The 57,167-nt window shown below is 62.1% G+C and carries 52 protein-coding genes; 28 read left to right on the forward strand and 24 right to left on the reverse strand.

Annotated features, from left to right (window positions below):
* Window positions 1-52: 52 nt before the first annotated feature.
* From ACODSJ_RS18355 to edd, 11 genes are all read right to left on the reverse strand, one after another.
* The gene (locus ACODSJ_RS18355) at window positions 53-907 is read right to left on the reverse strand and encodes a D-hexose-6-phosphate mutarotase (protein ID WP_489103083.1); all 855 of its coding nucleotides are present in this window, start codon (window positions 905-907) and stop codon (window positions 53-55) included.
* Between the two features lie 250 nt (window positions 908-1,157).
* Entirely contained in the window at window positions 1,158-2,504 is a 1,347-nt protein-coding gene (locus tag ACODSJ_RS18360) for a carbohydrate porin (RefSeq protein WP_489103084.1), read from the reverse strand.
* Between the two features lie 132 nt (window positions 2,505-2,636).
* Entirely contained in the window at window positions 2,637-3,797 is a 1,161-nt protein-coding gene (locus ACODSJ_RS18365; protein WP_489103085.1) for an ABC transporter ATP-binding protein, read from the reverse strand.
* Between the two features lie 2 nt (window positions 3,798-3,799).
* On the reverse strand, window positions 3,800-4,645 hold the full coding sequence (locus ACODSJ_RS18370) for a carbohydrate ABC transporter permease (protein ID WP_489103086.1): 846 nt from the start codon (window positions 4,643-4,645) through the stop codon (window positions 3,800-3,802).
* Window positions 4,638-5,546, reverse strand: a complete 909-nt coding sequence (locus ACODSJ_RS18375; protein WP_489103087.1) for a carbohydrate ABC transporter permease — start codon at window positions 5,544-5,546, stop codon at window positions 4,638-4,640. Before ACODSJ_RS18375 ends, ACODSJ_RS18370 begins: the two co-directional genes overlap by 8 nt.
* 187 nt (window positions 5,547-5,733) lie before the next feature.
* The gene (locus tag ACODSJ_RS18380) at window positions 5,734-7,035 is read right to left on the reverse strand and encodes an ABC transporter substrate-binding protein (RefSeq protein WP_489103088.1); all 1,302 of its coding nucleotides are present in this window, start codon (window positions 7,033-7,035) and stop codon (window positions 5,734-5,736) included.
* 115 nt (window positions 7,036-7,150) lie between these two features.
* On the reverse strand, window positions 7,151-8,410 hold the full coding sequence (locus ACODSJ_RS18385) for a D-mannose isomerase (RefSeq protein ID WP_489103089.1): 1,260 nt from the start codon (window positions 8,408-8,410) through the stop codon (window positions 7,151-7,153).
* 244 nt (window positions 8,411-8,654) lie between these two features.
* Window positions 8,655-10,121, reverse strand: coding sequence for an ATP-binding protein (locus ACODSJ_RS18390; protein ID WP_489103090.1), 1,467 nt, complete (start codon window positions 10,119-10,121; stop codon window positions 8,655-8,657).
* Window positions 10,111-10,842 (reverse strand): response regulator, encoded by a 732-nt coding sequence (locus tag ACODSJ_RS18395; protein WP_489103091.1) that lies wholly within the window; start codon window positions 10,840-10,842, stop codon window positions 10,111-10,113. The genes ACODSJ_RS18390 and ACODSJ_RS18395 overlap by 11 nt, the downstream gene beginning before the upstream one ends.
* An 89-nt stretch (window positions 10,843-10,931) precedes the next feature.
* Window positions 10,932-11,891: a glucokinase gene (locus ACODSJ_RS18400; RefSeq protein ID WP_489103092.1), complete on the reverse strand. Its 960-nt coding sequence runs from the start codon at window positions 11,889-11,891 to the stop codon at window positions 10,932-10,934.
* A complete protein-coding gene (gene edd, locus ACODSJ_RS18405) occupies window positions 11,888-13,714 on the reverse strand; it encodes a phosphogluconate dehydratase (RefSeq protein WP_489103093.1) in 1,827 nt (608 codons plus the stop codon). Before edd ends, ACODSJ_RS18400 begins: the two co-directional genes overlap by 4 nt.
* Window positions 13,715-13,934: 220 nt before the next feature.
* Between edd and gap the strand changes: the two genes are divergently transcribed.
* From gap to ACODSJ_RS18460, 11 genes are all read left to right on the forward strand, one after another.
* Window positions 13,935-14,936: a type I glyceraldehyde-3-phosphate dehydrogenase gene (gene gap, locus ACODSJ_RS18410; RefSeq protein ID WP_489103094.1), complete on the forward strand. Its 1,002-nt coding sequence runs from the start codon at window positions 13,935-13,937 to the stop codon at window positions 14,934-14,936.
* A 155-nt stretch (window positions 14,937-15,091) separates the two neighbouring features.
* Complete coding sequence (locus ACODSJ_RS18415; protein ID WP_489103095.1) at window positions 15,092-15,670, forward strand: RNA polymerase sigma factor; 579 nt, start codon at window positions 15,092-15,094, stop codon at window positions 15,668-15,670.
* A 119-nt stretch (window positions 15,671-15,789) separates the two neighbouring features.
* Window positions 15,790-18,387: a TonB-dependent receptor gene (locus ACODSJ_RS18420; RefSeq protein ID WP_489103096.1), complete on the forward strand. Its 2,598-nt coding sequence runs from the start codon at window positions 15,790-15,792 to the stop codon at window positions 18,385-18,387.
* Between the two features lie 179 nt (window positions 18,388-18,566).
* Window positions 18,567-19,157 carry a biliverdin-producing heme oxygenase gene (locus ACODSJ_RS18425; RefSeq protein WP_489103097.1) on the forward strand — a complete coding sequence of 197 codons (591 nt, stop codon included), beginning with the start codon at window positions 18,567-18,569 and terminating at the stop codon, window positions 19,155-19,157.
* 135 nt (window positions 19,158-19,292) lie between these two features.
* Window positions 19,293-19,709, forward strand: coding sequence for a YbaN family protein (locus tag ACODSJ_RS18430; protein WP_489103098.1), 417 nt, complete (start codon window positions 19,293-19,295; stop codon window positions 19,707-19,709).
* A gap of 89 nt (window positions 19,710-19,798) precedes the next feature.
* On the forward strand, window positions 19,799-21,226 hold the full coding sequence (arcD, locus tag ACODSJ_RS18435) for an arginine-ornithine antiporter (RefSeq protein WP_489103099.1): 1,428 nt from the start codon (window positions 19,799-19,801) through the stop codon (window positions 21,224-21,226).
* Between the two features lie 31 nt (window positions 21,227-21,257).
* Window positions 21,258-22,514, forward strand: a complete 1,257-nt coding sequence (gene arcA, locus ACODSJ_RS18440; RefSeq protein WP_489103100.1) for an arginine deiminase — start codon at window positions 21,258-21,260, stop codon at window positions 22,512-22,514.
* An 84-nt stretch (window positions 22,515-22,598) separates the two neighbouring features.
* The gene (locus ACODSJ_RS18445) at window positions 22,599-23,609 is read left to right on the forward strand and encodes an ornithine carbamoyltransferase (RefSeq protein ID WP_489103101.1); all 1,011 of its coding nucleotides are present in this window, start codon (window positions 22,599-22,601) and stop codon (window positions 23,607-23,609) included.
* Between the two features lie 193 nt (window positions 23,610-23,802).
* Window positions 23,803-24,732, forward strand: coding sequence for a carbamate kinase (gene arcC, locus ACODSJ_RS18450; protein WP_489103102.1), 930 nt, complete (start codon window positions 23,803-23,805; stop codon window positions 24,730-24,732).
* A gap of 62 nt (window positions 24,733-24,794) precedes the next feature.
* Window positions 24,795-25,154 carry a DUF5064 family protein gene (locus ACODSJ_RS18455; RefSeq protein ID WP_489103103.1) on the forward strand — a complete coding sequence of 120 codons (360 nt, stop codon included), beginning with the start codon at window positions 24,795-24,797 and terminating at the stop codon, window positions 25,152-25,154.
* 172 nt (window positions 25,155-25,326) lie between these two features.
* Window positions 25,327-25,503, forward strand: a complete 177-nt coding sequence (locus ACODSJ_RS18460; RefSeq protein WP_260956853.1) for a hypothetical protein — start codon at window positions 25,327-25,329, stop codon at window positions 25,501-25,503.
* Window positions 25,504-25,510: 7 nt separating this feature from the next.
* Here the strand turns inward: ACODSJ_RS18460 and ACODSJ_RS18465 are convergent, their stop codons facing one another.
* Complete coding sequence (locus ACODSJ_RS18465; RefSeq protein ID WP_489103104.1) at window positions 25,511-26,404, reverse strand: helix-turn-helix domain-containing protein; 894 nt, start codon at window positions 26,402-26,404, stop codon at window positions 25,511-25,513.
* A gap of 164 nt (window positions 26,405-26,568) precedes the next feature.
* On the opposite strand from ACODSJ_RS18465, the gene pobA reads away from it, so the two are divergent.
* Window positions 26,569-27,759: a 4-hydroxybenzoate 3-monooxygenase gene (gene pobA / locus ACODSJ_RS18470; RefSeq protein WP_489103105.1), complete on the forward strand. Its 1,191-nt coding sequence runs from the start codon at window positions 26,569-26,571 to the stop codon at window positions 27,757-27,759.
* 192 nt (window positions 27,760-27,951) lie between these two features.
* On the opposite strand, the gene ACODSJ_RS18475 is transcribed toward pobA, so the two are convergent.
* Window positions 27,952-29,301 (reverse strand): spinster family MFS transporter, encoded by a 1,350-nt coding sequence (locus tag ACODSJ_RS18475; RefSeq protein WP_489103106.1) that lies wholly within the window; start codon window positions 29,299-29,301, stop codon window positions 27,952-27,954.
* Between the two features lie 364 nt (window positions 29,302-29,665).
* Here ACODSJ_RS18475 and ACODSJ_RS18480 point away from each other — a divergent pair, with 364 nt between their 5' ends.
* Window positions 29,666-31,843: a hypothetical protein gene (locus ACODSJ_RS18480; protein WP_489103107.1), complete on the forward strand. Its 2,178-nt coding sequence runs from the start codon at window positions 29,666-29,668 to the stop codon at window positions 31,841-31,843.
* A 298-nt stretch (window positions 31,844-32,141) separates the two neighbouring features.
* Here ACODSJ_RS18480 and ACODSJ_RS18485 read toward each other — a convergent pair whose 3' ends face one another.
* Window positions 32,142-32,447, reverse strand: a complete 306-nt coding sequence (locus ACODSJ_RS18485; protein ID WP_489103146.1) for a DUF2288 domain-containing protein — start codon at window positions 32,445-32,447, stop codon at window positions 32,142-32,144.
* 340 nt (window positions 32,448-32,787) lie between these two features.
* On the opposite strand from ACODSJ_RS18485, the gene ACODSJ_RS18490 reads away from it, so the two are divergent.
* The 9 genes from ACODSJ_RS18490 to ACODSJ_RS18530 all read left to right on the forward strand — a co-directional run bounded on the left by ACODSJ_RS18490 (window position 32,788) and on the right by ACODSJ_RS18530 (window position 40,517).
* Window positions 32,788-33,915: a branched-chain amino acid ABC transporter substrate-binding protein gene (locus tag ACODSJ_RS18490; RefSeq protein ID WP_489103108.1), complete on the forward strand. Its 1,128-nt coding sequence runs from the start codon at window positions 32,788-32,790 to the stop codon at window positions 33,913-33,915.
* A 228-nt stretch (window positions 33,916-34,143) separates the two neighbouring features.
* A complete protein-coding gene (gene livH, locus ACODSJ_RS18495; protein WP_489103109.1) occupies window positions 34,144-35,067 on the forward strand; it encodes a high-affinity branched-chain amino acid ABC transporter permease LivH in 924 nt (307 codons plus the stop codon).
* Window positions 35,064-36,326 (forward strand): high-affinity branched-chain amino acid ABC transporter permease LivM, encoded by a 1,263-nt coding sequence (locus ACODSJ_RS18500; RefSeq protein ID WP_489103110.1) that lies wholly within the window; start codon window positions 35,064-35,066, stop codon window positions 36,324-36,326. The genes livH and ACODSJ_RS18500 overlap by 4 nt, the downstream gene beginning before the upstream one ends.
* Entirely contained in the window at window positions 36,327-37,094 is a 768-nt protein-coding gene (gene livG, locus ACODSJ_RS18505) for a high-affinity branched-chain amino acid ABC transporter ATP-binding protein LivG (protein ID WP_489103111.1), read from the forward strand.
* Window positions 37,095-37,796 (forward strand): ABC transporter ATP-binding protein, encoded by a 702-nt coding sequence (locus ACODSJ_RS18510; RefSeq protein WP_489103112.1) that lies wholly within the window; start codon window positions 37,095-37,097, stop codon window positions 37,794-37,796.
* Between the two features lie 283 nt (window positions 37,797-38,079).
* Complete coding sequence (locus tag ACODSJ_RS18515; protein ID WP_489103113.1) at window positions 38,080-38,385, forward strand: BufA1 family periplasmic bufferin-type metallophore; 306 nt, start codon at window positions 38,080-38,082, stop codon at window positions 38,383-38,385.
* Window positions 38,386-38,410: 25 nt separating this feature from the next.
* Window positions 38,411-39,280: an MNIO family bufferin maturase gene (gene bufB, locus ACODSJ_RS18520; protein ID WP_489103114.1), complete on the forward strand. Its 870-nt coding sequence runs from the start codon at window positions 38,411-38,413 to the stop codon at window positions 39,278-39,280.
* The gene (locus ACODSJ_RS18525; protein WP_489103115.1) at window positions 39,277-40,035 is read left to right on the forward strand and encodes an HvfC/BufC N-terminal domain-containing protein; all 759 of its coding nucleotides are present in this window, start codon (window positions 39,277-39,279) and stop codon (window positions 40,033-40,035) included. The genes bufB and ACODSJ_RS18525 overlap by 4 nt, the downstream gene beginning before the upstream one ends.
* Complete coding sequence (locus ACODSJ_RS18530; protein WP_489103116.1) at window positions 40,032-40,517, forward strand: DoxX family protein; 486 nt, start codon at window positions 40,032-40,034, stop codon at window positions 40,515-40,517. The genes ACODSJ_RS18525 and ACODSJ_RS18530 overlap by 4 nt, the downstream gene beginning before the upstream one ends.
* Window positions 40,518-40,732: 215 nt before the next feature.
* Here ACODSJ_RS18530 and ACODSJ_RS18535 read toward each other — a convergent pair whose 3' ends face one another.
* Window positions 40,733-41,644, reverse strand: a complete 912-nt coding sequence (locus ACODSJ_RS18535; protein WP_489103117.1) for a LysR family transcriptional regulator — start codon at window positions 41,642-41,644, stop codon at window positions 40,733-40,735.
* A gap of 105 nt (window positions 41,645-41,749) precedes the next feature.
* Here ACODSJ_RS18535 and ACODSJ_RS18540 point away from each other — a divergent pair, with 105 nt between their 5' ends.
* The 3 genes from ACODSJ_RS18540 to ACODSJ_RS18550 all read left to right on the forward strand — a co-directional run bounded on the left by ACODSJ_RS18540 (window position 41,750) and on the right by ACODSJ_RS18550 (window position 44,976).
* Complete coding sequence (locus tag ACODSJ_RS18540) at window positions 41,750-42,349, forward strand: short chain dehydrogenase (RefSeq protein WP_489103118.1); 600 nt, start codon at window positions 41,750-41,752, stop codon at window positions 42,347-42,349.
* Between the two features lie 61 nt (window positions 42,350-42,410).
* On the forward strand, window positions 42,411-43,085 hold the full coding sequence (locus ACODSJ_RS18545; RefSeq protein ID WP_489103119.1) for a COG3650 family protein: 675 nt from the start codon (window positions 42,411-42,413) through the stop codon (window positions 43,083-43,085).
* 277 nt (window positions 43,086-43,362) lie between these two features.
* A complete protein-coding gene (locus ACODSJ_RS18550) occupies window positions 43,363-44,976 on the forward strand; it encodes an NAD(P)/FAD-dependent oxidoreductase (RefSeq protein ID WP_489103120.1) in 1,614 nt (537 codons plus the stop codon).
* A gap of 145 nt (window positions 44,977-45,121) precedes the next feature.
* Here ACODSJ_RS18550 and ACODSJ_RS18555 read toward each other — a convergent pair whose 3' ends face one another.
* The gene (locus ACODSJ_RS18555) at window positions 45,122-46,216 is read right to left on the reverse strand and encodes a PLP-dependent cysteine synthase family protein (protein ID WP_489103121.1); all 1,095 of its coding nucleotides are present in this window, start codon (window positions 46,214-46,216) and stop codon (window positions 45,122-45,124) included.
* A gap of 267 nt (window positions 46,217-46,483) precedes the next feature.
* Here ACODSJ_RS18555 and nhaA point away from each other — a divergent pair, with 267 nt between their 5' ends.
* Complete coding sequence (gene nhaA / locus ACODSJ_RS18560; protein ID WP_489103122.1) at window positions 46,484-47,671, forward strand: Na+/H+ antiporter NhaA; 1,188 nt, start codon at window positions 46,484-46,486, stop codon at window positions 47,669-47,671.
* A gap of 535 nt (window positions 47,672-48,206) precedes the next feature.
* Here nhaA and ACODSJ_RS18565 read toward each other — a convergent pair.
* Window positions 48,207-48,671, reverse strand: coding sequence for an outer membrane lipoprotein (locus ACODSJ_RS18565; protein WP_186615330.1), 465 nt, complete (start codon window positions 48,669-48,671; stop codon window positions 48,207-48,209).
* A gap of 170 nt (window positions 48,672-48,841) precedes the next feature.
* Between ACODSJ_RS18565 and ACODSJ_RS18570 the strand changes: the two genes are divergently transcribed.
* Window positions 48,842-49,126, forward strand: a complete 285-nt coding sequence (locus tag ACODSJ_RS18570) for a hypothetical protein (RefSeq protein ID WP_489103123.1) — start codon at window positions 48,842-48,844, stop codon at window positions 49,124-49,126.
* On the opposite strand, the gene pdxH is transcribed toward ACODSJ_RS18570, so the two are convergent.
* The 4 genes from pdxH to dinG all read right to left on the reverse strand — a co-directional run bounded on the left by pdxH (window position 49,074) and on the right by dinG (window position 54,419).
* The gene (gene pdxH / locus ACODSJ_RS18575) at window positions 49,074-49,721 is read right to left on the reverse strand and encodes a pyridoxamine 5'-phosphate oxidase (protein ID WP_489103124.1); all 648 of its coding nucleotides are present in this window, start codon (window positions 49,719-49,721) and stop codon (window positions 49,074-49,076) included. The genes ACODSJ_RS18570 and pdxH overlap by 53 nt on opposite strands.
* 23 nt (window positions 49,722-49,744) lie before the next feature.
* A complete protein-coding gene (locus ACODSJ_RS18580) occupies window positions 49,745-50,773 on the reverse strand; it encodes an OmpA family protein (RefSeq protein WP_489103125.1) in 1,029 nt (342 codons plus the stop codon).
* A gap of 117 nt (window positions 50,774-50,890) precedes the next feature.
* Window positions 50,891-52,036, reverse strand: a complete 1,146-nt coding sequence (locus ACODSJ_RS18585; RefSeq protein ID WP_489103126.1) for a serine hydrolase domain-containing protein — start codon at window positions 52,034-52,036, stop codon at window positions 50,891-50,893.
* A gap of 238 nt (window positions 52,037-52,274) precedes the next feature.
* Window positions 52,275-54,419, reverse strand: coding sequence for an ATP-dependent DNA helicase DinG (gene dinG, locus ACODSJ_RS18590; RefSeq protein WP_489103127.1), 2,145 nt, complete (start codon window positions 54,417-54,419; stop codon window positions 52,275-52,277).
* Between the two features lie 99 nt (window positions 54,420-54,518).
* Here dinG and ACODSJ_RS18595 point away from each other — a divergent pair, with 99 nt between their 5' ends.
* Window positions 54,519-54,983, forward strand: coding sequence for a CopD family protein (locus tag ACODSJ_RS18595; RefSeq protein ID WP_489103128.1), 465 nt, complete (start codon window positions 54,519-54,521; stop codon window positions 54,981-54,983).
* A gap of 75 nt (window positions 54,984-55,058) precedes the next feature.
* On the opposite strand, the gene ACODSJ_RS18600 is transcribed toward ACODSJ_RS18595, so the two are convergent.
* The 3 genes from ACODSJ_RS18600 to ACODSJ_RS18610 all read right to left on the reverse strand — a co-directional run bounded on the left by ACODSJ_RS18600 (window position 55,059) and on the right by ACODSJ_RS18610 (window position 57,102).
* Window positions 55,059-55,817: a collagen-like protein gene (locus ACODSJ_RS18600; RefSeq protein WP_489103129.1), complete on the reverse strand. Its 759-nt coding sequence runs from the start codon at window positions 55,815-55,817 to the stop codon at window positions 55,059-55,061.
* Complete coding sequence (locus tag ACODSJ_RS18605) at window positions 55,810-56,082, reverse strand: DUF1145 domain-containing protein (RefSeq protein ID WP_489103130.1); 273 nt, start codon at window positions 56,080-56,082, stop codon at window positions 55,810-55,812. The genes ACODSJ_RS18600 and ACODSJ_RS18605 overlap by 8 nt, the downstream gene beginning before the upstream one ends.
* Window positions 56,083-56,406: 324 nt before the next feature.
* A complete protein-coding gene (locus ACODSJ_RS18610) occupies window positions 56,407-57,102 on the reverse strand; it encodes a PA1041 family peptidoglycan-binding anchor lipoprotein (RefSeq protein WP_489103131.1) in 696 nt (231 codons plus the stop codon).
* Window positions 57,103-57,167 lie beyond the last annotated feature (65 nt).

Genomic DNA, 57,167 nt, shown 5'->3' on the forward strand with positions numbered 1-57,167 from the left:
GCTCCGGGCGGCGATCCGACGAAGAGACCAGCAGCAGCGATGAAATCCTGAATCAAGCCCCCACCCAAGCCTGCAAACTCAAATGCGCCCGCTCCCCCGGTGCCAGGCACACGCTGTCGGTGCCGCCACTGGCCGCTTCGACGCAGACAAATTCATTGACCTCATCCCAGCTCACCCCCAGCAGCGGGCGCGCGCCGGGATGCCAGACCACGGTGTCGGCGCTGTCGCCGGTGTCGATGCACAACTCACGCTGCCAGGCGTGGTCCTTGAGCTGCAATTGCCCCTCATGCTGGAACACCCGCTGACAGCCACCCTCGACCCGCAACTCGCCTTGCTGCTGGCAAACCGAGCGGTTCAACTGATCATAACCATGCGCCCCTTCGAGCCCAGACAGCGCTACCTCACCAACGTCACCAATACGCCAGTAGGCATGCAAAGCCTGGCTCAACTGGCAAGGCAGGCTGTCTTGATGCTCGGTGCTCAGGCGCAACTCCATGCGTTCCCCCAGGTCGGCGTGCAGATCCACTTGCCAGTCACAGAGTTGCAGTTGCCAGTGCAGGTGCACACCGTCCTCATCGCTACGACTGTCGAGCAGCTTCCAGTCGATCAGGCGTGCCCAACCGTGGGACGGCCAGGCGTTTTCGCTGGGATGACGGCCATACCAGGGCCAACACACCGGCACCCCGCCACGTATCGCGCCGACTTGCGGCCACTTGGCCGCACACCACAGCCAGGGTTTCTGGCCACGTGGCTGAAAATGCAGCAATTGCGCACCCTGGCGACTGAAGACCGCCTGGCACAGCGGATGATCGATCACCAGCACATCACGCTGGCGATAGCGCTCCCACGCAAATACCGGGCGCTCGCGCAAGGATCTGAAAAAGCGTTGTAGCGGGTGCTCATGCATGTGCCGCGGTCCTGGAAATCATTCAATACTCAATTTTCTACGGCACGTTCTTGTGGCAAGAGGTTGGACTATGGGAGCAAAGCTTGCTCGCGAAACAGACGCCTTCTATATGAGAGACCGCATCGCCCCAATCGCGGGCAAGCCTTGCTCCCACAGGTTCTGCGTTAGCCACCACGCCTCACAAAAAAAAGCGGACAGCCTTGGCCGTCCGCAAATATGCGCACATAGAGAGGAGCTTATCGCAACAGCGTTAGAACACCGACTGAATTTTCAGGCCGGCCACCAGGGCGTTGTCGACTTCATCCACACCGCCTGGGTGAGTGATGTATTGCAGGTTGGGACGTACGGTCAGCCAGTTGGTGACGTGGACGCCGTAGTTGAGCTCGTAGTTGTACTCAGTGCTGCGCAACGGCGCGAACAGCGGATCGTTGTAGTCGGTGACACCATTGGCCGCGTTGGTCAGCTCAGCGTTTTTCTTCACGTCATCGTTGACATGGATCCGCGAGAAGCCGATCCCGATGTCATCTTTAGGACGCGCGTCGAACGGCCCCTTGTACACGAACATCAGCGACTGATAGTTGTCGACGAAGTTGGTGTCCTTGTCATGGAAGGTCGCGTTGGCCGCGATGTTCAGACCGCGTGAGGCGTCACCGTCGTGGGTGGTGAGTTGCTGCTGCGCGACGAACCAGTAGCCGTGCTTGCTGTTGTGGCTGCGGTAGGCATTACCGGTAGTGGCGGCATCATTGCCATTGTCGTCTTCACGCACGTCATTGGCATCAGCCGTGCTCTTGTAGTAACCGACACGGTATTCGCCCGGCAGGTTGTTGACCTTCGGCGACCAGACCAGTTCGACCGGAATGACCGTACCCTTGGTGCCGCTGCCGCTGAGCTTGAAGCCGTTGCCGTGCTCCAGCTGCGAGGGGTTCTGGTTGTACGCACCGATCTGCGCATAGAACTCAGGCGTGATGTTGTACTTCACACGAAGTGCAGCCTGCATGACCGGCCAGTTGTACCAGATGCCGGTCGCCCAGTTACCCGCCTGGGAACCGCAGAAGGCCAGGTTCTGGAACTCGCAAGGGAAAGTGTTGAAGTCTTCGCCTTCGCCGAAGTAACCGGCCTTGACGTCCAACTTGCCGTCGAGGAACTGGTGCTTGATCCACAGTTGGGTCAGACGGACCATGTGACCACGGCCGTAGACTTCCTGCGAGGAGCTCAAGGTGCCGGCACGCGGGTCGCCAACACGGTCGTTGGAGATGTTTTCACCGTTACGGTTGGTCAGTTGGATCTTGGCCTGGGTGTTGTCCCAGCCCCACAGCTTTTCAAGGTCCAGCGCCACTCCCAGGCCGAACTGGTCGGCGTAACGCGCCGTCTTGTCGTTGTTGTAGCCACCGTGCAGGTTGCCACCCACTTCACCGACATAGTCAGCCTTGATGTCGATACCTTGCTCGATCAGTTTGGTCCGCTCACCACCCCAGTCGCCCGTCATCCACTGCGAATCGGCGCTGAACGCGTCGGCCGCGTGTACGCTACCGGCCAGCATCATCGCCGCAACGGCAGACAACTGGCAGATGAGCTGGGCGTTGTTTTTCTTCTTCATCCCTACATCCTCGTCTTATTGTTATTAACTGTTTTTATCTAACGCGGTTTACAACGATTGCGACGAGCCGTTACCTGCCCCTCGCATACTCCCTGTGAGAGCTTCCACAACCCAGCCCTCGCATTCACAGCTTCAGCGGCCCTTGAACTGCGCCACGTTGTCGGTCCGCGCTTCAGCCTGCGCTTGGCCAGCCACACCCAGGCGCTCACCGGTACCGGCATCAAATAGTAATACTTTTGAAGGATCAAATTGAAGCGTCATCGTCTCCCCTGCCTGTGGAGCCACGTCCGGCGCGAGGCGGCAGCAAACCTTGGTGTCATTTAGACTGACAAATACCAGGGTATCCGGGCCGGTAGGCTCGGTGACCTGAACCTCGGCACGAATGGTCGGCAAGCCGTTTGGCTCGTTGCCAGCCAGCACGATCTGTTCCGGACGCAAGCCCAGGATCACTTCGCGATCTTCCAGACCGGCGTCCTGGATACCCAACGGCAGCTCGCAACGAGCCTGGCCGCTATCGAGCAGCGCCAGCAGGCGACCGTCCTTGCGTTGCAGGCGCAGCGGGATGAAGTTCATCGGCGGCGAACCGATGAAGCTCGCCACGAACAGGTTGGCCGGGTTGTTGTAGATGTCTTTCGGCGTACCGAACTGCTGGATGATCCCGTCCTTCATCACCGCCACTTTGTCGCCCAGGGTCATGGCTTCGATCTGGTCGTGGGTCACGTAGACCGTGGTGGTCTTGAGGCGTTGGTGCATCAGTTTCATTTCGGTGCGCATCTCGACCCGCAGCTTGGCGTCGAGGTTGGACAGCGGTTCGTCGAACAGGTAGATCTTCGGTCGCCGCGCCAGTGCCCGGCCCATGGCCACGCGCTGCTGCTGGCCACCGGAAAGCTGGCCGGGCTTGCGATTGAGCAGGTGTTCGATCTGCAACAGCTTGGCCACGCGAGTGACTTCCTCGTCGATGGCCGCCTGGTTCATCTTGCGGATCTTGAGGCCGAACTCGATGTTCTCCCGCACGCTCATGGTCGGGTACAGCGCGTAGGACTGGAACACCATGGCGATGTCACGGTCCTTCGGGCTCATGCCGCTGACATCCTGGTCGCCGATCATGATCGCGCCACCGGTGATGGTCTCCAGCCCGGCGATGCAGTTCATCAGCGTCGACTTGCCGCAACCCGAAGGTCCGACGAGGATCAGGAACTCGCCGTCCTTGATCGACAACTCGATGTTCTTCAGGGTGTCCGGCAGGCCGGCACCGTAGGTCTTGTTTACATTGCGAAGTTCGAGCGTTGCCATGATTACCCCTTGACTGCGCCGGCGGTGAGGCCGCGCACGAAATACTTGCCTGCGATCACATAGACCAGCAGGGTCGGCAGCCCGGCGATCATCGCCGCCGCCATATCAACGTTGTATTCCTTGGCCCCGGTGCTGGTGTTGACCAAGTTGTTCAGCGCCACCGTGATGGGCTGCGAATCGCCGCTGGAGAACACCACGCCGAACAGGAAGTCGTTCCAGATCTGGGTGAATTGCCAGATCAGGCAGACCATGATGATCGGGGTGGACATCGGCAGGATGATTCGCCGGAAGATCGTGAAGAAACCCGCGCCGTCCAGTCGTGCCGCCTTCACCAGCGCATCGGGAATGCTGACGTAGTAGTTGCGGAAGAACAGCGTGGTGAAGGCCAGGCCGTAGACCACGTGCACGAACACCAGGCCGGTGGTGGTGCTGGCCAGCCCCATCTTGCCGAGGGTGAACGAGGCCGGCAGCAGGACGGTCTGGAACGGCAGGAAGCAGCCGAACAGCAACAGGCCGAAGAACAACTGCGAACCGCGAAAGCGCCACATCGACAGCACGTAGCCGTTCAAGGCACCGATGGCGGTCGAAATCAGCACCGCCGGGACGGTGATCTTGATCGAGTTCCAGAAGTAGCCGTCGACCGTGGCCCAGGCCTTGACCCAGCCAATGCCGCTGACCACGGTCGGCCAGCTCAGCAGGTTGCCGGTGCTGATGTCTTCCGGGGTCTTGAAGCTGGTCAGCAACATGACCAGCAGCGGCACCAGGTAAAGCAGTACAGCGAGGATCAGCACCGCGTAGATCGCGATGCGACTCAGGCTGATGGCAGGTTTGGCAGCGAGACTAGTCATGACGCTTGGTCCTCAGCTCGGAGTACAGGTAAGGCACGATGATCGCGAGAATCGCACCGAGCATCAGGATCGCACTGGCCGAGCCCATGCCCATCTGGCCGCGACTGAAGGTGAAGGAGTACATGAACATGGCAGGCAGGTCCGAGGAGTAGCCCGGGCCGCCGGCGGTCATCGCGGCCACCAGGTCGAAACTCTTGATGGCGATGTGCGCCAGGATCATCACGGCGCTGAAGAACACCGGACGCAGGCTCGGCAGCACCACTTTCCAGTAGATGTGCGGCATGCTCGCGCCATCGATCTGCGCAGCGCGGATGATCGATTGATCGACGCCCCGCAAGCCGGCCAGGAACATCGCCATGATGAAACCCGACGCCTGCCACACAGCTGCGATCACCAGGCAATACACCACACGGTCCGGGTCGATCAGCCAATCGAGGCGAAAGCCTTCCCAGCCCCAGTCACGCAGCAACTTGTCCAGGCCCATGCCCGGGTTGAGCAACCACTTCCAGGCCGTACCGGTGACGATCATCGAGAGCGCCATCGGGTACAGGTAGATGGTGCGGATGAAACCTTCGCGGCGGATGCGCTGGTCCAGGAACACCGCCAGCAGCACGCCGATCACCAGGGTGATGCCAATGAACAAGCCACCGAAGACCGCGAGGTTCTTGCTCGCCACCCACCAGCGATCGTTGTCCAGCAGCCGTGCGTACTGCGCCAGGCCTGCCCATTTGTAGTTCGGCAAGAAAGTCGAGGTAGTGAACGACAGAACGAACGTCCACAGGATGTAGCCGTAGAAGCCCACCAGGACGATGAACATGCTCGGCGCCAGCACCAGTTTCGGGAGCCAGCGCTGCAATGCATCGAACGGCGAGGCCTTGCTGAACACAGCAACAGAACTCATGGGAAGATCCACTACAAGAGATAAGGATTACAAAGGCATTTCCTGTGGGAGCGGGATTGTGTGGGAGCCGAGCTTGCTCGCGATGAAGGCACCTCGGTCTTTCCAATGACCGCGTTATCGTTCATCGCGAACAAGCTTTGCTCCCACAGGCTCGCTCACACAGGGAGGAGGCCTGCGGTGCTAACGATTACTTGGCAGACTGGACCGCGGCGCCAAGCTTCTTGGCGGCATCGGCAGGGTCGGCTTTCGGGTCGTTGATGTAGTTGGTCACCACGTCAAAGAACGCACCCTGCACCGCCAGCGTCGTCGCCATGTTGTGCGCCATGCTCGGCTGCAGGCCGCCCGTCTTGGCACCGGCCAGGAAGTCCTTGGCGGCGGTCTGGGCGCAGGAGTCGAAACCGTATTGGGTCATGTTGCCCAGCATGTCGTTGCGCACCGGGATCGAACCCTTGTTGATGCTGAAGACTTTCTGGAAGTTCTCGCCCAGCACGACCTTGGCGATGTCCTGCTGGCCGGCCGCTGTGCCCTTGTCCTTCTGCTTGAACACCGCCAGGGAGTCGATGTTGTAGGTGAAGGCCTTGTCGGTACCCGGGAAGGCGACGCACTCGTAGTCCTTGCCGGCGACTTTCTTCGCGGCGGTCCACTCGCTCTTGGCCCAGTCACCCATGATCTGCATGCCGGCCTTGCCGTTGATGACCTTGGCCGCTTCCAGGTTCCAGTCCTGGCCTTTGCCATCGGCGTCCATGTAGGTCGCGACTTTCTTCAGCTCGGTCAGCGCCTTGACCATTTCCGGACCGGTCAGGGCCTTGTTGTCCAGGTCGACCAGGGCTTTCTTGTAGCCATCGACACCCATGACCGAGAGCACCACGGCTTCGAACACGGTGCTGTCCTGCCAAGGCTGGCCACCGTGGGCGAGCGGGATGAAACCGGCGGCCTTGAGCTTGTCGCCGGCGGCGTAGAATTCCTGGAGGGTGGTCGGTGGTTTTTCGATGCCGGCTTTCTTGAAGACTTCCGGGTTGATCCACAGCCAGTTGACGCGGTGGATGTTCACCGGCACGGCGACGTAGTCACCGTCGTACTTCACAGTGTCGGAGACTTTCTTGTCGAGCAGGCTGTCCCACTTCTCCTGCTTGGCCACGTCCTTCAGGACGTCGGTGTCGAGCAGCCCGGTGGAGGCCCACTCCTGGATGTCCGGACCCTTGATCTGGGCGACACCCGGTGGGTTGCCGGCCACGGCGCGGCTCTTGAGCACGGTCATGGCAGTGGAACCGCCACCACCGGCGACAGCGCCGTCCTTCCAGGTAAAGCCATCTTTCTCCACCTGGGCCTTGAGCACATCGATCGCGGCTTTTTCACCACCCGACGTCCACCAGTGGACGACTTCCACGGAACCTTTGGATTCGGCGGCAAGGGTGCTGACAGGAAAGGCTGCGACGGGAAGCAAAGAAGCAAGAGAAATGACAGTAGCGAGGCGAGAAATCGCATTCATCTGGAATTACCTTCTTGTTGTTATGCATGCAAGTCTGGTGCTTGCGCTGCATGGATTCTAATCAGGGGATATCCCTAGGCAGGTAACGAAGGGACGTGCAAATGTCACGGCATGGTTACACAGGCGCCGGCCCGGAGAGCTGCGCCAGGGCCGTCGCCATGCTGGGGGCCAGGGGCAAGCGCGGGATCAGCACCGCCTGCCAGGCGTGGTACAGGTCCGGTTTGCCCGGCCAGATGTCGGCGCTCGGGCGGTTTTGCGGGTCGAGTTCGTGATGCCAACTGCCGTTGCAGCGGTCGATGAAATGTGTGTCGCAGAACTCCCAGAAGCGCCGGTACCAGGCTTCGTACCTCTGCTCATCGGTGCGCTTGAGCAAGGCGCTGGCGGCAGCCGCCGCTTCGGCGTGAACCCAATGCAGGCGATGGCGAACCACGGCGCGGTTGTCCCAGTCCAGGGTGTAGACGATGCCGGGCGCGCCATCGACGTCCCAACCATGGCAGCAGTTCTGCTCGAACAGTTTCTGCGCATCCTGGACCAGCCAGCCCGGGGTCAGCATGCCGATCCGCACCCGTGCAGCCTCAAGGTGCAACAGCAGACGCGCCCATTCGAAACCGTGGCCGGGCGTGGTGCCGTAGGGACGGAAACCGTCGGCGGGATTGTCGTGGTTGTACTCGCGCAACGGTTGCCAGTGGCGGTCGAAATGCTCCACCACCAGGTAGTCGTTGGCGGCGGCGTGCCCGTGGATGACCCGCTCGACGATGCGCAGGGCACGCGCCAGCCAGCGCGGATCATCGGTGACATCGGCCAGGGCCAGGAAGGCTTCGGTGGCGTGCATGTTGCTGTTGGCGCCGCGATACGCCTCGTCCTCGCTCCAGTCGCGATTGAAGGATTCGCGCAGCGCGCCCTCCTCCTCACACCAGAAATGCTCGTCGATGATCCGCACCGCCTCGTCCAACAAGGCTTGCGCGCCGGGACGCTGGGCCACGGCTGCGGAGCTGGCGGCCAGGGCGACGAAGGCATGCAGGTACGCGGCCTTGCCGGTGTCGCCGTCAGCCGGTTGCGCGGTGGCGAACCAGCCACCGTGCTCGGCGTCGCGCAAGGGGCCGCTGAGGGCCTGGACGCCATGATCGACCAGTTCGGCGAAGCCCGGCAGGCCCTGGATGTGGGCCATGGCGAAGCTGTGGGTCATGCGGGCGGTGTTCATGGTTTCGGCGCGAGCGTCGACCGGCAGGCAGCCTCGCTCGTCGAGGTTGCCAAAGCCGCCAGGCAGCTTCGACGCCTTGGCGAACGCCAGCAGCCGCAGACCTTCGGCGGCGAGCCATTGCTGGTGGGCAGGGGCATTCAGCCAACTACTGAAGGCCGGTTGGAAGGTGTCCATCGGGGAGTACCTTTTTTGTTGTTTTGACGCAGGGAGTCTAAACAAGGGGTGGCGAGAGGCAGGTAACGAAAGGGGCGCGTTATGTCACCAGCTTGTGACATTTATCTGGGAGATGGGTTGAGGCTACTGGCGCCATCGCGAGCAGGCTCGCTCCCACAGGGTTTGGCGGTGAACACAAAAACGGTGAACACCCTCAATCAGGGTGGGAGCGAGCCTGCTCGCGATGAACGATAACGCGGTTTAACTAATCGACACTGCGGGGCAACTGCAACGTCACCCGCAACCCACCCTCACGCAGGTTCTGCAAGCTCACTTCCCCACCATGGCTGTGGGCGATGTTGCGGGCGATGCCCAGGCCCAGGCCATAGCCCTGCTGCTGCCCGGCCAGGCGAAAGTGCGGTTCGAAGACTTGTTCCAGGCGTTGCTCCGGCACGCCCGGCCCTTCGTCGTCGACGTGGAGGATGAAGGCGCTTTCATCGTCATCGATGTGCAGGTGGGCGTTCTGCCCATATTTCAAGGCGTTGTCGATCAGGTTGCCGATGCAGCGCTTGAGCGCCAGCGGCTTGCCCGGATACGGCGCCAGCGCCCGGCCGTCCTGGGTCACGCGGCCGTTGCCGTTGGGCGCCAGGTAAGGTTCGACCAGGCAATCGAGCACATGGTTGAGGTCCACCGGCTCGATGTTCTCGTGGATGTCGGTGTCCTTGACGCATTGCAGCGCGCCTTTGACCAGCAACTCCAACTCGTCCAGGTCGCGGCCGAACTTGGCCTGCAGGTTTTCGTCTTCCAACAACTCGACCCGCAACCGCAGCCGCGTAATGGGTGTGCGTAGGTCGTGGGAGATCGCACTGAACAACTGGCTGCGTTCGGTCAGGTAGCGGCTGATGCGCTCACGCATGGCGTTGAACGCCCGCCCCACTTCCACCACTTCGCTGCCGCCGCCCTCGGCCACCGGTTGCACTTCGGCGCCCAGGGACATGTCCCGTGCGGCCCGGGCCAAACGCTTGAGCGGCCGGCTTTGCCAATGCACCAGCAAACCGATGAACAGCAGCAACAGGCTGCTGGTGAGCACGATGAAGCCGACCTGTTGCTTGGGCAGGTCTTGCTCTTCAAGGCTGGTGTAGGGTTCGGGCAGCAACGAGGCGATGTACAGCCATTCGCCCGGCGCCATCTGGATCTGCGTCACCAGCACCGGCGGGTTCACCGGCTCCAGGGTCAAGGCGTAGTGGGCCCACGAACGTGGCAACTCGTCGAGCTTCAGCCCGGCGTTGAAAATCCGCAGGTCGTCAGGGCTGACAAAGGTGACGGAGATGTCGGCGTTACTGCCCAGGGAGCGACGCAACACCTCATCCACGGCCTTGATCACCGCCAGCTTACGCGGCGTGACGGGCAGCACATCCATGCCCAGGGGTTTGTCGTTGAGCGTGACGACGAACCGCGTGCCGCCCATGCTGCGCAGTTGATCGAGCACCAGCGGCCGGTAAGCCACCGGCAGCGAGCGCAGGTAACTGACACTGGCCGTCATCGAATGGGCGAGGCTGCGGGCGCTGGTGACCAGGCCTTCGAGTTGGGTCGCCCGCAGTTGCGAGACCCAGATCAGGCTGGACAGGGTCTGGGCGAACAGCACCACCAGCAACGTCAGCAGCAGCATCCGTCCCAGCAACGAACGCGGCACCGGCACCCGGCGGGCCAGTTTGCGCCAATCAATGGCCATTGCTGGCAACCACGCTGGCCGCCAGCTGATACCCGCTGCCACGCACCGTGCGGATCAGCCGCGGCGGCTTGTCGGTGTCGCGCAAACGCTGGCGCAGGCGACTGACCGCCATGTCGACGATACGGTCCAGGGGCATCAGCTCGCGACCACGGGTGGCGTTGCCGATGGTGTCGCGGTCGAGGATTTCCTGGGGATGGTCGAGGAACAACTTGAGCAGGGCGAAATCGGCGCCGGAGAGAATCACTTCTTCGCCGTCGGTGTGGAACAGCCGATGGCTGACCATGTCCAGGCGCCACTCGTCGAAAGCCAGCACTTCGCCGCCCTGGCGCTCCTGACCGAACTGCGCGCGACGCAGCAAGGCCTTGATGCGCGCCTGCAATTCACGGGGGCTGAAGGGCTTGCCCAGGTAATCGTCGGCGCCCAGCTCCAGGCCGATGACCCGGTCGGCCTCGTCGGAACTGGCGGTAAGCATGATGATCGGTACATGGGCCTGGCGCGGATGCTGGCGAACCCAGCGGCACAGGCTGAAGCCATCCTCGTCGGGCAACATCACATCGAGGATCACCAGATCGCTCGGCGCATCGTTCAACGCCTGGCGAAACCCCGCGCCGTCGGGCGTGGTGCGCACCTGAAACCCCGCGCGGCTGAGGTAAGTGTCCAGCAGCTCGCGAATCTCCTGGTCGTCGTCGACCAACAAAATCGATTTGTTTACTGAACTCACGGGGCCGCGTCCTTGTTGTTTAGGTTGGGCGGATTATGCCTGAGGGACGGAATCTTCAAACACCACTAACTCCCACAGAGGACCACCTCTCAAACTGGGTTCGACTGCTCCAACGCCACCCCCGCGCCCATCAGCCCGGAGTACGGTGCGGTCACCAGCCACACCGGAATGCCCTTGAAGTAATCGCTCATGCAACCCTTGTCCGCGAAGCAACGGGCGAAACCGCTTTCGAGGAAGAAATCGGCGAACCGCGGAATCACGCCACCGACGATGAACACGCCGCCACGCCCGCCAACGGTCAGCACGTTGTTGCCGGCCACGCGGCCCAGCCAACGGCAGAACTGTTCGAGCACTTCCAGGGCGATGGGGTCGCCGGCCAGGCCCGTCGCAGTGATGGATTCGGGGGTGTCGAGCACCGGCTCATGGCCGTCCACCGCGCAGATGGCCCGGTACACCCGCGGCAGACCACTGCCGCTCAGGGCGGTCTCGGCGCTGACATGGCCGATCTCGTTGTAGATGTGTTGCCACAACTGGGTTTCCCGCGGGCTGCTCATCGGCAGGTCCACATGACCGCCCTCACCCGGCAGCGCCGCAAAACGGCCTTCGCCCAGGTCCAGCAGCGTACCGACGCCCAACCCGGTGCCCGGGCCGATCACCACCGCCGGACGCATCGGCTCCGGCGTGCCCTCGCACACGACCCGGTACTCACCAGGACGCAAACGGGTCATGCCCAGGGCCATGGCCGAGAAGTCGTTGACCAGCAACAACTGCTCCACCTGCAAGGTCTCGCAGAACGCCCGGTTGCTCAGGCGCCAGTGATTGTTGGTGAAGCGAAACTCATCACCGCTCACAGGCCCGGCCACCGACAGGCACACCGAACCGATGGCGCCCGGAGCCATGCCCAGGCCATTGAGGTAAACCTTGATGGCGTCTTCCGGACAGGCATAGTCGGCCGTCGCCAGCACCTGGATGTTTTCCAGGTTGTGGTTCTTCCACAACGCGAAACGTGCGTTGGTCCCACCGATGTCACCGACCAGGGCCAGTTTCAATTAATTGTCTCCAGGGCAGCAGTGAAGGCGCTGGCGCCCTGCTCCGCCGAGCTGAACGCCATGCGCATGAAACCGAACAGCTCGCGACCGGTGCCGATGTTGTTGCCCAACAGGCCCTTGGCAGGTTCGCGTGCAGCGAATTCGTCGGCGTCCACCTTCAATTCCAGGGTGCCGTTGACGCCATCGACGCGGATGATATCGCCCTCCCGCACCCGGGCCAACGCGCCGCCGACATAAGCTTCGGGGCTGACGTGAATGGCCGCCGGGATCTTCCCCGACGCGCCGGACATGCGTCCGTCGGTGACCAGCGCCACCTTGAAACCGCGATCCTGCAGCACACCAAGGAACGGCGTCATCTTGTGCAATTCCGGCATGCCGTTGGAGCGCGGCCCCTGGAAGCGCATGACCGCGACAAAATCCTTCTCCAGCAGCCCGGCCTTGAATGCGTCGGCCAGGTCCTGTTGATCCTGGAAGACCATGGCCGGCGCTTCGACGACCTGGTTTTCCAGGGCGACCGCAGAGACCTTCATCACCCCACGGCCGAGGTTGCCCTCCATCACCCGCAACCCGCCTTCCGGCGAGAACGCGCGGGCCACCGGGCGCAGGATATTTTCGTCGAGGCTTTCGATCGGGCCGTCGCGCCACACCAGTTCGCCGTCTTCGAGGAACGGCTCCTGGGTGTAGCGACTCAGGCCAGGCCCCATCACGGTATTGACGTCTTCATGGAGCAACCCGGCTTCCAGCAGTTCGCGGATCAGGAACGACATCCCGCCCGCCGCCTGGAAGTGGTTGATGTCGGCCTTGCCGTTCGGGTAGACGTGGCTCAGGGTCGGCACCACCTCGGAGAGGTCGGCCATGTCCTGCCAGGTCAGCTGGATGCCCGCCGCCATGGCGATGGCCGGCATGTGCAGGGTGTGGTTGGTGGAACCGCCAGTGGCGTGCAGCGCGACGATAGAGTTGACCAGCGAACGCTCGTCGACGATTTCGCCGATAGGCATGAAGTTGCCGCTCTGCTTGGTCATGCGCGTCACCTGGAACGCCGCTTCGCGGGTCAGGGCGTCACGCAACGGGGTGTTCGGGTTGACGAACGAAGCGCCCGGCAGGTGCAGGCCCATCACTTCCATCAGCAGTTGGTTGGTGTTGGCGGTGCCGTAGAAGGTGCAGGTGCCGGGGCTGTGGTAGGACTTCATCTCCGATTCCAGCAGCTCTTCACGAGTGGCCTTGCCTTCGGCGTAGCGCTGGCGCACGTCGGCCTTTTCCTTGTTGGAAATGCCCGAGACCATCGGCCCGCCCGGCACGAAGATCGTCGGCAAGTGACCGAAGCGCAGCGCACCCATCATCAGGCCCGGCACGATCTTGTCGCAGATGCCGAGCATCAGTGCACCGTCGAACATGTTGTGGGACAACGCCACCGCCGTGGACAGCGCGATCACCTCGCGACTCGGCAGGCTCAGTTCCATCCCCGCTTCGCCCTGGGTCACGCCGTCGCACATGGCCGGCGTGCCGCCCGCGAACTGACCCACCGAGCCGATTTCACGCAGGGCTTTCTTGATCTGTTCCGGGAAGGTTTCGTAGGGCTGGTGGGCCGAAAGCATGTCGTTATAGGACGACACGATGGCGATGTTGGCGGCGTTCATCATCCGCAGGTGGTGCTTGTCTTCGCTGCCGCAACCGGCCACGCCGTGGGCGAAGTTGGCGCATTGCAGCTTGCCGCGCATCGGACCGTCGCTGGCTGCACCACGGATCAATGCAAGGTAAGCCTGGCGCGTGGCGCGGCTGCGGGCGATAAGCCGTTCGGTGACCTCAAGAACGCGGGGATGCATGTGTAGAACTCCAGGCTAACGGGTGTGGCGACCTGATTGTCTATGCTGGTCAGAACCCGCTGCGCACATCAGGCGACAAGCGGCTTACCGACCTTTTGGACCAGTTGTTTCAGGTCACTCGTTGTAGATAAAACAAAATACTGCCATCAAAAAGGCTTGTTTTCTATTTTTTTGCGCATAATCTTGTAATTCCAACAACAAATCGACGGCGGTGCAGTGAATGACTCTTCGAATCGCAATCAATGGTTTTGGCCGCATCGGCCGCAACGTCCTCCGCGCACTGTATACCCAAGGCTACCGTCGCGACTTGCAGATCGTCGCGATCAACGACCTGGGCGACAGTGCCATCAATGCGCACCTGCTCAAGTACGACACGGTACACGGCACCTTTGACGCGGACGTGCAGCACGATCACGAAAGCCTGACGGTCAATGGCGACCGCATCTCGGTCAGTGCCATCCGCAACCCGGCCGAACTGCCCTGGGCCGCCGAGAAGATCGACGTTGTGTTCGAATGCACCGGCCTGTTCACCGACCGCGCCAAGGCCGCCGCCCATATCAGCGCCGGCGCCCGCAAGGTGATCATCTCGGCCCCGGCCAAGGGCGCCGACGCCACCGTCGTGTATGGCGTGAACCATGACATCCTGCGCCAGTCCCACCAGATCATTTCCAACGCGTCGTGCACCACCAACTGCCTGGCCCCGGTGGCCCAGGTGCTGCATCGCGAGCTGGGCATTGAAAGCGGCCTGATGACCACGATCCACGCCTACACCAATGACCAGAACCTGACCGACGTGTACCACAGCGATCCGTACCGTGCCCGCTCGGCCACCCAGAACATGATCCCGAGCAAGACCGGCGCCGCCGAAGCGGTGGGCCTGGTGCTGCCGGAACTGGCGGGCAAGCTGACCGGCATGGCAGTGCGCGTACCAGTGATCAACGTGTCGCTGGTGGACCTGACCGTGCAGCTCAAGCGCGAAGCCACGGCCGAGCAAGTCAACGACCTGCTGCGCCAGGCCAGCCAACACTCCCGGATCCTCGGTTACAACGCCCTGCCGCTGGTCTCCAGCGACTTCAACCACAACCCGCTGTCGTCGATCTTCGACGCCAACCACACCAAGGTCAGCGGCAAGCTGCTCAAGGTCCTGGCCTGGTATGACAACGAATGGGGCTTCTCCAACCGCATGCTGGATAACTGCCTGGCGTTGTGTAACGCGGAGTAACTGTCGCGGGGGCGGATGGACGCTTGATGCTGGAGATAGATGCTTAATGTGGGAGTTCGCTCCCACATTTTGCTTTCTGCGCTAACAAATGAAGGCTTGACCCATCGCAAAGATGATAAGCATTATCATTTACTCGATCCGGATCAGGCCCTACCGTGAGTCAATCGCGCTTTCATCACGTCTTCCTCGCCCAGCGCATACCGCTGTTGCGCACCCTTGAGCGCATGGTCAACAACCCCAGTACCGCCGAAGACCTTCTCCAGGAAACCTACCTGCGCGTCAGTCGCGCCCTGACCGAGCGCCCGGTCGAGCATCTGGAGCCCTTCGTCTTCCAGACCGCCCGCAACCTGGCGCGCGATCATCTGCGTGCGCGGCGTATCCGCGCCCGTACCCTGCTCGACGACGTGCCGGCGCAAGTCATCCACAACGTGGTCGCGCCCCAGAGCAATGCCGAGGACGCTGCCCACGCCCAGCAGTTGCTGGAGCGACTGAACGTGAGCCTGCATGCGCTGAGTTCACGCCAGCAGCAAATCTTCATCCTCAGCCGCCTGCACGGGCACAGTTACCAAGGCATCGCCGAGAAGCTCGGCGTGTCATCGAGCACGGTGCAAAAGGAACTGAAGCTGATCATGGCGATCTGTGTGGGACAACTGCAGACCCTTCAGATGGATGAAGCCTGTCAAATGGAGGCCTCTCAAATGGAGAGTACCTACCAACGGGTGCCCCCGAACTAAATGAGAATTATTTTTACTCGATAGCGTCCGCTGGTTCGTCTCGTTATAGCCAATGCAATTGATTCGCATCTTGCGATGCCAATCTGCACCTATAACAGATGCGACACGGAGCGCTATCGATGTCCTCTCGCCTTACCTGCAGCTTCCTTGCCCCCTCTCGTACGCTGTCGTTGCTGACCGTCGCCATCCTGATGGCGGCCAGCGCGCCCAGCCTGGCCGCCACCGCCACGCCACCGCCCGCGCGCCAGATCGGCGACTACACCTTCACCATCGCCCAGCAGCCACTCGTCTCGGCCCTGAATGCATTCACCGCCGTCACCGGCTGGCAGGTCGGCCTCTCGGCCGAACTGGCCGAAGGTGTCACCTCACCGGGAGTGAACGGCTCGCTGCCCGCAGACAAAGCCCTGGAGCGCCTGCTGGTGGGGACCCAGCTGAGCTACCGCAATCTGGGCAACCACAGCGTTGTCCTGGAAAAGCGCAGCGCCGCCGGCGTGTTGAACCTGCAGCAGGTGACCATCAGCGCCACTCGCCAGGAACAGGACATCACCCTCGTACCGAGCACGGTCACCGTCCACGACCGCCAGGAACTGGACCGCAACAACGTCAACACCCTCAAGGACCTGGTGCGCTATGAGCCCGGCGTCTCGGTGGGCGGTGCGGGCCAGCGCGGCGGTATCAGCGGCTACAACATCCGCGGCATCGACGGCAACCGGATCCTGACCCAGGTCGACGGCGTGGAAATTCCCGGCAGTTTCTTCAACGGCCCCTACGCCAAGACCCAGCGCAACTACGTCGACCCGGAGATCATCAAGCGCGTGGAAATCCTTCGCGGCCCGGCCTCCGTGCTCTACGGCAGCAACGCCATCGGTGGCGCCGTCAGTTACTTCACCCTGGACCCGGACGACATCATCAAGCCCGGCCAGGACACGGGCGCGCGCCTGAAGACCGGCTACAGCTCCGCCGACGACAGTTGGCTCAAGTCTGCCACCGTCGCCGGCCGCAGCGGACCGCTCGATGGCCTGTTGCACTACAGCCAGCGTGACGGCCATGAAACCCAATCCTATGGCAGCCACAACGGCACCGGCCTGGACCGCACCGCCGCCAACCCGGAAGACGTGCGCGCCCACAACGTGTTGGCCAAGCTGGGCTGGAACTACAGCGATGACGGGCGCCTGGGGCTGGTCTACGAGAAGTACAAGGATGATCGCGACACCGACCAGAAGAGCGCCTACGGCGGCCCCTACTCCAACGGCCGACCGACCATCCCGCCCGCGATGCTGCCCGGCGGCATGTACCAGTGGCGCACCGGCAACGACACCATCACCCGCGAGCGCTTCGGCCTGGAGCACAGCTTCGCCCTCGACAGCCTGCTGGCCGACAACGTGAAGTGGAGCCTGAACCATCAGGTCGCCAAGACGCAGGAGAGCACCGCCGAATTCTACTTCCCGATCAGCCGCCAGGTGTTGCGCACCCGCGACACCCTCTACGAAGAAAAGCAGTGGGTGTTGGATGCGCAACTGGACAAAGCCTTCAGCATCGAAGACACCGATCACAGGCTGACCTACGGCACCACCCTCAAGCACCAGGAAGTCACCGGTTCGCGCAGCGGCAACGGCGTGTGCCTGGCGGTCGGCGCGGGCTGTTCCGCCATCGGCGCGATCAGCACGGGGCGTGGGGACGTGCTGGCAAAAGCCAGTGACTTCCCGGACCCGACCATCAACACCTACAGCCTGTTCGCCCAGGACCAGATCAGTTGGCAGCAGTGGACCTTCACTCCGGCCCTGCGCTACGACTACACCCAGCTCAAGCCGCGCTTGACCCAGGCGTTCCTCAACACGGTCGACCCCGCCCGCGGCGGCGAGGTGAGCGACAAGAACAAGACCTGGCACCGCGTCTCACCCAAGTTCGGCCTGACCTACGCCCTCACCGAGCAATACACCTGGTATGGCCAGTATGCCGAAGGTTTCCGCACCCCGACCGCCAAGGCCCTGTATGGCCGTTTCGAGAACAGCAGCCCCGGCTATACGGTAGAACCGAACCCCAATCTGGAACCGGAAAAAAGCAGAAGCTACGAGACCGGCCTGCGCGGACGCTTCGATTCCGGCTCGTTCGACGTGGCGGTGTTCTACAACAAGTACCGCGACCTCATCAACGAAGACGCCATTACCCCCGGTGCCGACCAGTTGACCTTCCAGAGCAACAACATCAAGCACGCCACCATCAAGGGCGCCGAGGTCAAGGGCCGCCTCAACCTGGATGTCTTCGGCGCGCCCCAGGGCCTGTACACCCAGGGTTCGGTGGCTTATACCCACGGCCGCAACGACGACACCGGCCAGCCGCTCAACAGCATCAACCCGCTCACCGGAGTGTTCGGCCTGGGTTACGACCAGGACCGCTACGGCACCCTGCTCAGCTGGACCGTGACCAAGAAGAAGGACCGTGTCGACAGCAGCAACTTCAACTCGCCCGACGGCGTCAGCAGCCAATTCAAGACCCCGGGCTTCGGCCTTCTCGACCTGACCGGCTACTACAAGGTGAGCGACACCCTCACGGTCAACGGCGGCCTCTACAACCTCACCGACAAGAAGTACTGGCTGTGGGACGACGTGCGCGGCTACGACAGCGTCGGCGAAGCGGCGGTGCTGAGCCCCGCCAACCTCGATCGCCTGACCGCACCGGGCCGTAACTTCGCGCTCAACCTGATCTGGGATATCTGACTCGGTTACCAGGCCAAACAAATACCTGTGGCGAGAGCCATGTGGGAGCAAGGCTTGCCCGCGATGAAGGCGATGCGGTTCCTCAGGAATCGAGGCGTCTGTTTCGCGAGCAAGCTTTGCTCCCACAGCCCAGCGGAGAACCCCGCTCGCCACACTATTCTCCTTCGAAGGAATTTTTCATGACCACACAACGTCCCGCTTCCCGCTCCCAACGCCTGAACCACATCACCCACGCCCCCCACAACCGACTCGACGCCCTGGTCAAGGCCCACGCCCCGTTCGAAACCCCGGCCAACTTCGCCCGTTTCGTTGTCGCCCAGTACCTGTTCCAGTCGGAACTCATGGCTCTGTACAACGATGCGGACCTGGCAGCGCTGATTCCCGACCTACCAACCCGCTGCCGCGCCGAAGCAGCCAGGATCGACCTGGCGGACCTGAACACCGAAATCCCCGCGCCGGTGGCCGGTGCGCTGAAGAACCCGACCCGGGCCGAGGCGCTGGGCTGGCTGTTCGTCTCCGAGGGCTCCAAGCTCGGCGCCGCGTTCCTGATCAAGCGCGCCGTGGGCCTGGGCTTGAGCGAAACCTTCGGCGCCCGGCACCTGGCGGAACCGGCGGGTGGGCGCGCCGAAGGCTGGAAAACCTTCACCCGCCTCCTCGATGACCTGGCCTTCACCGAACAGCAGGAAGCCGAAGCGGACAAGGGCGCGCTGGATGCCTTCAACCGCTTTACGGTGTTGCTGGAGCAGGCTTACACGGCCGAGGAGGCCTGAAACTCACCACAATCCCTGTGGGAGCGAGCCTGCTCGCGATAGCGGTGTATCAGCACCCATCATTGGAGACTGATACACCGCTATCGCGAGCAGGCTCGCTCCCACAAGGAAACGCGCAGGCCTGTAAAGAAAGACATGAACCACATGCCCTCGAAACTCAACCGAATACTCTTCGGCCTACTCGCCTACACCAGCCTGGCCATCGGCCTGGTCGCCATCGTCGTGCCCGGCCTGCCCACCACCGAGTTCATCCTGTTGGCCGCCTGGGCCGCGACCCGCAGTTCGCCCCGCCTGAGCGCCTGGCTGGAACACCATCGGCTGTTCGGGCCGATGCTGCACAACTGGCGCAACGGCAAGGTCATCCCGCGCCGGGCCAAGGTCGGCGCCACGCTCAGCATGCTGGTGTGCGCCGGACTGATGCTGGCAACCCTCGACCACGGCTGGCCGGTCTACCTGGCGCTGGCCGGCATGGCCCTGGGCAACCTGTGGATCTGGTCCCGCCCCGTGGCGACGGACCTGATGGACTCCGGAGCACGCCGCGATCCCGAATAAATCTGATCCCCTCCAGCCTGACTTAGATCAGCTAAGGGCGGTAAAAATGGTCATAGGCTGTCGGCTCTCTCCTGCAGCGGAGCATGACAATGTCTACTACCCCCGGAAAACTTCGACTGGGTGCGTTGATCGCCCTGGTGGTCGGTTCGATGATTGGCGGCGGGATCTTTTCCCTGCCGCAAAACATGGCCGCCAGTGCCGATGTCGGTGCCATTCTGATCGGCTGGGCCATCACCGCGGTGGGCATGCTGACCCTCGCCTTCGTGTTCCAGACCCTGGCCAATCGCAAGCCTGACCTGGACGGCGGCGTCTACGTCTACGCCAAGGCCGGTTTCGGTGACTACATGGGCTTTTCATCGGCCTGGGGCTACTGGATCAGCGCCTGGCTCGGCAACGTCGGTTATTTCGTGCTGCTGTTCAGCACCCTGGGTTATTTCTTCCCGATCTTTGGCGAGGGCAACACGGTCGCGGCGGTGATCGGTGCCTCGGTGTTGTTGTGGGCAGTGCACTGGCTGGTGCTGCAAGGCATCAAGGAGGCGGCGTTCATCAACCTGGTCACCACCGTTGCCAAGATCGTGCCGCTGGTGCTGTTCGTGCTGATCGCGGTCTTCGCCTTCAAGCTCGACATTTTCACCGCCGACATCTGGGGTGCAAAAAATCCGGACCTGGGCAGTGTCATGGCCCAAGTGCGACACATGATGCTGGTCACGGTATGGGTGTTCATCGGCATCGAGGGTGCGAGTATTTTTTCCGCCCGCGCCGAAAAACGTGCGGACGTGGGCAAGGCCACGGTCATCGGATTCGTCACCGTGCTGCTGTTCCTGGTGCTGGTCAACGTACTGTCGCTGGGCATCATGACCCAACCGGAACTGGCGAAGTTGCAGAACCCGTCGATGGCCGCCGTGCTGGAACATGTCGTCGGTCATTGGGGTGCAGTGCTGATCAGCGTCGGCCTGGTCATCTCGTTGCTCGGCGCCTTGCTGTCCTGGGTGCTGCTGTGCGCCGAGATCATGTTCGCCGCCGCCAAGGACCACACCATGCCGGCGTTCCTGCGCCGCGAGAACGCCAACCACGTACCGGCCAACGCCCTGTGGCTGACCAACGCGATGGTCCAGCTGTTTTTGATCATCACCCTGTTCTCGGCCAGCACCTACCTGTCGCTGATCTACCTCGCCACGTCGATGATCCTGGTGCCATACCTGTGGTCGGCGGCCTATGCGGTGCTGCTGGCAGTGCGCGGCGAAACCTATGAGAAAGCCCTGGCCGAACGGCGCAAGGACCTGGCCATCGGCGCCATCGCCCTGATCTACGCGATGTGGCTGCTGTATGCAGGCGGAATCAAGTACCTGCTGCTCTCCGCTTTGCTCTACGCCCCCGGCGCGATCCTGTTCGCCAAGGCCAAGCACGAAGTGGGCAAACCGATTTTCACCGCCGTCGAGAAGCTGATTTTCGCCGCCGTGATCGCCGGCGCCCTGGTGGCCGCCTATGGGCTCTACGACGGTTTCCTGACCCTGTAGCGGGCCAATCGTTTTCACTGGAGGAAATGCAATGACCACGGAAAAAGTGAAATACGGCGTTCATTCCGAAGCCGGCAAGCTGCGTAAGGTCCTGGTGTGTTCCCCGGGCCTGGCCCACCAGCGGTTGACCCCGAACAACTGCGACGAGCTGCTGTTCGACGATGTGATCTGGGTCAACCAGGCCAAGCGCGACCATTTCGACTTCGTGACCAAGATGCGTGAGCGCGACGTCGATGTCCTGGAAATGCACAACCTGCTGACCGACGTCGTCGCCATTCCCGAGGCCCTGGACTGGATCCTGCAACGCAAGATCACCGCCAACTCGGTGGGCCTGGGCCTGGTGCACGAAGTCGACGCCTGGCTGCGCACCCTCGAACCGCGCCATATCGCCGAATACCTGATCGGCGGGGTCTCGGCCGATGACCTGCCGGACAGCTTCGGCGGCAAGACGATCCAGATGTTCCGCGACTTCCTCGGGCACTCCAGTTTCATCCTGCCGCCGCTGCCCAACACCCAGTTCACCCGCGACACCACCTGCTGGATCTATGGCGGGGTAACCCTGAACCCGATGTACTGGCCGGCGCGCCGCCAGGAAACCCTGCTGGCCAGCGCCGTTTATAAATTCCACCCCGAATTCACCCAAGCCGACTTCCAGGTCTGGTACGGCGACCCGGACCAGGACCACGGCAACGCCACCCTCGAAGGCGGTGACGTGATGCCCATCGGCAACGGGGTGGTGCTGATCGGCATGGGCGAGCGTTCGTCCCGCCAGGCCATCGGCCAATTGGCGCTGAACCTGTTCAAGCACAACGCCGTGGAGCGGGTGATCGTCGCCGGCTTGCCGAAGTCGCGGGCGGCCATGCACCTGGACACCGTGTTCAGTTTCTGCGACCGCGACCTGGTGACGATTTTCCCGGAAGTGGTGAGCCAGATCGTCGCCTTCTCCCTGCGTCCTGACGAAAGCAAACCCGGTGGCATCGACGTGCGTCGCGAAAACAGCAGCTTCCTCGACACCGTGGCCGCCGCGCTCAAGCTGCCGGCACTGCGCGTGGTGGAAACCGGCGGCAACAGCTTCGCCGCCGAACGCGAGCAATGGGACGACGGCAACAACGTGGTGGCCCTGGAACCCGGCGTGGTCATCGGCTACGACCGCAACACCTACACCAACACCTTGCTGCGCAAGGCCGGGGTGGAAGTCATCACCATCAGCGCCAGCGAGCTGGGCCGGGGCCGGGGCGGCGGTCACTGCATGACCTGCCCGATCATTCGCGACCCGATCGATTACTGACCTTCGAGCCTGGGCCGGCACTGCTCTCCATCCCACGGCAGAGACCGGCCCAGGGGATAACCGACATCCAAGGAGATCCACATCATGGCGTTCAACATGCGCAACCGCAGCCTGCTGAGTCTGATGCACCACACCAACCGCGAGCTGCACTACCTGCTGGACCTGTCCCGCGACCTCAAGCGCGCCAAGTACACCGGCACCGAGCAGCCGCACCTCAAGGGCAAGAACATCGCGCTGATCTTCGAAAAAACCTCGACCCGCACCCGCTGCGCCTTCGAAGTCGCAGCCCATGACCAAGGCGCCCATGTCACCTACATCGACCCGGTGTCCTCGCAGATCGGCCACAAGGAAAGCATGAAGGACACCGCCCGGGTCCTGGGCCGGATGTTCGACGCCATCGAGTACCGCGGCTTCGAACAGGAGATCGTCGAGGAACTGGCCACGTTCGCCGGGGTGCCGGTGTTCAATGGCCTGACCGCCGAATTCCACCCCACCCAGATGATCGCCGACACCCTGACCATGCGCGAACACAGCGACAAGCCGCTGCATGACATTCGCTATGCGTACCTGGGTGACGCGCGCTACAACATGGGCAATTCATTGCTGATGATCGGCGCCAAACTCGGCATGGACGTGCGCATCGGCGCGCCGAAGGCGCTGTGGCCGCACCAGGACTTCATCGACCAGTGCCTGGCCTTCGCCGCCGAAAGCGGTGCCCGCATCACCCTCACCGAAGACCCAAAAGAAGCGGTCAAGGACGTGGACTTCATCCACACCGACGTCTGGGTGTCCATGGGCGAGCCAGTGGAGGCCTGGGACGAACGCATCGAGCAATTGCTGCCCTACCAGGTCAACGCGCAAATGATGAAGGCCTCGGGCAACCCGCGGGTAAAATTCATGCACTGCCTGCCCGCGTTCCACAACAGCGAGACCAAGGTCGGCAAGGACATCGCCGCACGCTATCCGAACCTGGCCAACGGCGTGGAAGTGACCGAGGAGGTCTTCGAATCCCCGGCCAACATCGCCTTCGAGCAAGCGGAAAACCGCATGCACACCATCAAGGCAATCCTGGTGGCGGCGCTGGCGGATATCTAGAACCCAAGCAACTTGCCCTCTGTGCAGGAATAGGTTGTTGGAGTGGGTCAGTGGGAGCAAGGCTTGCCCGCGATGGCATCGCCTCGGTCCATCAGCTACACCGAGGTGCCTGCATCGCGGGCAAGCCTTGCTCCCACAGGCCCGCTCCCACAGGGGACTGCGTTGTTCGATCCATTTTTGAAGGGACAGCACCATGCGCATCGTCGTTGCCTTGGGCGGTAACGCCCTCCTGCGTCGGGGAGAACCCATGACCGCAGACAATCAACGCAGCAACATCCGCACCGCGACCGAACAGATCGCGAAGATCTACCCCGGCAACCAATTGGTCATTGCCCACGGCAACGGCCCGCAGGTCGGCCTGTTGTCGTTGCAGGCCGCAGCCTACACCTCGGTCACGCCCTATCCACTGGACGTGCTCGGCGCGGAAACCGAAGGCATGATCGGTTACATCATCGAACAGGAACTGGGCAACCTGCTGGACGTCGACGTGCCCTTTGCCACGCTCTTGACCCAGGTCGAAGTGGACGCCCATGACCCGGCGTTCCAGCACCCGACCAAGCCCATCGGCCCGGTCTACAGCCAGCAGGAGGCGCAGAAACTGGCCGCCGAGAAAGGCTGGGCCATCGCCCCGGACGGCGACAAGTTCCGCCGGGTGGTCGCCAGCCCGCGGCCCCGGCGCATCTTCGAAATCCGTCCGATCAAGTGGCTGCTGGAAAAGGGCAGCATCGTGATCTGCGCCGGCGGCGGCGGTATTCCGACGATGTACGGTGCCGACGGCAAGCTGCAAGGCGTGGAAGCGGTGATCGACAAGGACCTGTGCTCGGCGCTGCTGGCCGAACAATTGGAAAGCGACCTGCTGGTAATCGCCACGGACGTCAACGCCGCGTTCGTCGACTTCGGCAAGCCCACCCAGAAAGCCATTGCCCAGGCTCACCCGGACGATCTGGAAAAGCTCGGTTTCGCCGCCGGGTCCATGGGGCCCAAGGTCCAGGCAGCCTGCGAATTCGCGCGCAACACCGGCCATGTCGCGGTGATCGGCTCGCTGTCAGAGATCGATGCTATCGTCCAAGGCACCGCCGGCACCCGCGTCAGTACCGCGACGCCGGGCATCGTCTATCGATAACAGGAAACTTGCAGGGCCGATCCACGGTCTGCCTTACACCCCGCTTTCAAGGAGAGTCGCCTATGGCCATGTTCGAACCGGGTCACCTGCACATGGAGCGCCACGCTCTGAACAAGGAAGATTTCAGCTACAACCTGTGCATCGACTACAAACTTGCCCAGGATCCCAAGGAAGGCCCGGGCATGGCGTTCCGGGTGCACGGCACGGTCGAGGACAACAGCTTGGACGAGACCTTTTTCCTCGCCAGGGACCAAGCCTTCGACTTCGCCCGCCACGCCACGCGCATCGCTCAGAAATACGGCTTGCCCAAGACCGCGAGCATCGGCTCGATGCACAAGTACTACGACGAAATGTTCGAGGACGTGCGCAAGCAACTGGATGTGAAAGCGGGCGATCCGATGAAGCCTGAGCACCTGGCGTAATCGCCGCCCCCCTCTGTCCCCTGTGGAGTGAGCTTGTGGGAGCAAGGCTTGCCCGCGATGGTATCGCCTCGGTCTATCCGCTAAATCGAGGTGTTTGCATCGCGGGCAAGCCTTGCTCCCACAAGCTATGCTGAAAGTAGTACCCCCGGGTATTCGTTCAGAGGTCATCGCCATGGACATCAGAACAAAACGGCGCCTTGCCATTTTCATCACCTGCACCGCCACGCTGGCGCTGTACGGCACTGCAGCCTACCGCGTCGAGCAGGCCCGGCAACAACCCCGTGAATACGCCAGTTGCAACCTGGAACGGTGCATCCCCCACAACGCGACCCTGAACGCCTTGCGCTGAGTTTGGTTCAATCGTCCGGTTGATCGGTCTTGAGCCGGTCCCGGAAGGCCTTGGGTGAAATGCCGACACGCCGGCGGAACAGCCGGGTGAAGTTGGTCGGGTCGGAAAACCCGAGCATTTCGGAAATCTCATAGATGGTCATGCCGGTGTAGGTCAGCAACCGCTTGGCCTCCAGCAACTGGCGCTCATGCATGATCTGCAACGCCGGCTGGCCCGCCAATTCGCGACAGGTGCCGTTGAGGTGCGACACGGAAATGCCCAGGCGATGCGCCAGGTCCTCGACCTTGACGTGCTGGCGATAAGTCTCTTCCACCAACTGAATGAAACCGTTGAGGTATTCCCGGGCCCGCTGCGGACGCTGGGACTGGGTACGGCGTTGCATCACCTGGCGGCTGACCCACACCATGATCACGCTGACCAGCGCGTGCATCAGCATCTCCCGGGCGGGTTGATGGCCGGCGTACTCACCTTGCAGCGCGCTGAACAGGCTGTTGAGGTAATCGGCGTTCTCACCCGCCGGGTAGCTTTCGGCCAAGGCCAGGATGTCCACCGAATGGCCCAGCTGCCCTTGCAAGTGCGTCACCAACGGCGCTGCCAGGGTGACCACGTAACCGTCCACGTCCTCGGAAAAGCGAAAGCCATGCACCGACAGCGGCGGCAGGATCTGCACCGCCGGCTCGTCGAGTAGCGTGCGCCGGCCTTCGATTTCCAGCTCCGCCCGCCCTTTGAAGACGAACAACAATTGACAGAGATCGGCATGCCGATGCGGCTTGATCTCCCACTGGTGTTCGCGACTGCGCTTGGAAATGGTTTCACAGTGCAGCAGGTCCGGAGTCGGCCAATCCTGGCCTTCGCCGTAGAGCTTGAACACCGGGATCGCAGGCAGTTCGGTTTTTTTCATAAAGAGGATCGGCCTCGGGTTGCGGGCGATAATCGCACCGATTGGCAGAAAGTACAGGTATCGGCTCAGTTTTCCCCTTCAACTGACAGCTCCGCAAGCGAAAAATGCAAGCACCCCAATCAACACCGACCTTGGTCGCGTGCTTCGTGCGAGTCATAACAACAATGAAAATGCTCAAGACCCAAGTTGCCATTATCGGCGCCGGCCCCTCTGGGCTGCTGCTGGGCCAGTTGCTGCACAATGCCGGAATCGACACTGTCATCCTCGAACGCCAGGCCCCGGACTATGTACTGGGCCGTATCCGCGCTGGCGTGCTGGAACAAGGCATGGTCGAACTGTTGCGCCAGGCCGGTGTCGGCCAGCGCATGGACGCCGAGGGCCTGCCCCATGACGGCTTCGAACTGGCGCTCAACGGTCGCCGCGTGCATATCGACCTGAAGGGACTGACCGGGGGCAGGAACGTGATGGTCTACGGCCAGACCGAAGTGACCCGCGACCTGATGGCGGCGCGCGAGGCAGCCGGTGCGCGAACCCTCTACCAGGTCGACAAGGCCCAGCCCCACGGCATGCAAACCGACCAGCCCTTCGTGACCTTCGAACACCAGGGGCAAACCTGGCGCCTGGACTGCGACTACATTGCCGGCTGCGATGGCTTTCACGGGGTCGCGCGTCAATCGATCCCAGCCGAACGGCTCAAGGTCTTCGAGCGGGTCTACCCGTTCGGCTGGCTCGGCATCCTGGCCGACACTCCACCGGTCCATGATGAGCTGGTCTACGCCCGTCACGAACGCGGTTTTGCCCTGTGCAGCATGCGCTCCAAGACCCGCACGCGTTACTACCTGCAAGTACCCGCCGAGGAACAAGTGGCCGACTGGCCGGACGAGCGCTTCTGGGCCGAACTCAAGCACCGCCTGCCCGTCGACCTGGCCGATACACTGGTCACCGGCCCATCGATCGAAAAAAGCATCGCGCCGCTGCGCAGTTTCGTGGTCGAGCCGATGCAATACGGGCGGATGTTCCTGGTGGGCGACGCAGCCCACATCGTCCCGCCGACCGGCGCCAAGGGCTTGAACCTGGCGGCCAGCGACGTCAGCACGCTGTTCAACATCCTGCTCAAGGTCTATCGCGACGGCCGCGTGGACCTGCTGGAGAAATATTCCGCCATCTGCCTGCGGCGGGTCTGGAAAGCCGAGCGGTTTTCCTGGTGGATGACCTCGATGCTGCACCGCTTCGATGACGATGCCTTCAACCAGCGTATCAGCGAGGCGGAACTGGAGTATTTCGTCGACTCCGAAGCCGGCCGCAGGACCATCGCGGAAAACTACGTGGGACTTCCTTACGAGGCGATCGAATAGCCCACTCTCGACTGTGGAGACGGACAGATTGTGGGAGCAAGGCTTGCCCGCGATGGTATCGCCTCGATGGGTCCTGATGCATCGAGGTGTCAGTATCGCGGGCAAGCCTTGCTCCCACAGGCCTTGCTCCCACATGGCGGGAGCAAGCTCCCTCGCCACAAAAGCGACCGTCCAAAATCCACGCCAAACCAATCAAGCCGTCGCCGCAACCACCTCCGGCTCCACCACCGCCCCCATCCCCTCCTTCATCCGCCTGGCATCGCGCACAAAGCAGCGCGAGGCCAGGAACAAGAACAGCATGGTCAGCAACAGCGCCACCGGGATCAGGTACATGGCGTCATGCAGGCCGATGGCCTTGAACGCTTCGCTCATCTGTTCGCCCCCGGCGGCGGCCATCGCTGTGCGGGCGAAATAATCGGACAAACCACCCACCACCACCGGCCCGAGGCCGCCGCCGAGCAGGTACAGCCCGGCGAAGAACAACGCCATCGCCGTGGCCCGCAGGCGCGGTTCGACCACGTCCTGGATCGCCGTGTACACGCAGGTATAGAAGTTATAGGCAAACAGCCAGCCGACACTGAACACCGCGACGAACACCCCGATTTCAATCCGCCCGGCATGCAACGCCCACGCGGTGGTGAGCGTCGAGATTACCAGGCTGAACGCGGCGAACAGCAGGCGACCGCTGGGCACGCGCTGGTGGATCTTGTCGGCGACCCAACCGCCGAGGGTCAGCCCAAACAACCCGGTCACCCCCACCATGATCCCGGTGGCCACCGCCGCCTCGTGCAATGGCATCAGGAAGTAACGCTGCAACATGGGCACCAGGAACGAGTTGCAGGCATACGTGGCGAAGTTGAAACACAGCCCCGCCAGCACCAGCCACAAAAAGGTGGGAATCGCCAGCACTCGACGGATCGGCCGGTCGATCTTCTCCTGGGACACCGGCACGGTTTCCGCCGCGCCGCGCTGGGGTTCCTTGATGAAGAACATGAACAACGCCAGCACCAAGCCGGGCACCGCTGCAATGAAGAACGGCGCCCGCCAACTGTCGAACGCCTTGACCATCGCCCCGATGGTGAAGAAAGCCAGCAGCAAGCCGATCGGCAGGCCGAGCATGAAAATGCCCATGGCCCGTGCCCGGCGATGGGCCGGGAACAGATCGCCAATCAACGAGTTGGCGGCCGGCGCGTAGCTGGCCTCGCCAATGCCGATGCCCATGCGCACCACCAGGAACGCCCAGAAACTGCCCACCAGCCCGTTGACCGCCGTCAGCGCGCTCCAGGTCGCCAGGCCCCAGCCCATCAACTTGCTGCGCGAACCGGTGTCGGCCAGGCGCCCCAGCGGCAGGCCGGCAATGGCGTAGACAAGGGTGAAGGCGGTGCCGATGATGCCGATCTGGAAGTCGCTGAGGCTCCATTCCATGCGGATCGGCTCGATGATGATCGCCGGGATGGTGCGGTCGAAGAAGTTGAACAGGTTGGCCAGGAACAGCAGGAACAGAATGCGCCAGGCATTCGCCGCTTGGGTCGAGTTCTGCATGGGTCCGTCTCTTATTGTTTTTGGGCAACGGCGAGCATCCGAGCCCTGAACCTGCAATCTAGACAGCGGCACCCGGACTGTCTGCGATCATTCGCCCGGCTGATACCTGACCATGGCGACCGGGGACTTTATTGATGCCAGTCAACTCTTTGTAACAATTGACATCATTTTGCCGGTTGACGGTTAAAGATCGTCGTCCGGTGGCCGATTCAACGGGATCAGGAAGAGATAACCCCGAGCGCTGCTCAGGCTGTAGCCCTGAACGCTTGGGCCGACCCTCGCGCCAACCAAGGACGCGAGTTCCCATCCGCGACGGTTCGATGACAGCGGTCATCCAACCCACAGTTCAGGCGTACGGCGCACAATGACCTCAAAAAAATCAGCCACTGCGGTATCCGATCTGACCCTGGGCCCGGCCGCCAACGGCTTTGAAACGTCGACGACGCCGAGCACCTCGCGTCCCTTGTCGACCCAGCAGTATCTGTATTTCACCGAAACCAACACCGACCGGATCCTCGACAACCTCGACGGTCTGCGTGACACCGTGTTCCCACGTCCGCCGCACCTGGTGGATGACGACAGCGAGCGCGACCAGCAGGAATTCCCTTCGGTGTGCCTGATCGGCCTGGGGCGCTGCGGCTCCAACATCGCGCTGGACGTGGCGGAACTGGTGTACAACGCGCGCAAGTTCTACCTCAACGAATTCAACGCCGAAGACAAGCACTATCGCGAAAAAGGCTACAGCCCCGCGCAGTGGATCCGTCAAAACCTGCGCCTGGGCAACGGCAAGGCCAGCAAACCGGTGTTCCTGGTGGAACCGCTGGTCATGCTGGGCGACCTGGACAAGGACATCGCCGGACGTATCCGCTTCTCGCGCAAGGGTGAAAAAACCGGCTTTTTACGCGACTACAGCAAAATGAAAATCATGGACTTGTCGGAAGTCCACGCCGGGGGCGCCGGTAACGCGCCGATCCTCGGCCAGTACCTGGCCAAGATCATCCTGAACAAGGACACCCAGCGTTTCTCCAGCCCCGACTGGAAAATGATCCACTCGTACCTGATCGACAGCTGCGGCATCAAGGCCAACCAATCGCGCCTGTACTTCTCGATCTTCAGCGCCGGCGGCGGTACCGGTTCGGGCATGGCCTCGGAATTCGGCCTGGCCCAACAGTACTCGTACATGAACAAGACGTTCGACACCAAGCCGATGGACGAACACGACAGCAAGAGCGGTCATTCCTTCGTCTTCGAACCGATCTTCACCAGCGGCATCTGCGTGCTGCCGAACATTTCCGACCACCGCAGCGAAATGTCCGAGGCGCTGCACATCAACGCCGGACGCCTGCTGTGCAAATACCTGTCGGAAGAATGGGATTTCTCGTACAACTTCGCCAACGAAGACAGCAGCGAAGCCAGCGTCATGGGCCGTATCCGTCCGTGGAACGCGATGATGCTGATCTCCAACGACATCATGCGTTATGCCGAAGAGAGCGATGACGGCAACATCCAGAACATTGACGTCAATGCCATGGAGAAACACGCCAACCAGTACATCTCCCAGCAGATCTTCAACATCCTGACCGCCCAGGCCGTCACCACCGACTACGACCAGAACTACTTCCGTCGCGCCGGCATCGACATTGGCGAAACCATTCGCCTGGACGCCAACGACCTGTTCATGAGCCTGGCCGGCCCGGTGGCGATTGCCTATGCCGAATCCGTGGTTCCGGAAACCCCGGCGCCCAGCGGCGACAAGTTCAAGGTGTTCGATAAAGAACCACCGCGCCTGAACATCGACGACCTGTTCTTCCGCTCCATCGACCTGCCGCACTTCAACAAGGTCACCCAGGCCATCGAAGGCATCAGCCTGCTGCCGATCGAATCCAAGCGCTACCGCGCCTCGCTGGAGCAATACAAGAACTCCGGCTACGACGCCGCCGCCCTGCACGACCTGCACTTCTTCAAGAACTGCTCGTCGGTGGTCTCGATCGTCTCGCTGCCCAAGGACTACAAGCTGTCCTACATGGACCTGAACCGGCTCAAGACCCACCTCAACAGCCTGTTCCCCAACACCACGCTCAAGCGTTACGCCCTGGTGATCGGCGCCTCGGCCAACCTGTCGCTGACCACCCTGATCGCCAAGAGCCCGTGCCTGTCGGACGACTTCCTGACCCTCATCGTGGCCTTCATCAAGCGCTGCTTCGCTCGCACGCCGTACCGCTTCGACGAAACCCTGGACAACTCGATCCTGGACTTCATCATCAATGAAGACTTCGACGAAGAACGCATCGACGACCTGCTCAACGAGTTCGAAAACCCAGCGAAGATCCTCGACACCAACTGGTACGCGATCAAGCCGATGTACGAGAAGAAGTACCGCGAGCTCATCAGCGACAAGGACAAGTTCGTCTCGATCAACGACATCCGCCTGTCCCGCGACTGCGTGAAGAAAGCCATCAAGTACCTGCGCGAGATCTACCGCCATCGCATTGGCAAGACCAAGGTCATTTCGCTGAATAACCATACGGGCAAGAGCTACTGAAGACGGCATAGCACCGCGTCGCCCTCCTTCGCGAACAAGCCCGCCCCACAGTTTGACCGCGTCGTTTCTGAATGAATGCGGTCCATTGTGGGAGCGGGCTTGCTCGCGAAGGCGTCTAAGCTGCGCCACAAATCCAACATCCAGAAACAATTGAGCAGCCCAAAGGCTGCTCAATAAACTGTTCCCGTTACGTATACGTCACCCTGCCCTGTGGCGTTTCACCACGGCATGATGCCATCACGCTACTCACCTACACACTTTCCCGCCGATCAAGCAGCGATCCATCTTGGTGCATCGATCATTTCGACGCCCTTTCCTGGATCATTATCCAAGGCGAAACCACCACCGCCCACAGCGTTGGATCACGTTCCAGAAAATCCAGCGCCCGCGTTTCAGACAGCTTGGCGAGCTGCCCGGCGGCCAGCCAGGCGGCGACTTTGTCGCCTTCGTCCTGGGCGACGGCCTCGGCGGCGGCGATCAAATCCAGCGCCGGCTCGACCCACAATAGGGCACCCTTGGCAAAGAACGGTTCCAGCTCTTTCCAGGTGATCGATGCGGTTTCACCAAGCAGCTTGGCATAGAGGGTGCTAGGTTCTTGATTCATGGGAACTGTCCGGAGAAGAAATCGGCGCGAATGATAACGTCGGTGGTCTGGCAGAAAAACCCGGTAGCAATTGGAGTACGGATTGAAAAGCTCAGGAAAGCCAAGGGATTGCCGATTTGACCGGACGATCAATGCCGCTATCCTGTCTTTTTCTTTCAATAAAGCGACACCCTCCGGTTTTGCCCTCGAGCGCCAGCTTCCCTTGCCAACAATGGGCGCTCTACACTGTACCGGTACAGTTGCCGGGGGCATTTTCCGCGAGGATATCCGATATATCCGACCCGGTTCTGCTGCTACGGCGCCAGGACTATAAAAACTACAACAGTATGAGTGGAGCACTATGACTAAGGCTACTAAGCAGATTTCGAAACTGTTTGCCACTATGGTTCTGGCCGGGGTTGCCAGCCATTCCTTCGCCGCCGACACCATCAAGATCGGCATCGCCGGCCCCAAGACCGGTCCGGTGACTCAGTACGGCGACATGCAGTTCGTGGGTGCGCATCAGGCCATCAAGGACATCAACGCCAAGGGCGGCGTCGACGGCAAGATGCTCGAAGCCAAGGAATACGACGATGCCTGCGATCCTAAGCAAGCCGTTGCCGTGGCGAACAAAGTGGTCAACGATGGCGTCAAGTTTGTCGTCGGTCACCTGTGCTCCAGCTCCACCCAGCCTGCGTCGGACATTTACGAAGACGAAGGCGTGATCATGATCACCCCAGCGGCCACCAGCCCGGACATCACCGCCCGTGGCTACAAGCTGGTCTTCCGCACCATCGGCCTGGACAGCGCCCAGGGCCCTGCCGCCGGCAACTACATCGCCGACCACGTCAAGCCGAAAGTCGTTGCGGTCCTGCACGACAAGCAGCAATACGGTGAAGGCATCGCTTCGGCGGTGAAGAAGACCCTGGAAGGCAAAGGCATCAAAGTGGCCGTGTTCGAAGGCCTGAACGCCGGTGACAAGGACTTCTCCTCGATCATCCAGAAGCTCAAGCAGAACAACGTCGACTTCGTCTACTACGGCGGCTACCACCCAGAGCTGGGCCTGATCCTGCGTCAATCCAAGGAAAAAGGCCTGAACGCCAAGTTCATGGGTCCGGAAGGCGTCGGCAACGACTCCATCTCGCAGATCGCCCAGGACGCTTCCGAAGGCCTGCTGGTGACCCTGCCGAAGTCCTTCGACGCCGACCCTGAGAACAAGGCCATCGTCGACGCCATCAAGGCCGACGGCAAGGATCCAAGCGGTCCGTTCGTGTTCCCGGCCTACTCCGCCGTCGAACTGATCGCCGAAGGCATCAAGGCCGCCAAGAGCGATGACACCGCCAAGGTCGCCGAAGCGATCCACAAAGGTACCTTCAAGACCCCAACCGGCGCGCTGTCGTTCGACGACAAGGGCGACCTGAAGGACTTCAAGTTCGTGGTCTACCAGTGGCACTTCGGCAAGCCAAAAACTGAAGTTTCCCCTCAGTAAGCCAGGCGTTATTGGACAACAAGCCCACTGTGCAAGCAGTGGGCTTTGTTTTACGAGGTTTATGGGCCAGGCACCCGCGATCCGGGCGCTGGCTCACCTGAAAATCTTAAAACCGTCACCAGCGGTTCGCTGGCAAACGCCCCGTGCAAATGTGCTCAGAGAACACAGCCCCGGGCCGGAACATGACTCCACCAGTGAAATGCGTATCGGGTTTTTAGGAGCGCTGTAATGCCTGAGATCTATCATTTTTTCCAACAGCTGGTTAATGGCCTGACCATTGGCAGCACCTATGCCTTGATAGCCATTGGCTACACAATGGTCTACGGCATCATTGGAATGATTAACTTCGCCCATGGCGAGGTCTACATGATTGGTTCCTACGTCGCCTTCATCGCCCTTGCCGGGCTGGCCATGCTGGGCATCCACTCACTGCCGTTGTTGATGACCGCCGCGTTCCTGGCGTCGATCGTCGTTACCAGTGCCTTTGGCTACAGCATCGAACGCGTTGCCTACCGCCCCTTGCGCAACAGCAACCGTCTGATCCCGCTGATTTCCGCCATCGGCATGTCGATATTCCTGCAGAACACCGTCCTGCTGTCACAGGACTCCAAGGACAAGTCCATCCCCAACCTGATCCCGGGGAGTTTCTCCTTCGGCCCGGGCGGCGCGGAAGAAGTCCTGATTTCCTACATGCAGATCCTGGTCTTCATCGTGACCCTGGTCGCCATGCTCGGCCTGACCCTGTTCATCTCCCGTTCCCGCCTGGGTCGCGCCTGCCGTGCCTGTGCCGAGGACATCAAGATGGCCAACCTGCTGGGCATCAATACCAACAACATCATCGCCCTGACCTTCGTCATCGGCGCCGCCCTGGCGGCGGTCGCGGCGGTACTGCTGAGCATGCAGTACGGCGTGATCAACCCGAACGCCGGTTTCCTGGTGGGCCTCAAGGCCTTCACCGCGGCGGTATTGGGTGGCATCGGCAGTATTCCGGGCGCGATGCTCGGTGGTCTGGTGTTGGGTGTAGCCGAGGCGTTCGGTGCCGATATCTTCGGCGACCAATACAAGGATGTGGTGGCGTTCGGTCTCTTGGTCCTGGTCCTGTTGTTCCGGCCGACCGGCATTCTGGGCCGTCCGGAGGTTGAGAAAGTATGAACAAATATCTTCGACAAGCGCTGTTCAGCGCCTTGCTGGTCTGGGCCGTGGCCTTCCCCGTCCTCGGCCTGAAGCTGAGCATCGTCGGCATCAACCTTGAAGTGCATGGCACCGGCCCGCTGACGCTGTCCGTCATCGCCCTGTGCTCGGTGCTGATGTTCCTGCGGGTGCTGTTTACCCGGCAGGTCGCCACCCTGATGCGTTCCGACCGTGGCCCGCTGGTCTCGCCCAAGGTCAGCCAGTTCCTGACCCTGCCGCGTACCCAGCGCACCATCATCATCGGCCTGATCGTGGTCGCGCTGATCTGGCCGTTCTTCGGCTCCCGGGGCGCGGTGGACATCGCCACGCTGATCCTGATCTACGTGTTGCTGGGCCTGGGCCTGAACATCGTGGTCGGCCTGGCCGGCCTGCTCGACCTGGGCTACGTGGGCTTCTACGCAGTGGGCGCCTACAGCTACGCCATGCTGTCGCACTACTTCGGCTGGAGCTTCTGGATCTGCCTGCCGATCGCCGGGATGATGTCTGCCACGTTCGGCTTCCTGCTGGGCTTCCCGGTGTTGCGCCTGCGCGGTGACTACCTGGCCATCGTGACCCTGGGTTTCGGTGAGATCATCCGCCTGTTCCTGCGCAACCTCACCGACCTCACCGGCGGCCCCAACGGCATCAGCAACATTCCCAAGCCGACATTCTTCGGGCTGAGCTTCGAGCGCTCGGCGGCCGAAGGCATGCAGACCTTCCATGAGTTCTTCGGGCTGACCTACAACCCGGTGAGCAAAGTGGTGTTCCTGTACCTGGTCGCCTTGTTGCTGGCCCTCGGCGCGCTGTTCGTCATCAACCGCCTGCTGCGCATGCCCATCGGCCGTGCGTGGGAAGCCCTGCGTGAAGACGAAATCGCCTGCCGTGCATTGGGTCTCAACCCGACGGTGATCAAGCTCTCGGCCTTTACCCTCGGCGCCTCGTTCGCCGGTTTCGCTGGCAGCTTCTTCGCCGCTCGCCAAGGCCTGGTCACCCCCGAATCGTTCACCTTCATCGAGTCGGCGATCATCCTCGCCATCGTGGTGTTGGGCGGGATGGGTTCGCAGCTGGGTGTGATCCTGGCGGCGGTGGTGATGATCCTGTTGCCCGAAATGATGCGTGAATTCAGCGAATACCGCATGTTGATGTTCGGCGCCCTGATGGTGCTGATGATGATCTGGCGTCCTCAAGGTCTGCTGCCTATGCAACGCCCCGAACTTAAACTTAAGAGCGGAGCCGCATAAATGAGCCGCGAGATCCTTAAAGTTGAAAACCTGAGCATGCGCTTCGGCGGTTTGCTGGCCGTCAACGGCGTCGCCCTGACGGTAAAAGAGAAACAAGTGGTGGCCCTGATCGGGCCGAACGGCGCGGGCAAGACCACCGTGTTCAACTGCCTGACCGGTTTCTACCAACCCACGGGCGGCAGCATCCTGCTGGACGGCGAGCCGATCCAGGGCCTGCCAGGGCACAAGATCGCCCTCAAGGGCGTGGTGCGCACCTTCCAGAACGTGCGGTTGTTCAAGGACATGACGGCGATCGAGAACCTGTTGATCGCCCAGCACCGTCACCTGAACACCAACTTCCTGTCCGGCCTGTTCAAGACCCCGGCGTTCCGCAAGAGCGAACGCGAGGCCATGGAATACGCCGAGTACTGGCTGGAAAAGGTCAATCTCAAGGAGTTCGCCAACCGTACCGCCGGGACATTGGCCTACGGTCAGCAACGTCGCCTGGAAATCGCCCGCTGCATGATGACCCGTCCGCGGATCCTCATGCTCGACGAACCGGCCGCCGGCCTGAACCCGAAGGAAACCGAAGACCTGAAAGCGCTGATCAGCGTGCTGCGCGAGGAGCACAACGTCACCGTGCTGCTGATCGAGCACGACATGAAGCTGGTCATGAGCATTTCCGACCACATCGTCGTGATCAACCAGGGCACGCCCCTGGCCGACGGCTCGCCGGAACAGATCCGCGACAATCCTGAAGTGATCAAAGCCTACCTGGGGGAAGCGTAAATGCTGCAGTTCGAAAACGTTTCCACCTTCTACGGCAAGATCCAGGCCCTGCACAGCGTCAACGTCGAAGTCCGCCAGGGCGAGATCGTGACGCTGATCGGTGCCAACGGTGCCGGTAAATCCACCCTGCTGATGACCCTTTGCGGTTCGCCCCGGGCCCACAGCGGCAGCATCCGCTACATGGGTGAGGAACTGGTGGGCCAGGAGTCGTCGCACATCATGCGCAAGAGCATTGCCGTGGTGCCGGAAGGTCGTCGGGTGTTTGCCCGGCTGACCGTGGAAGAAAACCTCGCCATGGGCGGTTTCTTCACCGACAAGGGCGATTATCAGGAACAGATGGACAAGGTGCTGCACCTTTTCCCACGCCTGAAAGAGCGTTTCAACCAGCGCGGCGGCACCATGTCTGGAGGCGAACAGCAAATGCTCGCCATCGGCCGGGCGCTCATGAGCAAGCCCAAGCTGTTGCTCCTGGACGAACCCTCCCTGGGCCTGGCACCGATCATCATCCAGCAGATCTTCGACATCATCGAACAACTGCGAAAGGATGGCGTGACGGTGTTCCTGGTTGAGCAGAACGCCAACCAGGCGCTGAAAATCGCCGACCGCGCCTACGTGCTGGAAAACGGCCGGGTGGTGATGCAAGGCACTGGCGAAGCCCTGCTGACCGACCCGAAAGTGCGCGAGGCGTACCTGGGCGGTTGAGTTTCGTAGCAGTAAAAAAACGGCCTTCGGGCCGTTTTTTTTTGCGCAGTTCTCAAGTGAATTACCCTTGTGGCGAGGGAGCTTGCTCCCGCTCGGTTGCGCAGCAACCGCAAAATCTCGGGGCCGCTTCGCAGCCCAGCGGGAGCAAGCTCCCTCGCCACAGGCTTCAGCGACATTCAAAAAAAATCATCTTCCCGCTGTAACACTTCTCCATGCCGTTTCTCTAGTAGGGCAAGCAAGCGCAATTTGCTTGTTCAACCCAAGCTCGAATCGGAGAAACACCATGACCGCTACAACCCGCACCCTGTCCGCCACCGCCCTGGTCCTGGCCCTGGGTTCTGCCCTGAGCATCGCAGCCGTATCGACCGCCCATGCCGCCGACGACAACATGGAAAAATGCTTCGGTGTCGCCATGAAAGGCCAGAACAATTGCGCCGCGGGCGCAGGCACCACCTGTGCCGGCACGGCCAAGATGGACCACCAGCCCAACGCCTGGAAGCTGGTCCCGAAAGGCACCTGCGTCACGACCGAAAGCAAGACTTCGCCCACCGGTTTCGGCCAGCTCGAAGCGTTCAAAGCCAAGTCCTGATCGTCTCTGCCTGAGGCCCGCCGCCATGTTGGATTCCTCTTCCCCCACCCCAGACAACCGGCTGCCGCCAAGGGCCGGGCTGGGACTCAAGAGCGAGCATGTTCGTGAAGTACTCCAGACCCTGCCGGACCTGGGGTTCTTCGAAGTGCACGCGGAAAACTACATGGTGGCCGGCGGGCCGCGTCATCACTTCCTGGGGCAGATACGCGAACAGTACCCGTTGTCGCTGCACGGCGTCGGTCTGTCGATCGGTGGGGAGGGGCCGCTGGATGTCGCGCACTTGCAGCGCCTGGCCGTCCTGATCGAGCGCTATCAGCCCCAGTCCTTTTCCGAACACCTGGCCTGGTCCAGCCACGGCCCGGCGTTCCTCAATGACCTGCTGCCCCTGGCCTACGACGAGAGCACGCTCGCCCGCGTCTGCGAACACGTCGACCAGGTGCAATCTCACCTCCAACGCCAGCTGCTGTTGGAAAACCCGGCGACCTACCTGGCGTTCGAAGCCTCGACCCTCGACGAGCCGCACTTCATTGCCGAGGTTGTGCGCCGCACAGGCTGCGGCCTGCTGCTGGATGTGAACAACGTCTACGTTTCGTGCATCAACCACCGCCGCGATCCACTGGCCTACCTCGACGCCCTGCCCGTGCAGGCCACAGGGGAAATCCACCTGGCCGGCTTCGCCGAAGACACCGACAGCCTGGGCGAGCGCCTGCTGATCGACGATCACGGCGCGCCCATTGACAACGAAGTCTGGCAGCTTTACCTCAAGGTACTGGAGCGGACCGGGCCGGTGGCGACCTTGATCGAACGGGACAACCACCTCCCGGCCTTGGCGGTGTTGCTGACCGAAGCGCGTCAGGCTGATCGACTCTTGAACAGTGCAGGAGCCCGGTCATGAGCGGCCAGGGCGAATTCGCCGCCGCCCTGCTCGATCCGCGCAAGGCCTGCCCACCCGGCCTGGCCTGCCCCCAGGGCGTCGACCCGCAGCGCCGCTTCGCGGTGTACCGTAACAACGTGCTCAGCTCATTGGTCAACGCCCTGGCGGATAACTACCCGGTGGTGGCGCAACTGGTGGGCGAGGCATTTTTTCGCGCCATGGCCAGGGTCTATGTCCAATCGACTGCGCCGCAGAGCCCGGTGATGAGCGGCTACGGCGACGACTTCGCCGGGTTCATCGAACGCTTCGAGCCCGCCGCCAGCGTGCCCTACCTGGCGGACGTCGCTCGACTGGAATGGCTGCACATGCAAGCCTGGCACGCTGCCGATGCTGAACCCATGGCGGCCGCACGGATCGTGGAAGTGTTGTCGTCCCCCACGCTTGCAGAACATCTGAAAATCGGCCTTCACCCGTCCCTGAGCCTGCTGCGATCGCCCTTCGCCGTGGTGACGATCTGGGGCGCCCATCAGCACGAGACACCCGTTCCGTTCGACACGTTTACCGAGCAGAACGCCCTGGTGCTGCGCAGCGATCTCGACGTCGAGGTGTTGGCGATCAGCGACGCTGCCTATGGGTTCATCTCCTGCCTGCAAGCGGGGCTGTCCCTGACGGCGGCCATTGCAGCCTCACCCGACGTCGACCTGGAACACACCCTGGCCGGGCTGATCCGTCACCAGGCCATCACCCACCTCTTACCTGAACAGGTATGCCCATGAACGCCCTGATTACCGGTTTCATTCAATGGCTGGAGAAAATCCCCCACAGCCTGATCGCCTTCGTCGCACGATTTTCCATTGCGGCGGTGTTCTGGAAATCCGGCCAGACCAAGATCGAAGGCCTGGCCATCGACCTGTTCGACGGCACGTTCCAGATCGGCCTGCCGCATCTGGCGGACGCCACCATTCCCCTGTTCAAGAGCGAATACGCCTTGCCCTTGCTGTCGCCGGAACTGGCCGCGCACCTGGCAGCCACCGCCGAGCATGTGTTCCCGGTCCTGATCCTGCTTGGCCTGGCGACCCGCCTTTCAGCGCTGGCCCTGCTGGGCATGACCTTGACCATCCAACTGTTCGTCTACCCGGACGCCTACCCGACCCACGGCACCTGGGCTGCGGTATTGCTGTACCTCATGGCCCGTGGGCCGGGGGCGCTGTCCCTCGATCAGCTCATTGCCAGGCGCTATGCGCAGTTCAGTGTTTGACCTCAATCCCTTGTGGGCGAGCCTGCTCGCGATGGTAGAGGATCAGCTTACATCGATGTTGGATGTGCAGACGTCATCGCGAGCGAGCTTTGCTCCCACGCAGATCAGTGTTGGTCACCCCAATACACCACAAACACAAATTCCTGTGGGAGCAAAGCTTGCTCGCGATGGCGATGGATCAGCCCACATCGATATCGGAGCAAGCCCACCCCACATCAATGAAGCCGATCCAACGCCTCGCCACTGCGCTTGAACCAGTCGATCAAATAGTCGGCCAGCACCTGGGTTCGTTTCGGCAAGCCGCCCTGATACGGATGCACCAGGTACATCGGCATGCGACGGGTCTGGAAATCCCGCAGCAACCAGCGCAAGCGCCCGTCAGCCAATTCCTCGTTGAGCAGGTACGACGGCAGCCGGGCGATGCCGGCGCCGGCCAGGGCGGCTTTTTTCAGCAAGCTGTAATGGTTGCTGGCGAAGGGGCCCGAGACGCGAACGCGCAACAGTTCATGGCGCTGGTGATACAACCACTCCTCCCGGCCGCTGTAATGGCTGTTGAGCAGGCAACGGTGCTCCGCCAAGGCCTGGGGACTTTCAGGCTCCCCATACTGCTCAAGGTAAGCCGGGCTGGCGCAGGTCATTTCGTGCCAGGCCAACAAAGGCCGGGCCACCAGCCGCTCATCGATGGCGGCGTCGGAGCGGATCGCCAGGTCGAAGCCATCGCGGGATAGGTCACGATAGCCATTGTTGAGTTCCAGTTCGATCTGCACGTCGGGGTAGACGCGGGCAAATTCCGTCAACAGCCCTTCAAAGAAGGTTTCCCCCAACGAAACCGGAACCGTCATCCGCACCGGTCCGCAAATGTCGTCCTTCAAGCGGGCCAAGGCCTGACGCGCCCTTTCCACCTGGGTCAGCAGCGCCTGGGCCTGAGGCAACAAGGCCGCACCCGCCGCCGTGAGGCTCAGGCGCCGCGTGGTGCGTTGCAGCAACACCACGCAAAAGCGCTGCTCCAGCAAGCTGATGCGCTTGGACAATTGCCCCTTGCTGCACCCCAATTGCTGCGCCGCCAACGTGAAACTGCCGGCCTCGATCAACACGGCGAACGCCGCCAGGTCATCCATTTCGCTCACTGGATTGTTTCCAATTGAAAACCAAAGGTTGCCCATTAGCGCGCTTATCAAGAAAAAAAACCACTCTAGACTGATACCTCGTTCAATCCACTTGAGGAGCAACCCATGAAAATCCTGTTGATCGGCGCCAACGGCACCATCGGTTCGGCCATCGATAACGAGCTGTCACCGCGCCACGAGATCGTCCGCATCGGCCGCCACAGCGGTGAATTGCACGTCGACATCAGCGACAGCACGTCGATCCGCGCCCTGTTCGAAAAAACCGGCGGTTTCGATGCACTGGTCTGCGCAGCCGGCAATGTCACGTTTGCCCCCCTGGCTGACATGACGGCAGACAGCTTCGCCCTGGGCCTGAAGGACAAGCTGATGGGCCAGGTCAACCTGCTGCTGATCGGTCGCGAATACGCCAACGATGGCGCCTCCTTCACCTTGACCACGGGCGTGCTCAGCCATGACCCGATCAAGAACGGCGCCTCGGCTGCCCTGGTCAACGGCGCCCTGGACAGTTTCGTGCGCGCGGCGGCCATCGAGTTGCCACGCGGGATGCGGGTCAACTCGGTCAGCCCGAACGTGTTGCTGGAAGCCATGGACAAATACGCGCCTTACTTCCGCGGCTACAAACCCGTTCCCGCAGCGGATGTGGCATTGGCCTACGCCAAGAGTGTCGAAGGCCTACAGACCGGTCAGACCTTTCATGTAGGCTGACAGCCCTTGTGGTGCAGGATCAGTCTGAGTAACGTGGCGGCACTTGTCTGGAGACCCAAAGATGCGCGCCGCCCGTTCCCTGCTGTTCGTTGCCCTTCTGCCGCTGTTCGCCGGTTGCCAATTGCTCGATGGCCCCCGCCAAAGCGCCTCCCATGCCGGCCAGACGCGTATGCAGGGCGAACTCACGGCGGCCGATGGCAAGCTGGTCTTCCAGCCCTGCCAGGAGCAACGCCGCTACATTGTCAACGACAGCGGTAACACCAGCGTGCTGCAACAAGCGGCCAGTCTCGCCAATGACCAAGGCAAGCTGTTTGCCGACGTGCGCGGGCGCATCGTCTCCAGCGCGGCAGCCGGCACCGACAGCCAATTGGACCTGGCGCAGTTGTATCGCCTGGAACGTTCGGGCGCAGCTTGCGACGACCCGAACTTCCGGTTGATGGTCCTGCGCGCCGCCGGCCATGGCCCGGAATGGAGCCTCAAGGCCAACGGCAAGGGGCTGGTGCTGGAGCGCGAGGGCCAACCGCCATTGGCGGTGCCTTATCTTGAAGAACAACTGGGCGACGGCCGCTTCAACCTCAGCACCGAAGCCAACGGCCAGAAGGTCGACCTCTGGGTCGCATCCCAGCGTTGCGTCGACAGCGTCACCGGCAGCGTGCAGCACATGAGCGCCGAGCTGCGGGTCAACGGCCAGGTTCAGCGCGGCTGCGCCTACTTCGGCGGTGCGCGCAACGATTGAGGCGACGGACGCCCTTACCATGAGTCTTTGTGGCGAGGGGATTTATCCCCGCTGGGCTGCGTAGCAGACCCAAAAAGGTGAAATGCGACCTACCTGGCACGCCGCAATGGCAGGTTTTAGGGTTGCTTCGCCCCCCAGCGGGGATAAATCCCCTCGCCACAGATCCACACGTCCCTAAATAAACAGCATTGCGCCACAGACTCCGGATTGCGGCTTATAATCGCCGGTTTGAAGAACGCCTTGGCGCAGTTGTGCGCCCCGCGAACCGGATCCCGTCATGTTACGAATCACCGAACTCAAGTTGCCGCTCGACCATCCCGAAGAAGACCTGCGCGCGGCCATTGTGCAACGCCTGGGCATCGCCAGCGATGACCTGCTCGACTTCACCTTGTTCAAGCGCAGCTACGATGCGCGCAAGAAATCCTCCGAACTGTGCTTCATCTACACCATCGACCTGACGGTGCGCGATGAGGCCAGTGTGCTGCGCAAGTTCGCCGATGACCGTAACGTCACCGAAGCGCCGGATGTCAGCTACAAGATGGTCGGCCAGGCACCGACGGACCTGAGCGAACGACCGATCGTGGTCGGTTTCGGCCCGTGCGGGATCTTCGCCGCGATGCTGCTGGCACAGATGGGCTTCAAGCCGATCATCCTCGAACGTGGTCCCGAGGTGCGCCAGCGCACCAAGGACACTTGGGGCCTGTGGCGCAAGAATGTGCTCAATCCCGAGTCCAACGTGCAGTTTGGCGAAGGCGGCGCGGGAACGTTTTCCGACGGCAAGCTCTACAGCCAGATCAAGGACCCGAAGTTCCTTGGCCGCAAGGTGCTGCACGAATTCGTCAAGGCCGGGGCTCCGGAAGAAATCCTCTACGTCAGCAAACCGCACATCGGTACATTCCGTCTGACAGGCGTTGTGGAAAACATGCGTGAGCAGATTCGCGCCCTGGGCGGTGAAGTACGCTTCCAGCAGCGGGTCACCGACGTGTTGATCGAGGACGGTCAACTGGTCGGCGTCGAACTGGCCAGCGGCGAGCGGATTCATTCCCGCCACGTGATCCTGGCCCTGGGTCACAGCGCCCGGGACACCTTCCGCATGCTCCACGGTCGTGGCGTGTACATGGAAGCCAAGCCGTTCTCGGTGGGGTTCCGTATCGAACACCCGCAGTCGCTGATCGACAGCGCGCGCCTGGGCAAATACGCCGGCCACCCGAAACTCGGTGCCGCCGACTACAAGCTGGTGCATCACGCCAAGAACGGTCGTTCGGTGTACAGCTTCTGCATGTGCCCGGGCGGCACGGTGGTGGCAGCGACGTCCGAGCCGAACCGTGTCGTGACCAATGGCATGAGCCAGTATTCGCGCAATGAACGCAACGCCAACTCCGGCATCGTCGTGGGCATCACCCCGGAAGTCGACTACCCGGGCGGCCCGCTGGCCGGCATCGAGTTGCAGGAACGCCTGGAATCCCATGCCTTCGTGCTCGGCGGCAGCAACTACGAGGCCCCCGCCCAACTGGTGGGTGATTTCATCGCGGGCAAACCGTCAACGGCACTGGGCAGCGTCGAACCGTCCTACAAACCCGGCGTCCTGCTGGGTGACCTGGCCTTGGCCCTGCCGGACTTCGCCATCGAAGCCATCCGCGAAGCCCTGCCGGCCTTCGAGAAACAGATTCGCGGCTACTCACTGCACGACGCCGTGCTGACGGGTATCGAAACCCGCACCTCGTCGCCGCTGCGCATTACCCGCGACGAATCGCTGCAGAGCCTGAACGTGAAGGGCCTCTTTCCGGCCGGCGAAGGCGCCGGTTACGCGGGTGGAATCCTGTCGGCGGGCGTGGACGGGATCCGGATCGCCGAGGCGGTGGCGCGGGATATCCTGGGCCTGAAAGCCTGACACTAACCCTTATCTGAAGGCCTGCCATCTACCTTGTGGGAGCGAGCCTGCTCGCGATAGCGGTGGATCAGCCAGCCTCTGTGCTGAATGTTAATCCGCCATCGCGAGCAGGCTCGCTCCCACAGAAGACCTCAGTTTTTCAAGCTTAGATGTTCGCCCGCAACACACTCTCCGGCAGCGCCTCACCCCGCTCCGCACTCGCCGCCACGGCCGCGATCAACCCGCTCAACTCATACCCCTGGGCCGCAAGCCACGCCGGATCGTAATACGTCGTCGCATAGCGCTCGCCACCGTCGCACAAAATCGCCACGATCGACCCCGACTCCCCCGCTTCCACCATCTGCCGGGCCACCATGAGCGCGCCGATCAGGTTGGTGCCGCTGGACCCCCCGACCCGCCGCCCCAGGCGCTGGGCCAGGTAGTGCATGGCCGCCAGCGACAACGCATCTGGAACCTTGACCATCGCATCGATCACCTTGGGCAAGAACGACGCCTCGACCCGCGGTCTGCCAATGCCCTCGATCCGCGAACCGCAATCAAGGCGCAGGCTGGCATCACCGCTGCGGTAACAGTCGAAGAACACCGAACGCTCGGCGTCAGCGCACAACACGCGGGTACGGTGCTGACGATAACGTACGTAGCGCCCCAAAGTCGCGGTCGTGCCGCCCGTGCCGGGGCTGGAAATCAGCCAGCTCGGCTCCGGATGCCGCTCGAAACGCATCTGCTGGAAAATCGACTCGGCAATGTTGTTGTTCGCCCGCCAGTCCGTGGCACGTTCGGCGTAGGTGAACTGATCGATGAAATGCCCATCATGCTCGCGCGCCAGGCGCTCGGACTCGGCGTAGATCTGCGTAGGATCGTCCACCAGGTGGCTCTGGCCACCGTAGAACGCAATCTGTGCGATTTTCTCCTTGGAGGTGGTCGCCGGCATCACCGCGATGAAAGGCAGGCCCAGCAACCGTGCAAAGTAAGCCTCGGAGATCGCCGTCGATCCACTGGAAGCCTCGATCACCGGAGCGCCGGGCTTGAGCCAGCCGTTACACAGCGCATAGAGAAACAGCGAACGAGCCAACCGATGCTTGAGGCTGCCGGTGGGATGGCTGGACTCATCCTTGAAATACAACTCGATGCCCGGCAGGCCAGGCAGAGGCAGCGGAATCAGGTGGGTGTCGGCGCTGCGCTGGAAATCAGCCTCGATGATGCGGATCGCTTCGCGCACCCACTGACGGTGGTCATTCATGGTGTGTTCTCACTGGATCGATTCGACGCGTTTGGGAAACCTGACGCGCCAGCACGGCGGTTCTCGGAAAAAACAGTCGCAAGCTTAGGAAAAAACCGACATCACGCACAGGTACAGCTAAGGTCCAATATTGCGCAGCAAACGCCCGACCGCAGGAAGACGCCCTGTTACGACATATAACAAAAAAGAATATAACTTTTGTTTTAACAACTATGGCCACGGGTTAGGGTGTGCCCACTTTCGATTCGAATCAATGGAGAGCATCTCTTGGCTCTACGTAACTCTCTGACGCGCTTCTTCCAGCTGGAGGCTGCCAGCGGCCTGCTGTTGATCGCCGCCGCCGTGCTGGCACTGGTCATCAACAACTCGCCCCTTGCCTGGCTGTACGGTGGCCTGCTGGACACGCCGGTGGTCGCGCAAGTCGGCGCCTTGAAAATCGCCAAGCCGTTGCTGCTGTGGATCAATGACGGTCTGATGGCGATGTTCTTCCTGCTCATCGGCCTGGAAGTCAAACGCGAGGTGCTCGACGGGCAACTGTCAAAGCCTTCGCAAATCGTCCTGCCGGGCGCTGCGGCAATCGGTGGCATGGTCGTGCCAGCCCTGATCTACGGCTTCCTCAACCGCGACAATCCGGCCGCCCTCGCTGGCTGGGCCATTCCGACCGCCACCGACATCGCCTTCGCCCTCGGCGTGCTGGCCCTGCTGGGCAAGCGGGTGCCGGTGTCGCTCAAGCTGTTTCTGATGACCCTGGCAATCATCGACGACCTGGGCGCCATTATCATCATTGCCCTCTTCTACTCCGGTGCGTTGTCTTCGCTGTCCCTGATGTTGGCCGCTGGCTGCATCGCCGTGCTGGTGGCGATGAACCGGATGGGCGTGGTCAAGCTCGGCCCCTATATGGTGGTCGGCCTCATCCTCTGGGTCTGCGTGCTCAAGAGCGGCGTCCATGCCACCCTGGCCGGCGTGACCCTGGCGTTCTGCATTCCGCTGCGCACCAAAAACGCCGAAAGCTCACCGCTGCTGACCCTGGAACATGCCCTGCATCCTTGGGTGGCCTACGGCATCCTGCCCTTGTTCGCCTTCGCCAACGCCGGCCTCTCACTGAGTGGTGTCACCGTCGAAAGCTTCACCCATGACGTACCGATGGGCATCGCGATTGGCCTGTTGCTGGGCAAGACCGTGGGCGTATTCGGCCTGACCTGGCTGGCGATAAAAATCGGTATCGCCAGCCTGCCCGCCGGCGCCAATTGGGGCCAGGTGCTGGGCGTGGCGATCTTGTGCGGTATCGGTTTCACCATGAGCCTGTTCGTGGGTTCCCTGGCGTTCGAGCCTGGCGTCAGCGAATACGCCGGGATGGATCGGATGGGGATTCTCACGGGGTCGATAGTGGCGGCGTTGTTGGGTTATGCGGTGACGGCGGGGGCTAGTCGTAGGCTGGCGGGGTTGCCGGGCTGATCAGATGGTGATCCTGGCTTAACCCTGTGGCGAGGGAGCTTGCTCCCGCTGGCCTGCAAAGCAGGCCCTGCATTGCTTCAGACACACCGCATTGACTGTTTTTGCGCCTGCTGCGCAGCCGAGCGGGAGCAAGCTCCCTCGCCACGGGGGAAAGTCTGGGCTTTGGCTTTGGCTTTGGCTTTGGCTTTTGATCCCAACGCCCCATCAACCACGCTGGCCGAACGCAGGCATTGCGCAGTGGGCATCCCGGCATGGAGGCCGGGATAGCCGCGCTGGGCCATGGATGGCCCTTCGCGGCGGGCCCACGGAGCAATGCCGGAGTGAGGGAACACCTCGCCCTAGGCGAGGTGCCGAGTGGTGGGGCGCAGACCTTTTGGTTACTTTTGGGGCGTTTGCCAAAAGTAACCCGCCGTAAGGGCGGAACCGCCAGCAGCCGCTACCGCAACAACGGATATACACCCCCCCCAAAAAAACGAGCAAAAAAAAACGGCGCCTCCCCTTCCAGGAAAGCGCCGTTTCTCGTACCTCCGCCCGCTTAGTGCGAAACGCGACTCGTGCCACCCACAGTGGAGATGCGCACCCGCTCACCCACCCTGAACACTTCGTTTTCCTGCACCTGCTGCACATAGGCACGCATGCTACCGTCGTCTTCACGAACAGTGATCTCAACGCCCTGGGTACGGGTCAGGCCTTCCTCGGTCGCGGAACCGAGCAAGCCACCCGCTACGGCGCCGATCACCGCGGCGACGATGCTGCCACGGCCGCCACCGATGGCGCTGCCGCCAACACCACCGACCACTGCACCGGCCGCACCGCCAATCGGGGTCTTGGTACCTTCGATCTTGACCGGGCGCAGGGATTCGATGGTCCCCATGCGAATCGTCTGCACGCGACGTGCTTCGTCACGGGAATAAGAGTCACCGGTCAGGCTCGACTGACAGCCAGTGAGCAACATCGCCATCGTGGAAAAGGAAGCAACCAGCAATACAGACTTACGCATAGAATCAGCTCCAAAAGACAGGGATCCATTAAACTCCGCAGCTTGACGCCTGTCACGGCCTCGCCGGGATAAAAGTGCTCTCATTCAGGTGGGATACAGGCACACCCGAAAAAATTCACCAAACAGTAGCGCCAATTTCAGAACCTGCACCATCGACCCAGGGGTTTTTCATGGATTATTTCATCATAATCGCGACCACCGTGGCCGGTTTGTACTTCCACTGGTGGCTGTACAGGCGCATCAAGCGCTGGGTGGACCGTGACTTGGCGCTGTCGCTGGCGGGTCAGGATGAGCAGAAAAAAGCCTACATGCTGCAACAATTGGCCCGCGCCCGTGAGCAAGGCGTCAAGCGCCGGGACCTGCCGCAATGGCTGCAAACCGCTGCGGCAGGTTATTGCAATGCTACGGCGCCAGACGCTCGCGAGTCCAGTTCGCCCGTTGCAGGCGGTAGTTGAGGCGATCGTGCAGGCGGCTCGGGCGGCCCTGCCAGAACTCGATACGCTCGGGCAGCAGGCGATAACCGCCCCAATGCTCCGGACAATGGGGTTGGCTGTCGCTGAACCGCTGCTCAGTGGCCTTGAGCAGGTCTTCCAGCTCACCGCGACCGGCAATGACCTGGCTCTGGGGTGATGCCCAGGCGCCGAGACGGCTGCCCAGTGGCCGGACCTGATAATAGGCGTCCGACTCCTGCGCGGTCACCTTCACCACCTTGCCCTCGATGCGTACCTGGCGTTCCAGGGTCGGCCAGAAAAACGTCATGGCCGCGAACGGATTTGCAGCCAGGTGCTGGCCCTTGGCGCTGTCGTAGTTGGTGAAGAAGGTGAAGCCCTGGGCATCCAGGCCCTTGAGCAGCAAGATCCGGCAGTGCGGACGCCCTTCTTCATCCACGGTCGCCAAGGTCATGGCGTTGGCCTCCACCGGGGCCTGCTCGGTCTTCACCGCGTCGGCAAACCACTGGTGGAACAATGCAAACGGCTCGGCTGGGGCTTGCGCCTCGCTCAGGCCGTCGCGGGTGTAGTCGCGGCGCATATCAGCCAGCGTTTGGGTCATGACGCACTCCTTGTGTTAGCCAATCACTGCTTGGTGGTATCGGCGGCCGCGACTTTCTTGGTATCGGTAGCGGCTTTGGCCGGTTGAGCCTTCGCCGCAGTGGTGGTCTTGGCCGGGGCTTTCCTGGCAGGCGTCTTGGCCGGCGTCTTGGCGGTGGCTTTCTTCGCCGGCGCCTTGGCCGGGGCCTTTTTGGTCGTTGGGGTCGCGGCTTTCTTCGTGGCTACTGCCGGGGCCGGAGCCACTGGCTTGACGTCCTGGGCGGCGACCATCGTCACCGGGGCAGGTGCCGGCATGTTGTACTTGCTCAGCAGCGCAACCAGGGTGTTTGCCGGGGTGACCAGCAACTCCACGCGACGGTTCAAGGCCCGGCCCTCGACGCTGTCATTGGCCGCACGCGGTTCCACCGCCCCCATACCCTTCAACATCAGGCGATCGCGTTGCAACCCGCTGAGACGGAAGATGGCCGCGACGGCTTGGGCACGCTCTTGGCTGAGCTTGAGGTTGGCCGGTGCTGCACCGGCGGTGTCGCCGTGGCCGAGGATCAACACGGCGGTTTTCGGATCGGCTTCAAGTACTTTCGCCACTTGGGTAAACGGCCCGAGGGTCACGGGCAGCAGCATGGCCGGACGGTCGGGGTTGAAGGAGCTGTCCACCGGCGCGGTGACCACCAGCGCATTATCACGGCGCGACAGTTCGAGCTTGCTGCCCTTGATGGCCGTGCGCAACTTCGGTTCGTAGTCATCGAGCCAGGCCTGGGTGACTTTCGGGTCCGGTGCAGGCGCGGCCTTGACGACTTCCTGGTCCTTGCCACCAAACGGCCACCACCAGTGCGTGGCGCCCTCTTCCTTGGCTGGCGCCTTGAGTGGCTCCTTTACCTGCGGCGCGGCAGCGACCGGCTTCAGCGCAGTGGGCGCCACCCCGTTGTCGACAATTTTTTCGGAGGAGCCGAACGGCCACCAGCCACCACCGCCCTCGGCATCGTTGTGTGGAGTTTGTGCGCAACCGGTAATCGCGAAGCACAGTGCCAGGGCGAGGGTTTTATTCGATGACATTGGATATCCACAAAATGTTGTAAATGAAAAAACAAAAGGTCAGGTTCGGTCGCATAAACAGACGCTTGGAGACTGAAAAGGGCGCCAGGTTCCTGTATTCACGCCTTCATTGGCGTTTTACAGACAAGTGGCAAGCACCCTCGCCAGGTTCTGTGCACGCGGGTCCATCAACACGTAGGGCCCGAGTGTGTTCGTCACGAAGCCGAACGCCACGTCGTGTTCCGGGTCGGCAAAACCGATGGAGCCACCCGCTCCTGGATGACCGAATGCCCGCGGGCCCAGGCCATAGGTTGCGTTCGGCACATCGGGTTGGTCGAGCATGCAACCCAGGCCGAAACGGGTCTGGGTCAATAAAGTCTTGTCCTCGCCCAGGCTGTGCTGGCGAGTCAGTTCGTCGAGCATTTCGCCTTCCAGCAAGCTGCCGTCCAACAACCCGGCGTAGAACCCGGCCAGGCTGCGGGCATTGCCATGGCCGTTGGCAGCCGGCTGCTGCATGCGCCGCCACTGCGGCTTGTTGGTGCTGGTCATGATCGACGGCGGATTGGTGAAGGCCCGCGTGGTCATCGCCGTGGGCTCGCGCATCGTTACCTGCAACAGGCGCTGGGCCGCGGCGTCGCCGACGTTGCCTTTGCCCCGGGCGATGTGGGCCACGCGATAAAACTCTTCATCGGCCAGGCCGACGTGGAAATCCAGGCCCAATGGCTTGGCAACCCTGGCCACGATCGACTCGCCGGGGCCACGCCCGTCGGCCCTGCGCAACAGCTCGCCGACCAGCCAGCCGTAGGTGATTGCGGCATATCCATGGCCTTCGCCCGGCGTCCACCAAGGGGCTTCGGCGGCCAGGGCGTCGACCATGGCTTGCCAATCGTAAAGGGCCTCGGGGGCGAGCAAATCGTGCAACGCCGGCAACCCGGCTTGATGACACAGCAGTTGGCGCAAGGTGATGGCTTGTTTGCCGGCTGCAGCGAATTCCGGCCAATACCGGGCGACCGGGGCGTCCAGCTGCAACTTGCCTTCGGCCACCAGTTGCAGGGCCGTGACGGCGGTAAACGTCTTGGTGCAGGAGAACAGGTTGGCAATGGTGTCGCTGTGCCAGGCCTCATGGCCATCCTTGTCGGCGGTGCCGGCCCACAGGTCGATCACCGTCCGGCCTCCCACCTGGATGCACAACGCCGCACCGCGCTCCTGGGGATCGTCGAACAGCGCTGCGAAGGCTTCACGCACAGCCTCGAACTGAAGCTCATAATGGCCTTGAATCTGCACCCGTAACTCCTCTCCACCGAAGACTTTTTGCATTGGCCGCATTGTTCCAGCCAATAAGGTTTTTGGGAACTGCCACAGGACGGCTGGCTCGACATCTCCCCCCTGTAGCAGGGGGATCCTGTGGGAGCAAGGCTTGCCCGCGATGGAGGCACCGCGCCTTCAGAAAGACCGTGCTGACCGAATCGCGGGCGAGCCTTGCTCCCACAAATACATTGCTTCGCTACAAAACCGCAGCAGCCTAGGAAATCTCCCGCCGAAACGGCGGCAACGCATTAAGGATCGCCTTGCCATAGCGCTGGGTCACCAGTCGGCGATCGAGCAAGGTGATGGTGCCTCGGTCTTCTTCGGTACGCAGCAGCCGGCCGCAGGCCTGGACCAGCTTGAGCGAAGCGTCCGGCACCGCGATTTCCATGAATGGATTGCCGCCACGGGCCTCGATCCATTCGGACAACGCCGCTTCCACCGGATCGTCGGGAACCGAGAACGGGATCTTGGCGATCACCACGTGCTCGCAGTAGGCACCGGGCAGGTCCACGCCTTCGGCGAAGCTGGCCAGGCCGAACAACACGCTGGAGTCCCCGCCGTCGACCCGCGCCTTGTGCTTGTTCAAGGTTTCCTGTTTCGACAGGTTGCCCTGGATATACACCTGCTTGCGCCAGTCGCGGTCGAGGCCGTCGAACACGTCCTGCATCTGTTTGCGCGAGGAAAACAGCACCAGGGTGCCTCGCGAACCCTCCACCAGCTCCGGCAGCTCACGAATGATCGCTGCCGTGTGAGCGGCGGCATCCCGTGGGTCGGCCTTGAGGTCCGGCACCCGCAGCACACCGGCGTCGGCGTGATGGAAGGGGCTGGGCACCACGGCGGTCACGGAGTGTTTCGGCAGGCCGGCACGCATGCGGAAACGGTCGAACGTGCCCAGGGCCGTCAGCGTGGCGGAGGTCACCAGCGCGCCGTAGGCGACGTTCCACAAGTTGCGACGCAGCATGTCCGCCGCCAGGATCGGGCTGGCATTGACCTCGATGTCGAACAGCGAACCGCTTTCGGCCAGGGTCAGCCAGCGCGCCATCGGCGGGTTGTCTTCCGGGTCTTCGGTGGTGAACGCCGTCCACAATTCCCAATTGCCTTGCGAGCGGGACAACAGGCTGCCGAACAGCGGGTACCATTCCTCGGCCTGGTTGCTGGCAATGCCGATGTTGACCTCGCCGTCCATGCCTTCCTTGAGCAGGTCGGTCAGGCGGGTGAACAGGTCCGTCAGGCGGGCGAAGCCTTTCTTGAGCTCGATGCCCATTTCGCGCATGTGCTCGGGAATCACCCCGCCGACAAAACGATGGCGTGGCCGCTCTCGCCCCTCGACGTCTTCGCCGGGCTTGAAGTCAGCCACCTGCTCGCAGGCGGTGAACATGAACTGCTGGTGGGTCTTGATCTCGCGCGCCAGCTCCGGCACCTGCTCGATGAACTTGCCCAGGTCGCCCGGCAGCGGGTGCTGGGCCAGCAGCTTGGTGAGGTTCTTGGCGGTGGTTTCCAACCAGTCGGCAGTGGAACGCAGCCGGGTGTAATGGGCGAAATGGCCGATGGCCTTGTCCGGCAAGTGATGGCCTTCGTCGAACACATACACGGTGTCGCGGGGATCCGGCAGCACCGCGCCGCCGCCCAGGGCCAGGTCAGCCAGGACCATGTCGTGGTTGGTGACGATCACGTCGACCTTGCCCATGCCCTCGCGGGCCTTGTAGAACGCGCACTGGCCGAAATTCGGGCAGTGACGGTTGGTGCATTGGCTATGGTCGGTGGTCAGGCGCGCCCAGTCGGCGTCTTCCAGGGTCGTGGGCCAGCTGTCGCGGTCGCCGTCCCATTTATTGCCGGCGAGCTTCTCGATCATGCTGGTGAACAGCTTCTGGCTGGCTTCGTCGACTTCGATCTTGAAGCCTTCTTCCTCGAACAGTTGCGCCGTGGCCGTCTGTGCCTGGCCTTCCTGCAACAGCATGTCGAGCTTGGACAGGCACATGTAGCGCCCACGGCCCTTGGCCAGCGCAAAACTGAAATTCAGCCCGCTGTTGCGCATCAGGTCGGGCAGGTCCTTGTAGACGATCTGCTCCTGCAGGGCGACCGTGGCCGTGGCGATCACCAGGCGCTTGCCGGCGGCCTTGGCAGTCGGGATCGCCGCCAGGCTGTAGGCCACGGTCTTGCCGGTACCGGTACCGGCTTCCACCGCCACGATGGCCGGGTCGCCGCTGCGCCGGCCTTCGTCGTCGGTGTCGATGTCCCCCAGGACCTTGGCCACTTCGGCGATCATCAGGCGCTGGCCGTATCGCGGCTTGAGGCTCTTGGCTTCGAGAAAACGCGAGTAGGCGCCCTGGATCGTGGTTTTGAGTTCAGTGCTGATCATGAATGTCGGGCGCAAGAAAACGCTGGATAAATTTTCAGTGGTTCGGATCGGCGGCTATCATACCCCGCTAATGCATCCTGCGCAGAACGGAGTAACGCAATGACACCCTTTGCCCTCGTCTACACCCTGCATTTGCTGGCGACCCTGGTCTGGGTCGGCGGCATGTTTTTCGCCTGGATGGTCCTGCGCCCCGCCGCAATCACGGCACTTGAGGGGCCGGCCAGGCTCAAGTTGTGGATTGAAGTGTTTCAACGTTTTTTTGTCTGGGTCTGGGTCGCGGTGGTGATTTTGCCGATCAGCGGCACCGGCTTGATCCACCTGCGCTTCAGCGGTTTCGAAACCGCGCCGCGTTATGTGCAGATAATGATGGGGTTGTACGTGGTGATGACGGCGCTGTTTATCCGCATCCAGGGCTTGCAACTGCCGGCATTGCGCAACGCGGTAACGGCCCAGGATTGGCCGGCGGGAGCGGCGGTATTGGGCAAGATCCGCCAATTGGTGGGGATCAATTTGCTGATCGGCTTGCTGGTGGTGGCGCTTGGCGCAGCGCGGCCGATGTTCTGAAGCGATTATTCAGCAATGGTATGCCTCCTGTGGGAGCGAGCCTGCTCGCTCCCACAGGGTAGATTCGCGCGGGTCTTAGAACCGCTGCACCGTCACTGCGCCCGCCGCTCCGGCAGGCCCTGGCAGGCCATTGGCACCCGGACGGCCGCTTTTGCCACCATCAGCGGTGTAGACGATGCACCCCTTGGCCTTGCCTCCCGCGCCCGGCTTGCCACCGTGCCCCGCCGCGCCACCGGCGCCGCCGTCTACCGTCACCTTGATCTGTTCGGCCGGGTAGGCGCGGGGCAGTTCGAGGCGCACCAGGGCGCCGCTCGCGCCCGGCTGTCCATCGCTGCCGTTGCTGCCATCGGCACCGCGCCCCGCCGAGCCCCAGGTGCACCCTGGCGCCTGGCCGTTGGCGCCATCCAGGCCCACATAGCCCGGCGCTCCAGCGCCACCGCGAGCATCCACCGACAGCACCGGCGCATTCAAGGCCTCGAAACGCAGTTCGAGATTGCGTCCTGGCCGTGCGGCCTTCGTGTAGGAACCTGCCGCCCCATGGGCCGTGATCTGGCTGCCGTCGGCCAGTTCGGCCTGGGCCACTTTCATCGCCAAGGGCTGTTGAGCAGGCACGATGGCGATCCGCGCCTCGCGCCCCAGGTGCAGCTGTGCGATGGACAACTGCGTGACATTGGAAGGCACCAGCAACGTGCCGTAATCGGCCACTTCCAGCCGCTCCAGGGTCAGGACACTGGCGGTATTGGGCAGGCGCATCACGGAATGGCTTTCCACCTGGACCACTTGGGCCGAGGCCCATGGGCACACGAATAGAGCGAGCAGACACAGTTTACGCATGGGAAGCCTCTGGTGCGGTCGGGAGGGTTTGCAGGTGGAAGACGCCGAACAGCAGCACTCTGAGGCGATCACGGCCAGGCGCGGGGCGGCCACGAAAACTGGCCCGGAACCACAAGAGTTCCAGAACATGGACCGCCAGCAACAGCGCCCCGGCCAGGTTGAGCAGCAGATGCAGCGGATGGACGAACGGCAGGACGAGGTTGACCAGTACCACCAGCCAGAACAGCAGCGTCAGCAAGCGCCCCAGCCCCCAAAACACCTTCATACGCCCCCCAATCAAATATTGTTCTTTGGGCGCACAGTAACGGCTTGCATAAAGGATAAGCCAGAGGGACGAACAAATTTAATTTGCCGCCGGCCAACGACTGCAGGACCGCCCTTCTCGCGACCCGATGGCTCTGGCACAAGGCCCAGGCTTGCAGGTGCCGCTCAACCCGACAGCGCCGGATCCTTCCCGGGATGGGTAAGGAGCGCATTGGCGATACGAGCAAGGGAATGTTCAGGAGCAAGCCCCCTGTGTCACCGGCCCATGCCGATCACACAGGAGCAAAGACCCATCCGCAACTCTGCGAGCCACGGATGGCAAGCTTCAGCGGTTTATCTTGATTTCGGTGCGGCGGTTCATTGCACGACCTTCGGCAGTCTTGTTATCGGCCACCGGTTGGCTCTCGCCCGCACCGGACACCGAGACGAAACTGGCACGCGGTACGCCGCTTTGGACCAGGTATTGCACCACCGAGTTGGCCCGTTTCTCCGACAGTTTGCGGTTGTAGGCGTCACTGCCAACGCTGTCGGTGTGGCCGGTGACCCGCAGTTGCGCGGAGGATTTTTCTTGCTTCAGGCGCGTGGCAACCGAGCTCAGGACGTCTTTGTCGGCGGCCGTCAGCGTGGCTTTGTTGAACTCAAAGTGCACGTCACGGATCACCAGGGTTTCTTCCTTGGGCATCACGGGCTCTTCAACCACGGGGGCCGGGGCGGGCGGTGGGCAACCATCGGCATCGACCTGCACACCCTTCGGCGTGCCCGGGCACTTGTCGCGGCTGTCCGGCACGCCGTCACCGTCTTCGTCGCCATCGCCGTGAGCCCAGCACCAGGCTCCCGCTACAGTGCCCGCCACCAGGGCGCCCGGGCCGATCCAGGAACTGCTTTCGATGGCGCCCAATCCCGCGCCGACGACACCACCTGTGGCCGCACAGATCGGCCAGTCGGTTTTCTGCAAACCTGCGCAACCAGTCAACACGCTGGTTAGCAGAACCAGGGGTAACGCTGTCCGAACTATGCTCATCGATTTCTTCTCCTTGAGGGATCGGCCTGACGCCGATTCAGGAAAGTAAAGACCCGAGCCAGGAT

It is taken from the genome of Pseudomonas sp. FG6 (assembly GCF_057809015.1).

Excerpts from the sequence above, each read along its gene's own strand:
- ACODSJ_RS18525 (WP_489103115.1), top strand. The coding sequence starts at position 39,277 with ATGAGCGGCCAGGGCGAATTCGCCGCCGCCCTGCTCGATCCGCGCAAG.
- gap (WP_489103094.1), top strand. The coding sequence starts at position 13,935 with ATGACTCTTCGAATCGCAATCAATGGTTTTGGCCGCATCGGCCGCAAC.
- edd (WP_489103093.1), bottom strand. The coding sequence starts at position 13,714 with ATGCATCCCCGCGTTCTTGAGGTCACCGAACGGCTTATCGCCCGCAGC.
- ACODSJ_RS18355 (WP_489103083.1), bottom strand. The coding sequence starts at position 907 with ATGCATGAGCACCCGCTACAACGCTTTTTCAGATCCTTGCGCGAGCGC.
- arcD (WP_489103099.1), top strand. The coding sequence starts at position 19,799 with ATGTCTACTACCCCCGGAAAACTTCGACTGGGTGCGTTGATCGCCCTG.
- ACODSJ_RS18430 (WP_489103098.1), top strand. The coding sequence starts at position 19,293 with ATGAACCACATGCCCTCGAAACTCAACCGAATACTCTTCGGCCTACTC.
- ACODSJ_RS18530 (WP_489103116.1), top strand. The coding sequence starts at position 40,032 with ATGAACGCCCTGATTACCGGTTTCATTCAATGGCTGGAGAAAATCCCC.
- bufB (WP_489103114.1), top strand. The coding sequence starts at position 38,411 with ATGTTGGATTCCTCTTCCCCCACCCCAGACAACCGGCTGCCGCCAAGG.
- ACODSJ_RS18445 (WP_489103101.1), top strand. The coding sequence starts at position 22,599 with ATGGCGTTCAACATGCGCAACCGCAGCCTGCTGAGTCTGATGCACCAC.
- ACODSJ_RS18550 (WP_489103120.1), top strand. The coding sequence starts at position 43,363 with ATGTTACGAATCACCGAACTCAAGTTGCCGCTCGACCATCCCGAAGAA.
- livG (WP_489103111.1), top strand. The coding sequence starts at position 36,327 with ATGAGCCGCGAGATCCTTAAAGTTGAAAACCTGAGCATGCGCTTCGGC.
- ACODSJ_RS18515 (WP_489103113.1), top strand. The coding sequence starts at position 38,080 with ATGACCGCTACAACCCGCACCCTGTCCGCCACCGCCCTGGTCCTGGCC.
- arcC (WP_489103102.1), top strand. The coding sequence starts at position 23,803 with ATGCGCATCGTCGTTGCCTTGGGCGGTAACGCCCTCCTGCGTCGGGGA.
- ACODSJ_RS18500 (WP_489103110.1), top strand. The coding sequence starts at position 35,064 with ATGAACAAATATCTTCGACAAGCGCTGTTCAGCGCCTTGCTGGTCTGG.
- arcA (WP_489103100.1), top strand. The coding sequence starts at position 21,258 with ATGACCACGGAAAAAGTGAAATACGGCGTTCATTCCGAAGCCGGCAAG.
- pobA (WP_489103105.1), top strand. The coding sequence starts at position 26,569 with ATGAAAATGCTCAAGACCCAAGTTGCCATTATCGGCGCCGGCCCCTCT.
- dinG (WP_489103127.1), bottom strand. The coding sequence starts at position 54,419 with ATGATCAGCACTGAACTCAAAACCACGATCCAGGGCGCCTACTCGCGT.
- ACODSJ_RS18605 (WP_489103130.1), bottom strand. The coding sequence starts at position 56,082 with ATGAAGGTGTTTTGGGGGCTGGGGCGCTTGCTGACGCTGCTGTTCTGG.
- ACODSJ_RS18375 (WP_489103087.1), bottom strand. The coding sequence starts at position 5,546 with ATGAGTTCTGTTGCTGTGTTCAGCAAGGCCTCGCCGTTCGATGCATTG.
- ACODSJ_RS18570 (WP_489103123.1), top strand. The coding sequence starts at position 48,842 with ATGGATTATTTCATCATAATCGCGACCACCGTGGCCGGTTTGTACTTC.
- ACODSJ_RS18565 (WP_186615330.1), bottom strand. The coding sequence starts at position 48,671 with ATGCGTAAGTCTGTATTGCTGGTTGCTTCCTTTTCCACGATGGCGATG.
- ACODSJ_RS18490 (WP_489103108.1), top strand. The coding sequence starts at position 32,788 with ATGACTAAGGCTACTAAGCAGATTTCGAAACTGTTTGCCACTATGGTT.
- ACODSJ_RS18365 (WP_489103085.1), bottom strand. The coding sequence starts at position 3,797 with ATGGCAACGCTCGAACTTCGCAATGTAAACAAGACCTACGGTGCCGGC.
- ACODSJ_RS18555 (WP_489103121.1), bottom strand. The coding sequence starts at position 46,216 with ATGAATGACCACCGTCAGTGGGTGCGCGAAGCGATCCGCATCATCGAG.
- ACODSJ_RS18610 (WP_489103131.1), bottom strand. The coding sequence starts at position 57,102 with ATGAGCATAGTTCGGACAGCGTTACCCCTGGTTCTGCTAACCAGCGTG.
- ACODSJ_RS18455 (WP_489103103.1), top strand. The coding sequence starts at position 24,795 with ATGGCCATGTTCGAACCGGGTCACCTGCACATGGAGCGCCACGCTCTG.
- ACODSJ_RS18390 (WP_489103090.1), bottom strand. The coding sequence starts at position 10,121 with ATGGCCATTGATTGGCGCAAACTGGCCCGCCGGGTGCCGGTGCCGCGT.
- ACODSJ_RS18425 (WP_489103097.1), top strand. The coding sequence starts at position 18,567 with ATGACCACACAACGTCCCGCTTCCCGCTCCCAACGCCTGAACCACATC.
- ACODSJ_RS18360 (WP_489103084.1), bottom strand. The coding sequence starts at position 2,504 with ATGAAGAAGAAAAACAACGCCCAGCTCATCTGCCAGTTGTCTGCCGTT.
- ACODSJ_RS18370 (WP_489103086.1), bottom strand. The coding sequence starts at position 4,645 with ATGACTAGTCTCGCTGCCAAACCTGCCATCAGCCTGAGTCGCATCGCG.
- ACODSJ_RS18510 (WP_489103112.1), top strand. The coding sequence starts at position 37,095 with ATGCTGCAGTTCGAAAACGTTTCCACCTTCTACGGCAAGATCCAGGCC.
- ACODSJ_RS18545 (WP_489103119.1), top strand. The coding sequence starts at position 42,411 with ATGCGCGCCGCCCGTTCCCTGCTGTTCGTTGCCCTTCTGCCGCTGTTC.
- ACODSJ_RS18485 (WP_489103146.1), bottom strand. The coding sequence starts at position 32,447 with ATGAATCAAGAACCTAGCACCCTCTATGCCAAGCTGCTTGGTGAAACC.
- ACODSJ_RS18420 (WP_489103096.1), top strand. The coding sequence starts at position 15,790 with ATGTCCTCTCGCCTTACCTGCAGCTTCCTTGCCCCCTCTCGTACGCTG.
- ACODSJ_RS18600 (WP_489103129.1), bottom strand. The coding sequence starts at position 55,817 with ATGCGTAAACTGTGTCTGCTCGCTCTATTCGTGTGCCCATGGGCCTCG.
- livH (WP_489103109.1), top strand. The coding sequence starts at position 34,144 with ATGCCTGAGATCTATCATTTTTTCCAACAGCTGGTTAATGGCCTGACC.
- ACODSJ_RS18580 (WP_489103125.1), bottom strand. The coding sequence starts at position 50,773 with ATGTCATCGAATAAAACCCTCGCCCTGGCACTGTGCTTCGCGATTACC.
- pdxH (WP_489103124.1), bottom strand. The coding sequence starts at position 49,721 with ATGACCCAAACGCTGGCTGATATGCGCCGCGACTACACCCGCGACGGC.
- ACODSJ_RS18465 (WP_489103104.1), bottom strand. The coding sequence starts at position 26,404 with ATGAAAAAAACCGAACTGCCTGCGATCCCGGTGTTCAAGCTCTACGGC.
- ACODSJ_RS18480 (WP_489103107.1), top strand. The coding sequence starts at position 29,666 with ATGACCTCAAAAAAATCAGCCACTGCGGTATCCGATCTGACCCTGGGC.
- ACODSJ_RS18475 (WP_489103106.1), bottom strand. The coding sequence starts at position 29,301 with ATGCAGAACTCGACCCAAGCGGCGAATGCCTGGCGCATTCTGTTCCTG.
- ACODSJ_RS18385 (WP_489103089.1), bottom strand. The coding sequence starts at position 8,410 with ATGGACACCTTCCAACCGGCCTTCAGTAGTTGGCTGAATGCCCCTGCC.
- ACODSJ_RS18460 (WP_260956853.1), top strand. The coding sequence starts at position 25,327 with ATGGACATCAGAACAAAACGGCGCCTTGCCATTTTCATCACCTGCACC.
- ACODSJ_RS18595 (WP_489103128.1), top strand. The coding sequence starts at position 54,519 with ATGACACCCTTTGCCCTCGTCTACACCCTGCATTTGCTGGCGACCCTG.
- ACODSJ_RS18380 (WP_489103088.1), bottom strand. The coding sequence starts at position 7,035 with ATGAATGCGATTTCTCGCCTCGCTACTGTCATTTCTCTTGCTTCTTTG.
- ACODSJ_RS18540 (WP_489103118.1), top strand. The coding sequence starts at position 41,750 with ATGAAAATCCTGTTGATCGGCGCCAACGGCACCATCGGTTCGGCCATC.